This window comes from Bacillus sp. AFS018417 (assembly GCF_002560985.1).
Taxonomy (GTDB): Bacteria; Bacillota; Bacilli; order Bacillales; family Bacillaceae_G; genus Bacillus_A; species Bacillus_A rhizoplanae.
Map to the genome: position 1 here is coordinate 1 of NZ_NTTM01000039.1, position 41977 is coordinate 41977.

At 35.7% G+C, this 41977-nt stretch carries 38 protein-coding genes and 2 pseudogenes; 11 read left to right on the forward strand and 29 right to left on the reverse strand.

The genetic code is table 11. The annotated features are described in order from the left end of the window. The first annotated feature begins 84 nt into the window (after nt 1-84). Nucleotides 85-408, forward strand: a complete 324-nt coding sequence (locus tag CN326_RS15665) for a helix-turn-helix domain-containing protein (protein WP_098309935.1) — start codon at nt 85-87, stop codon at nt 406-408. A gap of 35 nt (nt 409-443) precedes the next feature. Beyond that, on the forward strand, nt 444-1277 hold the full coding sequence (locus CN326_RS15670) for an IS3 family transposase (RefSeq protein WP_255258143.1): 834 nt from the start codon (nt 444-446) through the stop codon (nt 1275-1277). Between the two features lie 81 nt (nt 1278-1358). Here the strand turns inward: CN326_RS15670 and CN326_RS15675 are convergent, their stop codons facing one another. From CN326_RS15675 to CN326_RS15765, 19 genes and pseudogenes are all read right to left on the reverse strand, one after another. Next, nucleotides 1359-2081, reverse strand: a complete 723-nt coding sequence (locus CN326_RS15675; RefSeq protein ID WP_098309970.1) for a hypothetical protein — start codon at nt 2079-2081, stop codon at nt 1359-1361. Between the two features lie 105 nt (nt 2082-2186). Then, nucleotides 2187-2636 carry a hypothetical protein gene (locus tag CN326_RS15680; protein WP_176524652.1) on the reverse strand — a complete coding sequence of 150 codons (450 nt, stop codon included), beginning with the start codon at nt 2634-2636 and terminating at the stop codon, nt 2187-2189. 370 nt (nt 2637-3006) lie between these two features. Further along, nucleotides 3007-3690 (reverse strand): annotated as a pseudogene (locus CN326_RS15685) (topoisomerase C-terminal repeat-containing protein); the annotation flags it as partial. A 304-nt stretch (nt 3691-3994) separates the two neighbouring features. After that, entirely contained in the window at nt 3995-5470 is a 1476-nt protein-coding gene (locus CN326_RS15690) for a protein adenylyltransferase SelO (protein ID WP_098309937.1), read from the reverse strand. A 402-nt stretch (nt 5471-5872) separates the two neighbouring features. After that, a complete protein-coding gene (locus CN326_RS15695) occupies nt 5873-6268 on the reverse strand; it encodes a cytidine deaminase (RefSeq protein ID WP_098309938.1) in 396 nt (131 codons plus the stop codon). A 39-nt stretch (nt 6269-6307) separates the two neighbouring features. After that, nucleotides 6308-7609 carry a pyrimidine-nucleoside phosphorylase gene (locus CN326_RS15700; RefSeq protein WP_098309939.1) on the reverse strand — a complete coding sequence of 434 codons (1302 nt, stop codon included), beginning with the start codon at nt 7607-7609 and terminating at the stop codon, nt 6308-6310. Between the two features lie 54 nt (nt 7610-7663). Continuing rightward, nucleotides 7664-8845, reverse strand: coding sequence for a NupC/NupG family nucleoside CNT transporter (locus CN326_RS15705; protein ID WP_098309940.1), 1182 nt, complete (start codon nt 8843-8845; stop codon nt 7664-7666). 112 nt (nt 8846-8957) lie between these two features. Beyond that, nucleotides 8958-9629: a deoxyribose-phosphate aldolase gene (deoC, locus tag CN326_RS15710; RefSeq protein ID WP_098309941.1), complete on the reverse strand. Its 672-nt coding sequence runs from the start codon at nt 9627-9629 to the stop codon at nt 8958-8960. 140 nt (nt 9630-9769) lie between these two features. Beyond that, nucleotides 9770-10717, reverse strand: a complete 948-nt coding sequence (locus tag CN326_RS15715; RefSeq protein WP_098309942.1) for a DNA-binding transcriptional repressor DeoR — start codon at nt 10715-10717, stop codon at nt 9770-9772. 293 nt (nt 10718-11010) lie between these two features. Beyond that, nucleotides 11011-11730 carry a 3-ketoacyl-ACP reductase gene (locus tag CN326_RS15720; RefSeq protein ID WP_141525062.1) on the reverse strand — a complete coding sequence of 240 codons (720 nt, stop codon included), beginning with the start codon at nt 11728-11730 and terminating at the stop codon, nt 11011-11013. A gap of 157 nt (nt 11731-11887) precedes the next feature. Then, nucleotides 11888-12889 (reverse strand): branched-chain amino acid ABC transporter permease, encoded by a 1002-nt coding sequence (locus tag CN326_RS15725; protein ID WP_098309944.1) that lies wholly within the window; start codon nt 12887-12889, stop codon nt 11888-11890. A gap of 7 nt (nt 12890-12896) precedes the next feature. After that, nucleotides 12897-13757 (reverse strand): branched-chain amino acid ABC transporter permease, encoded by an 861-nt coding sequence (locus tag CN326_RS15730; RefSeq protein ID WP_098309945.1) that lies wholly within the window; start codon nt 13755-13757, stop codon nt 12897-12899. A 25-nt stretch (nt 13758-13782) separates the two neighbouring features. Next, a complete protein-coding gene (locus CN326_RS15735; protein ID WP_098309946.1) occupies nt 13783-14487 on the reverse strand; it encodes a branched-chain amino acid ABC transporter ATP-binding protein in 705 nt (234 codons plus the stop codon). Beyond that, complete coding sequence (locus CN326_RS15740; RefSeq protein WP_098309947.1) at nt 14465-15238, reverse strand: ABC transporter ATP-binding protein; 774 nt, start codon at nt 15236-15238, stop codon at nt 14465-14467. Before CN326_RS15740 ends, CN326_RS15735 begins: the two co-directional genes overlap by 23 nt. Nucleotides 15239-15472: 234 nt before the next feature. After that, complete coding sequence (locus CN326_RS15745; protein WP_098309948.1) at nt 15473-16690, reverse strand: substrate-binding domain-containing protein; 1218 nt, start codon at nt 16688-16690, stop codon at nt 15473-15475. Between the two features lie 280 nt (nt 16691-16970). Further along, nucleotides 16971-17894 (reverse strand): CobW family GTP-binding protein, encoded by a 924-nt coding sequence (locus tag CN326_RS15750; RefSeq protein WP_098309949.1) that lies wholly within the window; start codon nt 17892-17894, stop codon nt 16971-16973. A gap of 410 nt (nt 17895-18304) precedes the next feature. After that, a complete protein-coding gene (gene copZ, locus CN326_RS15755; RefSeq protein WP_098309950.1) occupies nt 18305-18508 on the reverse strand; it encodes a copper chaperone CopZ in 204 nt (67 codons plus the stop codon). Nucleotides 18509-18529: 21 nt separating this feature from the next. Further along, nucleotides 18530-20926: a heavy metal translocating P-type ATPase gene (locus CN326_RS15760; RefSeq protein ID WP_098309951.1), complete on the reverse strand. Its 2397-nt coding sequence runs from the start codon at nt 20924-20926 to the stop codon at nt 18530-18532. A 12-nt stretch (nt 20927-20938) separates the two neighbouring features. Further along, complete coding sequence (locus CN326_RS15765; RefSeq protein WP_098309952.1) at nt 20939-21250, reverse strand: metal-sensing transcriptional repressor; 312 nt, start codon at nt 21248-21250, stop codon at nt 20939-20941. Nucleotides 21251-21517: 267 nt separating this feature from the next. Here CN326_RS15765 and CN326_RS15770 point away from each other — a divergent pair, with 267 nt between their 5' ends. Then, the gene (locus CN326_RS15770; RefSeq protein ID WP_098309953.1) at nt 21518-22069 is read left to right on the forward strand and encodes a hypothetical protein; all 552 of its coding nucleotides are present in this window, start codon (nt 21518-21520) and stop codon (nt 22067-22069) included. Between the two features lie 420 nt (nt 22070-22489). Here the strand turns inward: CN326_RS15770 and CN326_RS15775 are convergent, their stop codons facing one another. After that, the gene (locus CN326_RS15775; RefSeq protein WP_255258142.1) at nt 22490-23692 is read right to left on the reverse strand and encodes an alpha/beta hydrolase; all 1203 of its coding nucleotides are present in this window, start codon (nt 23690-23692) and stop codon (nt 22490-22492) included. Nucleotides 23693-23777: 85 nt separating this feature from the next. On the opposite strand from CN326_RS15775, the pseudogene CN326_RS25135 reads away from it, so the two are divergent. Continuing rightward, nucleotides 23778-23955, forward strand: a pseudogene (locus CN326_RS25135) (tyrosine-type recombinase/integrase); the annotation flags it as partial. A 94-nt stretch (nt 23956-24049) separates the two neighbouring features. Here the strand turns inward: CN326_RS25135 and CN326_RS15785 are convergent. Further along, nucleotides 24050-26260, reverse strand: a complete 2211-nt coding sequence (locus tag CN326_RS15785) for an MMPL family transporter (protein WP_176524654.1) — start codon at nt 26258-26260, stop codon at nt 24050-24052. A 395-nt stretch (nt 26261-26655) separates the two neighbouring features. On the opposite strand from CN326_RS15785, the gene CN326_RS15790 reads away from it, so the two are divergent. After that, complete coding sequence (locus tag CN326_RS15790; RefSeq protein WP_098309955.1) at nt 26656-27171, forward strand: TetR/AcrR family transcriptional regulator; 516 nt, start codon at nt 26656-26658, stop codon at nt 27169-27171. A gap of 441 nt (nt 27172-27612) precedes the next feature. On the opposite strand, the gene CN326_RS15795 is transcribed toward CN326_RS15790, so the two are convergent. Further along, nucleotides 27613-29268, reverse strand: a complete 1656-nt coding sequence (locus tag CN326_RS15795) for a multicopper oxidase family protein (RefSeq protein ID WP_098309956.1) — start codon at nt 29266-29268, stop codon at nt 27613-27615. Nucleotides 29269-29431: 163 nt separating this feature from the next. On the opposite strand from CN326_RS15795, the gene CN326_RS15800 reads away from it, so the two are divergent. The 4 genes from CN326_RS15800 to CN326_RS15815 all read left to right on the forward strand — a co-directional run bounded on the left by CN326_RS15800 (nt 29432) and on the right by CN326_RS15815 (nt 32985). After that, nucleotides 29432-30115, forward strand: coding sequence for a response regulator transcription factor (locus tag CN326_RS15800; protein ID WP_098309957.1), 684 nt, complete (start codon nt 29432-29434; stop codon nt 30113-30115). A gap of 31 nt (nt 30116-30146) precedes the next feature. Further along, on the forward strand, nt 30147-31514 hold the full coding sequence (locus tag CN326_RS15805; RefSeq protein ID WP_098309958.1) for a sensor histidine kinase: 1368 nt from the start codon (nt 30147-30149) through the stop codon (nt 31512-31514). A gap of 244 nt (nt 31515-31758) precedes the next feature. Then, entirely contained in the window at nt 31759-32322 is a 564-nt protein-coding gene (locus tag CN326_RS15810; protein ID WP_098309959.1) for a hypothetical protein, read from the forward strand. Between the two features lie 3 nt (nt 32323-32325). Next, entirely contained in the window at nt 32326-32985 is a 660-nt protein-coding gene (locus tag CN326_RS15815) for a PspA/IM30 family protein (RefSeq protein ID WP_098309960.1), read from the forward strand. Between the two features lie 205 nt (nt 32986-33190). Here CN326_RS15815 and CN326_RS15820 read toward each other — a convergent pair whose 3' ends face one another. The 3 genes from CN326_RS15820 to uptA form a co-directional block, all read right to left on the reverse strand. Next, nucleotides 33191-33697, reverse strand: coding sequence for a GNAT family N-acetyltransferase (locus CN326_RS15820; protein ID WP_098309961.1), 507 nt, complete (start codon nt 33695-33697; stop codon nt 33191-33193). Between the two features lie 167 nt (nt 33698-33864). Then, complete coding sequence (locus CN326_RS15825; RefSeq protein ID WP_098309962.1) at nt 33865-34356, reverse strand: DUF2716 domain-containing protein; 492 nt, start codon at nt 34354-34356, stop codon at nt 33865-33867. A 297-nt stretch (nt 34357-34653) separates the two neighbouring features. After that, nucleotides 34654-35256 carry an undecaprenyl phosphate transporter UptA gene (gene uptA / locus CN326_RS15830; protein ID WP_176524655.1) on the reverse strand — a complete coding sequence of 201 codons (603 nt, stop codon included), beginning with the start codon at nt 35254-35256 and terminating at the stop codon, nt 34654-34656. A 393-nt stretch (nt 35257-35649) separates the two neighbouring features. Between uptA and CN326_RS15835 the strand changes: the two genes are divergently transcribed. After that, the gene (locus CN326_RS15835) at nt 35650-36945 is read left to right on the forward strand and encodes an Nramp family divalent metal transporter (protein ID WP_098309964.1); all 1296 of its coding nucleotides are present in this window, start codon (nt 35650-35652) and stop codon (nt 36943-36945) included. Nucleotides 36946-37154: 209 nt separating this feature from the next. After that, entirely contained in the window at nt 37155-37967 is an 813-nt protein-coding gene (bacA, locus tag CN326_RS15840) for an undecaprenyl-diphosphate phosphatase (protein WP_098309965.1), read from the forward strand. 82 nt (nt 37968-38049) lie between these two features. Here bacA and CN326_RS15845 read toward each other — a convergent pair whose 3' ends face one another. The 4 genes from CN326_RS15845 to iscB form a co-directional block, all read right to left on the reverse strand. After that, nucleotides 38050-39417: a bifunctional S-methyl-5'-thioadenosine deaminase/S-adenosylhomocysteine deaminase gene (locus CN326_RS15845; RefSeq protein WP_176524657.1), complete on the reverse strand. Its 1368-nt coding sequence runs from the start codon at nt 39415-39417 to the stop codon at nt 38050-38052. A 40-nt stretch (nt 39418-39457) separates the two neighbouring features. Beyond that, nucleotides 39458-39814, reverse strand: a complete 357-nt coding sequence (locus tag CN326_RS15850; RefSeq protein ID WP_098309967.1) for a YunG family protein — start codon at nt 39812-39814, stop codon at nt 39458-39460. A 50-nt stretch (nt 39815-39864) separates the two neighbouring features. Then, nucleotides 39865-40311: a GNAT family N-acetyltransferase gene (locus CN326_RS15855; protein ID WP_098309968.1), complete on the reverse strand. Its 447-nt coding sequence runs from the start codon at nt 40309-40311 to the stop codon at nt 39865-39867. A 332-nt stretch (nt 40312-40643) separates the two neighbouring features. After that, on the reverse strand, nt 40644-41891 hold the full coding sequence (gene iscB / locus CN326_RS15860; RefSeq protein ID WP_098309969.1) for an RNA-guided endonuclease IscB: 1248 nt from the start codon (nt 41889-41891) through the stop codon (nt 40644-40646). Nucleotides 41892-41977 lie beyond the last annotated feature (86 nt).

The window sequence follows — 41977 nt, forward strand, 5'->3', positions numbered from 1 at the left end:
TGATATTATCCCCTTAAGGTAGACAGTGTAAAAAGACCATGAATAAACATGGATGTTACACTTTTACTTGGAGGGGATTTTATTATGGCTAAAAAAGGCGATAAATTTCAAACTTATTCAGATGAATTAAAGATACAAGTTGTAAAAAGTTATTTAAATGGTGAGGGCAGCCAAACAGCTATAGCTAAGAAATATAGGCTGAAAAGTAGAACACAGTTAATGAATTGGGTCCGAAGATATCAAGAAACAGGCGATATTTCAGACTTGCGGGGAAACAACGGCGGCAATAACGGCTTAAAAAATCTCTTGAAAGGTCGTCCTCGTACGAAATTCGATAGTGTGGAAGAAGAATTGGAATACTACAAGGCGCAGGTGGCTTATTTAAAAAAGCAGTATCCAAATCTATAGGAGGTGTTCTCGCTCAAACGGCTAAGTACGAGATTATTGAAGAACTACGTTCTCGATACAAAGTAACCTGGCTGGTCGTCATTGCGCAGTTAAATCGATCTAGCTACTATAAGTGGCGCTCAACATGTACGCAAAGACAATTGCGCCTTTCAAAGGATCATACATTGCGTGAACAGATTCAAGCCATTCACATAAAACACAAGGAATACGGTTATCCTCGCATGAAAATTGCCTTAGAGGCTGGATTTTTAGTGAACCACAAAAAAGTATGTAGACTTATGCGAGAACTTCAAATTCAATCAATCATCCGTAAAAAGCGACGCTTTTTTAACGGGAAATCCTCAAAGGTTTTTCCGAATGTAGTAGAACAACAATTCCGAAACCGTAAACCAAATGAGGTACTTGTCACAGATATCACTTATTTGCCATTCAAAGATAAATTTCTCTATTTCTCGGTTGTTCAAGACATTTATAACAATGAAATCGTTGCTTGGAAACTCTCACATCGTAATGATTTACAACTTGTCCTAAAAACGTTAGATTTAGCAGCACAAAAAAGAGATGTGTATGGAACCATCATCCACTCAGATCAAGGATTCCAATATACATCTCATGCTTATTACCGTATGCTTCAACAGCTAGGCGCCATCGGCAGCCACTCCCGCAAAGGAAACTGCCATGACAATGCTTGCATTGAATCATTCTTCTCTCATTTTAAATCTGAAATGTTTTATCTTAATTATTATCAAACAAAGGAAGAACTAATTCAAGCTATTGAAACATACATCTATCATTACAACTACAAACGATTCCAAAAAAGGCTTAACCATCGAGCTCCGATTGAATATCGAATCTCGATGGCTGCATAGTCTTTTTTTACAGCTGTCTACTTGACGGGGGTAAGACCACCGTAAATGTCTTTTTATTATTAACGTACACCATAGAATTATTTATGAAACCCAACTACTCGCTAGATTTAAAAATTGGCCAATCTTAATAGCAAGTTGAGAACCACTTTCCACTCCCGAATTAATGTCCGTCAGAGCCGTTGTTGCTCTTCTAAGAAGAGAGGGTTTCGGTGTTTGACCTTCCTCGATATTCTGTACCACTTCTCCAACAAAATCTATAGCATCTTCTTGAACATCTTTGTTTTCCATAGAAGTTCCTTTTAAAAATTCGATTAGTTCTTGAGCTACTTTTTGGAGTTCCTTACCTTCATCTTGGTTATTTGTTTGATGAGCTTCAATATTTCCTTGCTCTGCATAGTTAAACTGTCCTACATTACCTTGAATTAATATTTTTGCATTCGGTTTTTCATCAATTCCCAATTCAATTGCCATCTCCTCTAAATAATCTGTAATATGATTCACTAAAAGTCTTACAACTTGATAATTAAATTCACGTACTTGATCTGAAAATTTTGCTCCCTTATAGAAAGCATATCCAAATGTCAATTCATGATAATTATTTAAGTGCGCTGTTGCATATTTTAAAAGTTGATAAATAAAGCTGATTTCTTTATTATTATCAATAGGAATTTCATACTTTGAGTTATAGGTCTTAAATTTTATAACTTCTTCTATATTATATTCATGCGTATGACATTTACGTATAAAGTCATAAATAATAGGTTCACCTTCAATATATGCAATAAATTTTTTAGCTAATCTCATAGTCTCATGCCCATCACTTGCATTCAACAAATCTCCAGAGACTCTTCTAAAATTTTTAGATATAATTTTAAATTTTTTAATAGGAATAAGAACTGGTGCTTCCAACTAATTCACCCCACAGTATGGACAAAATGGAGAATGCCCTGCTTTAGTTAATATAGTTAATTTAGCTTTTCTATCACAACATAAAAACTCCACTTCATCTAAATCATCTTTTTCATATAATGCTCTTGGTTGTTTTGTTACCATTGGTTTCCCAGCTTTAAATTTTATACCTTTACTTCTTTTAAAAGACTTTTCTAATCCTTTGAATAGATCATTTACCATATGCGCCATTTCATTCTCTGTTAATATCATAGCATTTTCCTTAATATCCTCAGTGTAGTATGTAGAAACTGGACTAGGAATACCACAACTAGGACAAAATAACTCAATAACATCATCTTCTTGTACTTCATCGGCTCTTAATTTAAATTCTTCTCCACAAAATGAGCACTTAAAAGATGAAAATCCAGCCATATCGCTTTGTTTAGAAATAATAAATTTTTTTGGCATTACAATAGCTCCTTTATTATGTCTTAACACAATAAGTTAATTATTTTATATATAAAGATACAAAAATAAAATCTTAAATTAATAACTAGTATACCCCTTCAAATTTTTATTTAATGTATAACTCAATAATCAAAATGATTTTATCATAGCAGAAGCCTAACCTTTATTAATTCTTTACCCTCACCTAAAATTCCTTTTTTGTTTTTTGCATATAAAAAAAGCATGACATAAAATTGTCATGCTTTTTCTCATATAATCTAACAGTATTTTAAGTGTACATCTTTGTGTCATTTCACATCAGTAAAGAATTTTTTTATTTAGTAAAGGACTTTTTTATTCAGTAAAGAACTTTTTTATTTGTTGACAATTACTATTTCTCAAACACAAAATTCACTTTATTGTCTTTCCACTCTAACTTCGCATCGAATGTTTTATCATTTTTCTTAAAGCCTTTAATTAAGTCGGTCTGTTCTCCTTTTAATAGCTTGCTAACATTCTTTTGTGAAATTGTTTTTCCAAGTATCTTTTTTGACAGGGTGAAGTCACATTTCATTGTATTATAATTGGAACAGCCATAAAATGAAGATTTATCAATCAAATCACCATCGCACTTCTTACATTTCCCGACCTTTTTACCAGTTGTAAACTTTGAACCTTTTCGCTCAATTGATTCAACATGCAAACCCGAAAAGTCCCATTTCTCAGACATTTCTACCGCATCTTCAATAATTTTTGCTGATAGCTTTTTCGTCTGTTCCATAAATGTTGCTGGTGAAGCTGTTCCTTCTCCAATTTCAGCAAGGCGCTGCTCCCACTTTGCTGTCATTTCTGGGGAGGCTAATATTTTATCGCCAATTGCGGTAATTAATACTTTTCCTTTATCCGTCGCATACACTTGGTTCTTCTTCACATCAATGTACTTACGATCTTTTAACATCGTAATAATACCAGCACGTGTTGCTTCTGTACCTAAGCCTTCTGTCTTTTTTAACACCTTTTCCAGCTCTTCATTTTCTAAATACTTCCCAGCCGTCTTCATAAGTGTAATAATTTCATTTTATAACTCCCTATCTAAATGCCAGTGTTACTATCATCGTATCTATTTTTTTAAGTGATGAAAAATATCTATCGCTCACAATTCGCTTTATATGTTTTAGACCTATCATATTATACGCTTAATCCTAGCAACTTCACAATAGAGCAAATTGGTATGTTAATACTAAAAAGGAAGAAATGACAAACTAAAATAATGCTACTTCAAATAAAGAAGTAGCATTATCTTATACAAACCTTAAATCATAATAAAACGTCAACATGATTGTAGAAAAACAAAAAGAACCATTCCCAACACTTCTATATCATGTACCACAAAAAGTTCGGTAAGGACATGATGATGGCGCAGGTAGTGTCGCGTAATCATCTTGTTCTGGGGAGTACGCATAAGGATTTGAAAGGACATTAAGAAGACGTTCCATCACGCTGTAATCTCCATGTTTCACAGCAGCTTCCAAAGCTTCTTCTACTCTGTGATTCCGTGGGATTACCGCAGGATTGTTTTTCCGCATCAATAAATGTGAAGAATCTTTTGATTCTTCCTGTCTACCTAGTCTTTCCTGCCACTGCTCATGCCACTGATTGAATTCTGGAGTTTCAAACAAGGCCATATCCTCCAGCTTATCAAAAGTTAACGCACGGAAAGTATTCGTATAGTCCGCACGATACTTCTCCATGATAGTAAGGAGGTCTTCAATAAGTGCTTTATCCTGTACTTCTTCGTTAAATATCCCTAATTTAGCTCTCATTCCAGCGAGCCAGTTCGAATGATATAACTCATTATAATTTAAAATTGCATCTTGAGCCATTTCCATCGATTTTGCATAATCACTATGCAATAGTGGTAATAAAGTTTCAGCAAGCCTTGCAAGATTCCATCCACCAATATACGGCTGATTGCCATAAGCATAGCGACCTTGAAGATCAATGGAACTGAATACCGTTTCCGGATCATAAGTATCCATGAAGGCACAAGGACCATAATCAATGGTTTCCCCACTAATGGTCATATTGTCGGTGTTCATCACCCCATGAATAAAACCAACAAGTTGCCATTTTGCAATCAACTGAGCTTGACGCTTAATCACTTCCTCAAGCAGGGAAAGATAGCGATTTTCAGCAGCGTCAACGTCTAGATAATGTCGCTGTATTGTATAATCAGCTAGGGCTTGAAGATCTTCAACAGTGCCCCATTTGGAAACGTACTGAAAGGTGCCAACGCGCAAATGACTTGCAGCCACACGGGTAAGAATTGCACCAGGCTGCTCAGTTTCGCGAAAGATTGATTCACCGGTCGTTACTACCGCTAGACTACGGGTAGTAGCAATACCAAGCGCATGCATTGCTTCGCTGATGATATATTCGCGTAGCATCGGTCCAAGTGCCGCTCGACCATCCCCCCGGCGAGAGTATGGTGTTCTACCAGAACCTTTCAGGTGAATATCCACCCTCTCACCTAAGGGAGTGATTTGCTCACTAAGCAGCAGAGCTCGGCCGTCTCCGAGCCGGTTAAAATGCCCGAATTGATGCCCCGCGTAAGCTTGAGCAAGAGGAAAAGCGCCTTCGGGAATCCGATTTCCTGCAAGCACCGCTACTCCATCGTCACTTTCTAGTTCCTCGATGTTCAATCCTAGGGATGTTGCCAACGAATCATTGAGAATAACCAACTTCGGTGAGCGAACAGGTGTTGGATTGAGGCTGGTGAAAAATGATTCCGGTAGACGGGCATAGCTATTATCTAAGTTCCATCCTGTTTCTATTCTTTCTTTTTTATTTGTCATTGTATCACCGTTTCTTCTTTTATCTTTTTGACATAAAACAAAAACTCTAATAATTAAATGGTATTTTAGTTATGTATTTCTACATCAATACAAAGCAACCTTTTTTAGTTTCTACTTCGGTTAATTTATTATACTATTTCCGACAAATTATGAATTTTGTACTGCATCGATTCGAAAACTATTGAATTAAATATTAAGTAATAGTAAACACCCTTCTAATTATAATACATTAATATAAAAAAATTGGCAGAATATGTGGTATATCTATTTGCTAGCAGATATGTGTTATCTATATTATTGCAATTTGAACGAATTATTTATAAAAAAGAAGCTATCCCTCTATTTGATATTGGGAATAGCCTCTTTAGTTTGTCATTTACAAATTACATAATATATCTTTCATTACATTAAATCATCAATTGAAAATCCACCTGGCAGTAAACTTTCAACTGTTACTTCTTTTTCATCGCCTTTTTGATTTGTCAATAATACTGGCATTTGCGGATCACAAAATTCTGCGATTACTTGTCGGCACGCTCCGCATGGTGAAATAGGCCCATCCGTTTTACCTGTTATTACTAAATAACTGAAATCGCGCTCTCCTTCTGACACTGCTTTAAATATTGCTGTTCTTTCGGCACAATTACATAAACCATAAGACGCATTTTCTATGTTACAGCCTGTATAAATTTTACCATCTTTCGTAACGAGTGCCGCTCCAACAGGGAACTTTGAATATGGAATATAAGCTTTTGACAACATCTTTGTAGCTTCTTCAATATATTTTTGTTTATCCATATCATTTCCTCCTCAAAGTAAATGTAATTCTGTTAAGCATTAATCAGTTATCACAGTGTAAATTAATTTAGGAGTTTCAGCCTTTTCTGATACAGAAATGTTTTCATAAATTTTAGCTTTTACATCTTCAACATCTTCGCGATTTGCATAAATCGTAACTAATGGCTCTCCTTCTTTTACAACTTCGCCAACTTTTTTGCGTAGCATTAAGCCAACCGCTAAATCAATTTCATCCTCTTTCGTTGCACGACCTGCTCCTAGAAGCATCGCAGCAATACCGATTTCGTCTGCAACAATGTTAGACACAACACCTGAAGTTTTAGCTGGTACATCAATTACATATTTCGCTTGTGGTAACTTTTCTGGATGATCTACAATCGAGCTATCTCCGCCTTGATTACGTAAGAACTCTTTGAATTTCTCAATCGCTTTTCCATTTTTCATAACTTCTTTCAACATTTCACGTGCTTCTTCTAATGTATTTGCTTTTTTACCAAGTACAACCATTTGGCTTCCTAATACAAGCACTAATTCTGTTAAGTCTTCTGGGCCTTCTCCTTTTAGCGTATCAATTGCTTCCTTCACCTCAAGAGCATTACCAATCGCAAAGCCAAGTGGTTGTGACATATCTGAAATAACAGCCATTGTTTGACGGCCAACATTATTTCCGATTCGAACCATTGCATGTGCTAATTTTTTCGCATCCTCTTCTGTTTTCATAAATGCTCCTGCTCCTGTCTTAACATCAAGAACAATTGCATCAGCTCCAGCTGCAATTTTTTTACTCATAATCGAACTTGCGATTAATGGGATCGAATTCACAGTTCCCGTCACATCACGTAGTGCATATATTTTTTTATCGGCAGGTGTTAAATTTCCTGTTTGTCCAATAACTGCAACCTTATCACGATTCACTAAATCAATAAATTGCTCTTTCGTAATCTCAACATGGAATCCTTCAACTGCTTCTAATTTATCAATCGTACCACCTGTATGCCCTAGACCACGTCCAGACATTTTTGCAACTGGTACATCTAAAGCAGCTACTAATGGTCCTAAAACCAATGTTGTTGTATCACCAACACCACCAGTTGAATGTTTATCTACTTTAATCCCTTCAATCTCTGATAAATCAATTGTCTCTCCAGAATTCACCATAGCCATTGTTAAATCAGCACGTTCACGATCAGACATATCTTGGAAGAAAATAGCCATTGCAAGTGCACTTACTTGATAATCAGGGATTGTTCCATCTGTATATCCTTTAATAAAAAATTGAATTTCCTCTGTTGTTAATTCTTTACCATCACGTTTTTTTGCAATAATATCTACCATTCTCATCCTAATCACCAATCCTTCTTATTTTATTTTGTAAAGGGTAAACTTATTAAACTCTTAATATATTAATCCAACTATTGTTGCGGATAAAAAGCTTACTAAAGTTGCTCCGAAAAGCAGTTTTAAACCAAATCTTGCTACCACATTCCCTTGTTTTTCATTCAAACTCTTAACAGCACCAGCGATAATTCCGATTGAAGAGAAGTTTGCGAATGAAACAAGGAACACAGAAATGATAGCAGTCGTTCTTCCTGAAAAATTAAAGTTTCCTTGTGCTAAATTTGTCATAGCTACAAACTCATTTGATACAAGTTTCGTCGCCATAATGTTACCGGCATTAACAGCTTCATGCCAAGGAACCCCCATAATAAATGCAAATGGTGCAAATACATAACCAAGAATCTCTTGGAATGAGATACCAATTGCTCCTTTAAATATAGCATTAATAAAAGCGATTAAAGCAACAAATCCAATTAGCATAGCAGCTACTGTAATAGCAACTTTAAAGCCATCTACTATATATTCCCCTAATACTTCAAAAAAGGTCTTTTTCTCTTCCTCTTGTACTTCTAAAATATCTTCTTCCTCTGTAACCTCATAAGGGTTAATAATAGAAGCAATAATAAATCCGCCAAACAAGTTCAGCACTAAAGCGGTTACAACATATTGTGGTTTTAATAACACCATATAGGATCCCACTATAGACATAGAAACCGTTGACATCGCAGACGCACATAATGTATATAATCTTCTTTCCGATAGTAAGCCTAGCTGCTTCTTAACAGAAATAAATACTTCTGATTGCCCTAAAATCGCTGAAGCTACAGCGTTATATGATTCAAGTTTCCCCATTCCATTCACCTTGCTTAAAGCTAAGCCAATATATTTCACAATGAACGGTAATACCTTAATGTGCTGTAAAATACCAATTAAAACTGATATAAACACAATTGGCATTAATACTCCTAAAAAGAATGAAAATTCTTTTTGATTTAACAAACCGCCAAATACAAAGTTAACACCATCAGCAGCGTACTTTAACAATTGTCCAAAGCCATCTGCGATTCCAGTTATTAGTACGTTTCCTGCACTTGTATTTAATAGTACAAAACCTAGAATGAACTGTAATATAATCATCGTTATAATAGGACGATATTTGACTTTTTTTCTATTATTACTAGCAAGCCATGCAATGCCTAACACAATTATCAAGCCTATGATACCGATTACATATTTCATAAAAATCCCCTTCTTTTCCGTATCCGCTTACATATTTTTAAAATGTTAAAGCAATAGATACACCATGCTTTTTCAACAATTCGTATATCTATTGCTTACAACTTTTTATGAATTAATAGTTATCTGAAATGCCGTTTGTATCATTTAATACAATTGCAACACTAGCACTTGCACCAATTCTAGAAGCGCCAGCTTCAACCATTTTCTCTGCATCTTCACGCGTGCGAACACCACCAGATGCTTTCACACCAACGTTTTCTCCAACAGTTTTGCGCATTAATGCGATATCTTCCGCAGTTGCCCCGCCAGTTGAAAATCCAGTTGAAGTTTTTACAAAATCAGCACCAGCTTTTACAGATAATTCACAAGCACGAACTTTTTCTTCATCTGTTAATAAACAAGTTTCAATGATAACTTTTACAAGTGCTTTTCCTTTTGCAGCTTGTACAACTTCACGAATATCGTTTTCAACGAATTCATTATCTCCATCTTTTAAAGCACCAACATTAATTACCATGTCTACTTCAGTTGCACCTTTTGCAATTACATCTTTTGTTTCAAATACTTTTGTCTCAGTTGTATTTGCACCTAAAGGGAATCCGATTACTGTACAAACATCCACATCATGCCCTGCTAATTCTTCAGCAGCTAATTTTACCCATGTAGGATTAATACAAACAGAAGCGAAATTATATTTCTTTGCTTCTTCTAAGACTTTCATAACATCTTCTTTCGTAGTATTCGGTTTCAAAACTGTATGATCAATTAACTTTGCAATGTTCATTTTTTTCACTCCTCATATCTTTTAACAACTTCATTCTAACTCCTCTTTGAACAAATGTAAACACGCTTTTGAAATTTTGTTCAAATGTTTTTGTAAAAAAGGTTCTCTCAAAATCATACTTTTGAGAGAACCTTCTATTTCTAGCCTTTTTGATAATGTAGCAACTCTTTTGCTGTATGCTGATCGATAATCAACACATTCGCATATCCGCCTCTTAATGCACCATCAATTGCCTTTACTTTTCTAGAGCCTCCTGCAACAAGAACAGAGCGCTTCTTTAAGCGCAACTCTTCTAAATCAATACCAATTGTGCGCTGGTTAATTTCCTCACTGCAAATATTACCATTTCCATCGAAGAAACGTGAGCAAATGTCCCCAACAGCTTGTTCTTTCAATAAGTTCATTTCTTGTTCATTCAAATAACCTAGTCGAAATAATAATGCCTCATCTCTAACAGTTCCCACTGTGAAAATGGCAATATTAGCTTGTTTTCCCATCTCAACAATATGGTGAATATGTCGATCCTGCTCTACTAATTCTTTTGTAACTGCATTATCAAATATAACTGGAAGCGGTAGGTTTCGCGGTGTTGTTTGAAAGGCGTCCGCAAACAAGGCAATTGTTTCATTCGCATATGTATTTACACTTGAATGACTAATACCTCCTTTTAATTGGACAACTTCTACCCCTTTCACATGCTGCGGGACAATTTTTCTAGCGACTTCATACATCGTCGTTCCCCAACTTACACCAACAACATCACCATTTGTAACAGTCTTTTCCATATACTCTGCAGCATACTTACTAATATACTCTGTAATGGCCGTATATTCTGGTACTGGAGAAAATACGACATGCGCCTCTAATAAGTTATATTTTTCTTTAAGTAGGTTTCCTACATTATCTAAATCAGCAAATGGATCAGTTATTTTAATTTGAACAAATCCTTTTTCTTTTGCATATTTTAACAATCTCGAGATAGTCGGCCTTGAGATATTTAATTTATTTGCAATCTCTTGTTGACTATAATCAGATTGGTAGTATAACCTTGCAACTTCAACGCTTAATTGTTGTTTTTCTTTGTCCATATTCGTTATTTCTATACCCCTTCCAAACTTATTCTACCTTAATGGCATCATAACATTTCATGTTAGAAAATTCGACTATACGAATTGGAAATAAACGTATTTCACAAAAACATTTTTTCTTAGTTACCTCATTATGTTTGTCTGTTGATGAAGTGACATATTGAAATGAGATTCAATAAGATGAATATTCTATCGTCAAATGATTAAGAAACTATGTGCTAAGGTTACGCTAAAAAAAGATAGCTGTTCTAGAAAAGAACAGCTATCTTTTTTTAATTCAATCATCCATTCTCTTACGGATTTGTAGACCATAATCCGGCAGATTTAATAAATGTACGTTTATTTAATTTTAGCTGCGCTACAATAAATTCGGCAATATCTTCAGCCTGCATAACTCTATCTGGGTTACCATCTGTCAAACCTAATTCTACTGCCATATCTGTTGCAACTGTACTTGGTGTTAATGCTGTCACGCGAATATTATATTTACGTACTTCCATCGCTAACGATTCTGTTAAACCAAGAACACCAAATTTAGAAGCACTGTACGCGCTTGTTACTGGCGCTCCTTTTTGTCCAGCTGTTGATGAAATATTAATAATGTCACCAGACTGCTGCTCAATCATTCCTGGTAACGCAGCACGAGTCACATAATATACGCCCATTAAGTTCACTTGAATGATTTTTTCCCATTCCGCAACATCTAGTTCTAAAAATTTACCAAATTTAGAAATTCCAGCGTTATTAATTAAAATATCAATAGAACCTAAGCCATTTTTTAATGTTTCAATTGCTTCACTTACTTCTTCATATGAAGATACATCTGCAGTAACAGTTACAGCTTTCACGCCTTCTGCCTCAACTTCTTTTGCAACAGCCTTTAAATTTTCTTCTGAACGTGCTAAAAGTCCTACATTCACGCCTTCTTTTGCTAAAGCGATTGCTACAGCACGGCCAATCCCTCTGCCAGCCCCTGTAATTAATGCATTTTTTCCTTGTATTAATTCTGCCAAATATAACACTCCCTAATCTTTCTAAAATACTATTTTTTCCATAGAATGAATTTTATCTATATATCGTTAAAAATACAATCATGCACTTTAATGTGCGTAGGTTACCTATAAGTAACCTTTAAATTCGTTTTCAGTTAAGAGGCCATTCTCTAATGTATTAAGCACTATGCTCAATTTGCTCCTTCTTCCCTTTTTTCTTATGTCGTTTCCAGCTCACCAACTTCCTAGCTGTTCCTAACATACCTGTTGGAAGACCTAATAAAACGATGATATACAATAAACCAAGAAAAATTGTCCATCGTTCAAAAATTGGGTACTGCGCAGCAAGCTCTGACAAATAGTATTTCAAAGATTCAATCATTCCTGCCCCTATTATCGCTCCTACTAATGTCCCAATGCCACCGATTGTCGTCATTAATAAAGCATTTAGCGTCATGTCAATTGAAAAAACGGTCGTATTTACAAAACGAAGTGTGATAACAAATAAACCGCCGCTCACAGATGCTACAACTCCAGCTACAACACTCGCAATTACTTTATAGTGAAGAATTTTATAACCAAGTGCTTCCACACGTTGTTCATTTTGCGAAATCGCTTTTAATACGTTACCAATTGAAGATTTCGTAAACAGTTGTAGTAATAAAAAAATGATTACTAGACTCATTAATGTAATATAGTAAAATGTAAAACGATCTCGAAATATATCAGGTACACGGAACGTAAAACCATCCCCCCCATGCGTGACGGTTCGCCATTTTTCAGCTAGCACAAAGAATAATTGAGAAATGGCTAGTGTTAGCATCGCATAAAAATGACTTTTTAACCGTAAGGAAAGCATACCAACTATATAACTAATGACCGCTGATAAAGTGACTGCTAATATAATCCCAATAAAAAAACTCGATATTGTTGCCTCTTGTCGATCTAATAGGAGTGCGACACAATAAGCACCAATTCCAAAGAACATACAATGCCCAAACGACACAATTCCCGTATAGCCTAATAGAATATCAAAACTCATTGCGAATATTGCGAAAATGAAAATTTGTGTAAACAAGATTAACATGCTCCTTGAATCGTTTATAAAAGGAAATATCATGAAACAGAAAAGAATTGCACACCAAAAATATAAGCTAGCCCGATTAGATGATGTGGTCATAACAATCTCACCCCTTTTCACCAACAAGTCCTGTTGGCTTAACTAATAAGACGAATAACAGCATCAACATGTTTATCGCAAGCGATAAATCTGGAAGATAATAAGCTGTAAAAGCTCCTGCCAAGCCAACAATTAAGGATGCGATTACAGAACCTTGTACACTACCTAATCCACCAATGATCACAACGATAAAAGCTAAAATAGCATACTGCATCCCCATTTCGGCAAAAATAATACCCGAATAAGGCGCGAGAAGAAAGCCACCTAACGCCGCCATTCCAGCTCCTAATAAAAATACGAAAGAAAAAATAGCTTTCACATTAATTCCAAGCGCTTGAACCATCTCTTTATCTATTACACCAGCACGAATCATAAGCCCGATTTTCGTTTTTCGAAGTAACAATACAAATCCAATGTAAACGAATAAACCGATTAAAATAACAAATAAGCGATACTTAATTAATATGATTCCGTCAAATGTAAAACTTCCTTGTAACCACTTCGGTAACTTAGCTCCTATCGGATTCGGCCCCCAAAATACTTTTATACATTCACTAAGCACGAGCATACCACCAAGTGTAACCAGAAGTTGACGAACATGATTTCCATAAACAGGACGTATAAGGAATCTTTCTAATATCAAGCCAAGAAACATGCCCATCACAATAGCACCAAATAATGCAAACATATAACTACCTGTTACATTAAACAACCACACCCCAGTAAAAGCGCCCCATGCAAATAGCCCGCCATGAGCAAAATTAAGAACACTCATTAAACCGAAAATAAGTGTTAAGCCAGATGCTAATAAGAAAATAAGCACGCCTGTCGAAACACCATTTACAAATAAATTAACAAACACATCCACGTTTTTCACCTCACCCATATCAAGGTTAAGAAATCCCTAAATATATATGACATGTTTCCTTATCTTCTTTCAGTTCACTCATCGGACCATTATGTACAATTTTCCCATTGTCCATAATGTAAAAATAATCGCCAATTTGACTGGCCATCATAAAGTTTTGTTCGACAAGTAAAACAGTTGTTTTTTCCTTCATTTTTAAAATTGAGATCATCAACTTCTCAATCATGATTGGTGACAAGCCTTTACTAGGCTCATCAATAAGAAGTAGGCCTTCACTATTAATGTAAGCCCTTGCGATAGCGAGCATTTGTTTTTGGCCTCCACTTAACAATCCACTCTTTTTATGCCAAAATTGTTTTAAATCTGGAAAGAGATTCAACATCCATTCCACTTTTTCATCTGTTTCTTCATTTTTTTTCGTTTGAGCGAGAGCAAACGTTTCTTCAACCGTTAAGTCGTAAAATATTCCTTGATTTTCTGGCACATACCCTATACCTTTTCGAGAAATCATATGTGTTGATAGCCCATTTACTTTCTCGTCGCCAAAATAAACCGCTCCGTTAGAAATGGTATGAAACCCCATAATAGAACGTAGCGTTGTCGTTTTCCCTGCTCCGTTTCTTCCAAATAAGACTGTAATGGTTCCTTCCTCCACTCCAAAAGAAACACCTTGCAAAATATGAAACTGATCTAAATACGTTTCTATATTATCCACTTTTAATAGTGTCACTGTATAATCCTCCTAAATATGCAGTTTGCACACGCTCATCCTTCATAATCTCTTCTGGTAATCCTTCAGCTAATAACTCCCCTTGAAATAACACAATAAGATGATCAGATAAATGAAGAACCATATCCATTTTGTGCTCTATTAACACAATCGTATTTTCACGATTATTTTTTATATTTTCAATCACTTGTAAAATAGCAGGAACTTCTTCAATAGAAATACCCGCTGTCGGTTCATCTAACAACAACATATCTGTTTTAAGTGCTAAAAGCATTGCAAGTTCCAATTTTCGCTTTTCTCCATGAGCTAAATCTTTTGCAAGTACTTCTTCCTTTTCATTCAGCAACACAACCTCGAGTAAATGACGTGCTTCTTCTTGTTGCTGCTTATACTGAGATGGGCGCGGGAAGAAACTATAATAATCTTTCGCATAAGACTGTACACCAAGCCGAACATTTTCAAGAACCGTTAATTCTGGAAAAATGTTTGTAAGCTGAAAAGAACGTCCCATACCAAGACGCGTTCGATCTGGAATCGATAACTTTGTAATGTCACGTTCCTTAAAATAAATCTCTCCTTTAGTCGGAGAAAGTTGACCACTTAACAAATTAAAAAGGGTGGTTTTCCCTGCTCCATTTGGCCCGATAATGGAAATAAACTTTCCTTTTGGTATTATCAAATTTACATCTTTAATAACATGATGTTCTCCAAACGAGACAGAAAGTTCGCGAGTCTCTAACAAATTCTCCACATTATGTCCTCCTCACAAAGGATTTTATACAGTAAAACTTTTATCATTGGGAGTTTGCTTAATTCCCTACTGATCACTAGTCTCCACCTATCTTCTTCATTTTCTCTGAATCCTGAGGCGCAGATTTTACTGCCAGTTCATACGAAGTGAAAAGTTTTCCATCCCTTTATGATAGGAATGAAAAACTTTTCACTGTTCATTACAATAAGAAGTGCGATATTCTTATTATTCAGATTATTTATTACGAATTGGCGGTTCTGTTTCTGTCATTTTTAATTCCCGCTCTAAAACCGGAACAGGATAATCAATTCCATCTTGTTTTTTCAATGTAATCGAATAAAGCGTTTGCAAAGCTTGATGATCTTTCGCACGGAATTTCATTGTTCCTTTTGGTGTTTCAAATTCCATTCCTTCCATCTTTTTAATGAGTGTATCAGCATCAGTATCACCTTTCGTTTTCTTTAAAGCTTCAACGATTGAAATAGCAGCTGACATCCCACCAGCTGTAAACAAGTCTGGAACAGCACCGTTAAATCGTTTTTTATGTTCTTCTACTAACCAATCATTCACTTTATTTTTCGGAAGCGTATGATAATACACTGAAAAGCCTTGCATGCCAACTAACGCATCCATCGTTTTTAACGCTGGAATATCAGGTGCACCCGTTGAAATTTTAATACCTTGCTGCTCCACATTCATATCTTTTAATTGCTTCCACGGTGAATTTGCACCTGCCCAGACAATAAATAAATAATCTGGTTTTGAGCTTATAATATTTTGTATATTTGCCGTAAAATCAGTAGAATTCGCATCAGCATATTGCTCATTTACAATGTTTGCGCCTAACTTCTTTGCTGCATCTTTAAATGCCGCAATCCCTTCTCTTCCGAATGCATTGTCTTGAGCTAGTGTAGCAATCTTCACATCTTTCTTAGCAATTGATGCTGCACCGGCAATTGCATCTTGGGATGAATTTCGTCCTGTTCTAAAAATATATTTATTCCAGTTCTTCCCTGTTATACTATCTGCTACAGCTGGCTCAACAACCATTATTTTTTCATATTCTTCAGCCAATGGTAAAACTGCTAACGTATCACTTGAACTAGATGAACCAACTAAAAAGTCTACTTTATCTTCTTCTAATAGTTTCGTAGCCTTCTTAACAGCTACATCTGCTTTTGTTTCCGTATCTTCTACAACAAACTTAATCTTTTTCCCTTCTACTTTTCCTGTTCCACCTGTTGCATAATCAAGACCGAGCTCAAATCCATTTACTGTTTGTTTTCCATACGATTCAAGTGGTCCAGTTAACGAAGCAAGAACACCTACCTTAACTGTTTCCTCATTACTTGTACTCGCTTTTTTTCCAGAGCATCCAGCTGATACAAACAGTGAACCAAGTATACAACCTGTAAACACCATCTTTAGCCACTTACGTTTTTTCACTGACATCATAATTCCTCCCCTATCATTTACCTTCTTAGAGAATTGAATATACTGAGGTGAACTACCCGTAATAATGACATTTCTCAATATCAACCGCTACTATAAAATAAAATTTCTTGAAGTACCTCTAATTTCTCTAACTTTTCCCAAATCCCTTCCAGTTCATTTATAAATATTCACTAAGAACATGTTCGTTTCTTAACTAAAAAAGGGAATGACTAAAAAACTAGTCCTTCCCTCTCCATTAAAATTAATATATTCATCTGAAAACAACCGTACAAAAAACTTACAACTCAACTTGTTCCAAACTCTCTAGCTCCTTCTTCAGTTTCGCTTTATCTAAATTCTCTCCAATAATTACAAGGTTTGTAGGGAAACCAAAATCCTGCTCCATTAAAGATGGCACACCAAATGAGTATTGCAGCAACGTTGGGTATTTTTCACCATGAAATTTCACAAATCCTTTTACACGATAAATTCCCTCAGGTAAATTAGAAAGCCACTCGTACAATTCGCCTTGATCAATTGATTTTTCAAATGAATAGGTCATAGTTTGAATATGTAAATGCTGTTTCACATGTAATTTTTCATGATTTTGATTACTTGCTAGCTTTACCTCTTCGAAATCCTCTAAAGATATATTACAATACTGTGTTTTGTATAGTTTTGCATGTCTATTTATTAACGCTACTTCCTCAACAACCTGTTTCTTTTCTTCGTCTCTAAGCAAATCTGATTTATTGATAAGAATATGACTTCCATACTTCATTTGTTCGTTTAAAAGTTGTTGCACGCTTTTACTTAATGTTTCTCGATTTAACCACCTGATTGCATCTAATACAACAATAATGGACTTCACTTCAATATAAGGAGCTAAAATAGGTGAAAGACAAGCGTCTAATACTTCAATCGGATGCGCAACTCCCGTTGTTTCTATATAAACTACATCAGGTCTCTCCTCCTGATATAAGGAATGTAGCTGAATTTCTAATTCATCTTTCATCGTACAGCAAATACAGCCTTTTAAAAGTTCTCTTAAAATATTTTCTCGTCCTACAATATCTGTATCTACGGAGTATTCGCCTATTTCATTCATTAGTACTGCAACTTTTCGATTTTTCTTCTTTTCCGCTAATAATAAATTTTGAAGTAGCGTTGATTTTCCGCTCCCTAAAAAACCACCTAAAATATGAATTTCTACTTTGTTCATATTATCAACCATCCATTTCTTTGTTTCTGACTACACTTGTAGCTACTTTTACAACGCCGCCACAAAACGTAATTATTACGATTCATATTCATTATTCTAGTAAATTCAATTTTATTTGTAAACAAAACACGATTATTTGGGTAGCAAATTATACCTATTCGAAGCCTATCACATTTAACGATAAACTTATTTATCATTAAATGTAATAGGCCGCTTTTAATAAAGTGAAACTTCCATCAGTGGGGGGCTTCATCCCCCACTGATGGTTAGTTGAACCAATCGGGCTTTTACGGGCAGTTATCCTCCACCTATCTTCTGCGATTCTCTCCCAATCTTGAGGTGGGGGATCTTACTGCCCGTTAATGCGGGATAAAACGGCCTTTTTACTAAGATTTATTGAATTCCCCTATTTACTGCACGTCATATCCTTGATCTTCAATAGCTTCTTTCATTTTTTCTACATCTACTTTTGCTTCATCATATTTTACATTTACAGTTCCCTCTTGCAGGTTAACTTCTACATTTTGTACTCCCGCTAACTCTGTAAGTGCATTTGTTACTGCCATTTTGCAATGATTACATGTCATTCCTTGTACGTTTAATGTGATAGTCATATTAAATTCCTCCATATTAATTTATATTTTAACGCGCTTCAAACGAAGTGCGTTCGTCACAACAGATACAGAGCTAAATGCCATCGCTGCTCCAGCTACCCAAAGCTCTAACAATCCAAATGCCGCCACAGGAATACCGATTGCGTTATAGAATAAAGCCCAAAACAAGTTTTGACGAATATTTTTCATCGTCTTACGACTTAACTCAATCGCTTTTGGTATATGTGATAAGTCACCACCAACTAACGTAACATCTGCAGTTTCAATTGCTACATCTGCACCTGTTCCAATTGCCATACCAATATCAGATTTTGCAAGAGCCGGTGCATCATTAATACCATCACCTACCATTGCTACTCTCTTTCCTTGTTTTTGTAAATCCTCTACAATCTTAGCCTTATCCTCTGGCAATACTTCTGCAAATACATGGTCAATATGAACTTGTTTTGCAATCGCTTCAGCTGTACGTTTATTATCACCTGTTACCATGTATATTTCAATTCCCATTTGCTTCAGTGTTTGAATTGCATCCTTCGAACTTTCCTTTACAGTATCAGCAACAGCGATTATTCCAGCAAGCTTCCCATCAATTGCGACAAGCATCGCTGTTTTACCTTGATACTCTAGTTCTTTCATGACCCCTTCATGCTGTGAAGTTTCTACAGATTGTTCATTCATCAATTTACGTGTTCCAACAAGAACCTTTTTGTTTTCAATATCCGCTTCAAGCCCCTGGCCTGGAATTGCTACAAAGTGCTGTAACTCTTTCAAATTTATCTCATGTTGTTTTCCATATTCAACAATCGCATGGGCTAACGGATGCTCAGAAGCACTTTCAGCTGAAATAGCATAATCAATCATGCCTTCTTGAAATTCTAATACATCGGTAACTTCTGGTTTTCCTTTTGTTACTGTTCCTGTTTTATCCAGCAACACTGCATTGATTTTATGCGTCCCTTCTAGATATTCACCTCCTTTAAAGAGAATACCCTTTTCTGCTCCTTTTCCTGTTCCAACCATAATCGAAGTTGGTGTAGCCAAACCTAGTGCACACGGACATGCAATGACAAGAATCGCAATTCCTACTTCCAATGCTTTTGGTAAATCTCCTGGTGTTATAAAGAAATACCATACAATAAAGGCAACTAAAGCAATCGCTACAACAATAGGAACAAAAATACCCGAAATGATATCTGCTAATCTCTGAATAGGTGCTTTAGATCCTTGCGCTTCTTCAACAATTTTAATAATGCCCGCTAACGCTGTGTCTTTTCCAACTTTTTCAGCTTGAATGGTCAGCATCCCATTTGCATTAATCGTCGCTCCAATAACAGAATCTCCTTCTTTTTTATCCACCGGAATAGATTCTCCAGTAATCATAGATTCATCAACAGAAGACGCCCCTGAAATCACGATACCATCCACCGGTATTTTTTCACCGGGTTTTACAATCATGATATCTCCAATCACAACTTCTTCTAACGGCACTCGCACCTCTTGACCATTACGAACAACAAGCGCATCTTTCGCCTGTAAACTTAACAATTTTGAAATTGCTTCTGTTGTACGCCCTTTTGCCATTGTTTCAAAGTACTTTCCGACCAAAATTAACGTAATTAAAACCGCGCTTGTTTCAAAATATAAATCAGGAGTGTATGCAGGATTTCCTAACGTTTTCAAAGTTTCATATAAACTATAAAAATAAGCTGCTGATGTTCCTAATACAACTAAAACGTCCATATTCGCACTTTTATTTCGAAGAGCCCGATAAGCACCTACATAGAAGTGTCCTCCAATATAAAACTGAACTGGTGTTGCTAATAAAAGTTGAAGCCAAGGATTCATAAGAATATGCGGTATTGGTACTCCTGTATCAAATGGCATATGTCCAAGCATTGTATAGAGTAAAGGTAAGGACAAAATAATAGAAATCATAAGTTGACGCTTTTTCTCCTTAATAACTTCCTCTTTTCTTTCTGAACGATCTACCTCTTCGTTACGGATTTGCCCCTTATATCCTAGTTTCCTTATCTTTTCAAGAATGTTTTCTGTAGATACTAACCCTTCGTTATACTCTACAACAGCACTATTTGTAGCTAAATTAACCGTTGCATTCGAAATACCTTCCATTTTATTTAGCACTTTTTCAATCCGATTCGCACAGGCTGCGCATGTCATCCCTTCGATATCTAAAGTAACTTTTTCTGCTGATACGCCATATCCTAACTTCTCAATTTTCTCTTTTATATTCGAAATTTCTTGCTGAGAAGAATCATATTTGATACTTGCTTTTTCCATTGCTAAGTTTACGTTAGCTTCTACCCCATCCATTTTATTTAACACTTTTTCAATCCGATTGGCACAAGCTGCACATGTCATTCCTGTTACTCCAAGCGTAACATGTTTTTGTTTATCCATCCTATACCCCTCCTATTTTGAAAACTGCTTAATAACGCTCATTAATTCTTGAATCGATTCATCCCCGTTTCCCTCATGAACCGCCTTTGCTACACAATGTTTTGTATGGCGCTCCAATAAAGAAAAACCTACTTTATTTAATGCCGCATTAATCGCTGAAATTTGAATTAAAATATCAACACAGTACCTGTTATCTTCCACCATTCTTTGAACACCGCGTACTTGACCTTCAATACGCTTTAAACGTTTTATAACACTTTGAATTTCCTCTTCTGTTCGAGGAACCATTTTTTGATTCATTTCATTATCTTTACAATGATCCATTTATATCACCTCATGTATTGTAATTACCAATCTTTATATACATTATACGGGTAGGGGGTATAAAAAGCAACTGTTCATAAGTCTATTTTTTGAAATTTTTTCAAATAAAATACATACAAGCAAACACGCGCTTGTATGTATTTTATCAACACAATTATTTTCATACCCTTTCTTAAATTATGCAGATATTTTGCAGATTTATATAAGCATAAAAGCTCTGGATTTGTACATATGATGAAGTGAATGAAAGGACAGGGAGGTATCACTATGTCGACATATACGTTAACTATCCTAACACTTTGTTTTATCTTAGTTATTGTTGCAGCATACATCTCTAAATCTAAAGGTACCCTAATGGAGTATATGGTATTTGTGATGTCTTTTAGCATGAGTATGGGATTAAGCATAGGATTTTATTTTGGTATTATCTTTAAAGGTGACTTGTTATATTCTACTTTGCTTTCTATTTTGATTAGTGGCATTATTGGGCTTTTAATCGGGCTCCGCTTTCATCTATATTCTGCTTTAGAAGGCATGTTCTCCGGATTGATGGCAGGTATGATGGGGGCTATGATTACGGAAATGTTAAATGCGCAACAAGCACACAGTATACTTTTTACTAGTATCTTGCTCACAATTACCATTACTACGTCATGTATTATTCAATTCTTATCAGAAACTTATTCTTCTTATATTCACCGCCGATTTCTATTCTTACTTTCAGTTAGCATCGGAATTCTCCTAACCGTTTTCATAACGTTTCCAGAGCATACTTCACCAAATTCTTCACAATATGAGCAGCATATACATAAACACTAGTACTTACAAACAATTAACGCTCCCAATGTTTAATAATCTTTGGAGCGTTTACTTATTTCATTCATTTTATTCTTATAACAAGACTATTATATAATTTTATAAATTTATTTTTCGCTAAATGAATCTATTTAAAAGAAAAGATGGCATACAGTGAAACTTCCATAAGTGGAGGTTTTCTTCATCCTCCACTTATGGAAACCCCACCCAATCGGGCTTTTACGGGCAGTTATCCCACATGTTGCTTTAAATAAATTTTGTTCAAATTGATACTAATAACTTTGATAAGCATATAAAAAGAAAGAGCGTGTTTCGGAAAAAGATTGATGAAAACACGCTCTTGAAATATTTTATTAGATTATTCTTTTATAAAAAAGTTTGATCAAAAATATCTTTTAAAACATAGATGTATCGCATCCATGTTTATTTATTATACTTTTGAAGAAATGCCTTAATCTTCTCTCGAGCAAACTGGGTACCCAAATTCCCCGGTCTCGCGTCGAATCCATGATCGGCTCCAGGAAGAAGATAGAGTTCGTGAGATACACCATTCACGGCCAGCATCTTATTCAAATTTTTAGCTTGTTCTTCTGGAACAAATCGATCACTCGTCCCTAAAAATGTAATTGTAGGCGGCGTACTTTCTTGAATATAATTGATAGGTGAGAGTATTTTATAGCGTTCAGGGAATTGAGTAGGTGAGCCACCAATGTACTTCTTCATAGCATTTTGAATATAGTCAGGGCTTGGAGTACTTTTATAAAACGTTGTCATATCTGAGGGTCCGTATAGATTAATCACCGAATTAACAGATACCTCAGGAACATTGGTTGAAGGCGGTAACTGTGCATTTCCCATACTGTAAGCGGCAAGCATGGCTAAATTCCCTCCTGCTGAAAACCCCATTAAGTTTATTCGTTTTGGATCAATCTTGTAGGTATCAGTATTAGTCACTACCCAGCCTATTGCTGATTTCACATCCCCAACCTCATCTTTCCAACTCGATTGGGGAGGCATACGATATTCTACATCAAAAACCGTATATCCCAGTTCATTCAACCATTGATTCCATGTTGGCGCTTCACTTTTACTGCCCTCCACCCAGGCTCCTCCATGCACTTTCACAATGGCAGGCTTCAGAACATCTTCTGATTCCCCCTTAGCAGGCCACACATCAAGCATCAACTCAACACCATCCTCAGTTTTACCATATACGACATTCTGTATGGGCTTTGACAGTACATCTTTCTTTATAGAAAAGTGAGAGCTAAGTGAAAGCGAAACACCTTCACTTTTAGCCATGCTCCACATACTAATAGTTGGCTGTACGTTCCAAAAGATTAATAGTAACGACACAGGAATCAAAATCGTTTGTGCGATTAGTGCCCTTCTCCAAAAAGCTAATACTAATAGAACTATCATAACCAGTGTTGTGATTAATAGAATCGTCGGATCCATCAGCGCAATCCATGCAAAAATACTCATAATATGATTAACATTGATTGGATTGATAATGTAGTATGATGTCATGACAGTAATAGGGAGGGCTATCAGTGCAAGGATTGTCAGCATCCATTGAAAAAAACCTCTAGGGCGCCAAGATAATGTTTTTTGTGTCTGTTTCATATTCAAAAGAGCCTCCATATTATCTAGATTTTGTTTATAACGTATTTCTCACCGAATTTATTATAATAAAGCAAACAAAGATTAGAAGTATATAAGGTTAGAAGAGTTAATTGCATTTGTTGGATGGTTAAGAGATCCCTATGAGAGTTCAAAAGTTACTCCCCTTCAACAAGAAAAAGCAAAACGGACAGAAAAAAAATATCAACCTAACAATTACGGTTATTACAAACTTCTATAACTACCTCTATCGAAATGAAGAAGTATAAAATGACATGATGGATAAATACTTTCTCTTAAAAAACCGCTTCTATTTTATAGAGAAGCGGTTTTTTAACTGAATACAACTATGAATTAACTTTAACTGTTCTGTTTATATATTTTTTCACTTTTGTTTTCCATGCGATGTATAATGCTTTCTCCTTCAACATCAATGTTAGGTAAAATTTTATCCAGCCATTTTGGCAAGTACCAGGCTGACTTACCCATGAGAGTCATGACCGCAGGTACGATTGTCATTCTCACGATGAATGCGTCAAAGAAAACACCGAATGTAAGAGCCATGCCTATGGATTTAATGATGGTATCAGGTGCCAACATGAATCCAATAAATACAGACATCATAATTAATCCTGCTGCGACTACGACTCTACCGCTCTCCCGCATTCCTTCTAAAATAGCTCTCTTCGGGTCGCCTGTATGCGTATATACTTCCCGCATCTTGCTCACTAGGAACACCTCATAGTCCATGGCGAGTCCGAACAGAATGCCAATCAGAATGACAGGCAAGAAGGCTAAGATCGGACCAGCAGCCGGGAAACCAAATATATTTTGGAAATGCCCATCCTGCACGAAAAATACCACGGCTCCCAACGTAGCACCCAGAGAAAGTAGAAACCCTAATACTGCTTTTAATGGAATGAGCAGAGATCTAAACACTAGAACTAAGAGTACATATGCAAGTCCAACAATAAGGGCAGCGAAAACTGGCAAGGCATCACTCAGCTTTTGCACAATATCAATATTCATTGCTGCTGGGCCCGTTACCATTAGTTCAATTCCGTTTTCTTTCTCGGTCTGGTTCGATTTGTCCCGGATCGCTTTTACCAAATCCTTCGTCTTTGTATCGTCAGGTCCTGTTTTTGGTGTGACGGAAATCATATAAATCTTTCCAGAAGGCCCAGGGATAGCTGGTGTCACACTTTTCACGTCAGATAAGTTACCCAATTCTTTTGCAACGGTGTTCATAACATTTTGCGTTTCAGCTGTTGCCTCCTCTGATTTTGCCACTACCACTAAAGAGGCATGAAATCCTTCTCCATATGCTTCCGTTAATAAATCATATGCTCTTCTTTCTGTCGTTTCTGTAGACTTTGTTGTTCCATCAGAAGGCAGGCCAAGGTTCATATGGAAAAATGGAATCGTAATCACTGCAAGTAGTCCGATTGCGAAAATCGTAACAATCAGAGGACGTCTTATGACAAATTCCCCCCATTTATTTGAACCAGCATGTTCCTTACCTGCCCCAGTCATTTTTTGCAAGAATCGATTTTGTTTAGATGGGGCAATCTTATGGCCGACAAGTCCCAATATGGCTGGTAATATGATGACGGAAACCAATACAGCTGCGAGCACTGTAAAGGCAGCGGATACGCCCATTGCTGTCAGGAATGGAATCTTTGTAACAGACAGTCCCAAAAGACCAATAATAACAGTTAATCCTGCAAAAATTACGGCACTTCCCGCCGTTCCCGTTGCAATGGCAACAGATTCCGGAACAGAATCTCCTTGTGCAAGCTGCTGTCTAAAACGATTAATAATGAAGAGCGCATAGTCAATGCCCACTGCGAGTCCCAGCATGGCAGCTAATGATAAGGAAACTGTTTGGATTTCCACATAATTGGTCCCAATCATGATCCCTAGCATTCCAATTGCTAATCCGATTATCGCAGTGAGAATCGGCAGTCCAGCTGCTAGAAAAGACACAAAGGTAAATGCCAGGACTACGAAGGCGACAAGTACTCCGACAATTTCAGTCATACCTGAAGTCTCTGAGTCGGAAAACTTGATATCGCCTCCTGATAACTCCGTTTGAATGCCGGCATCCCTTGTTGTTTCAATGCTATCTAAAATCTTATCCTTAGAAGCTTCTGTGACCTTTTCCGCCTTCACTTTGTACGTAACGACTGCATATCCGATTGTCTTATCTTCACTGAGGTTCTGCAGTTGCATCGGTGCTGCCACAGAATCAACAGCTGAATCTTTTTTAATCTCATCTAGAACTTCTGCAATTTTCTGTTGTACTTCCGCTGACTCCAAGGTTTCGTTTTTTGGTGCTTGAAACACCACTTTTACTTGGGCACCTGCTGGTTGCATCGCTTTAAACTCTTTTTCAATTACTTTTCCTGCTTTATCTGCCGGTGTATTCGGAATGCTCAGCTCCTCCTTGAAAGAGGAACCCATGTTGACTGCAAAAAGCACTAATGTAATAAGAATTGCGAGTGCACTGAATACAACCTTTTTCCTATGATTTACTGCCCAATAGCCTAACTTATACAGATATTTTGCCAATTGAATCTCACCCTATTCTTGTCGAAAATTTGTCTTGTTCTTACGTTGTAATCTAGAAACGCACAAACACCAAATCACACATTATTCATATAAAAAGATTTTAAAATATGAATTATAAATTGTATCTGAATATCCCCCCCTATTTATATCTTGCAGAATGGCCGCAAATTGCCAGTAGGAAACAAAGAAAATGGTACACATTGACAGCAATGATGTCCTTTTATACAATGGCATTATCACTACGCTAACAATTGTACTTACACGTGTAAGTATAACAGTGAATTTTCATCTTTCAAGCACTATGTGATAATTTGCACTTAAAACGAACAGAATGAAGGGATGTGTTAGCTTTGAGGAAATCAAGAGAAGACAGTATACACTCTCAGAGATATATTATGGAGGCATTGAGCGCACTGTTGCATGAACATAAACTGCAAGATATAACCGTAACAGCTATTTGCAAAAAGGCTGGAGTTGCCAGAGTCACATTCTACAAATACTACCGCAACGTTTACGACGTCGTGCAAACATCTGTGGATGAAATTGTTCAACAATTCTTGAAAGAGGTTGATAGTTTGGATCCGTATGAAAGCATGCAGCTAATTATTGAATATATCATAGAGGGATTTGTGTCTGCACAGAAGCCGGCGGGAAAGTTAATTGATGCAAATATATCTAGTATGATGCTTGATTATTTGAATTACACAATGGAAAAGGTCTTTCAAGCGGATATTACGCGCAATCATGACATGAGCAGAATGCAAATCCTGTTTTTAGCAGGCGGTATCTATAATATTGTTAATGATTGGATTAAAAGAGGGGCAAGGGAATCTCCCCAGGCACTTGCTGCAAAAATATATGAAATTCTTCCATATGGGATAACAGATACAAGGAATTTGGCAAATTCATGATACAACTGTTCTATCTTTTATTACATCTCAAAAAATGGGCATCACATAAAAAGCTGCGAGTAGTTCATCTAACTGTAAACGACCGTTTTTAGTTAAAAGAGCAAAACTTTCTTTCATATTCAAAAAACATAGAAAATATATGTCTAATATGTTAGGGGATTGATTTTAAAGTGTTTTTTAGAAATTAAGTCTTGATAATTTATAAACGGTCAAACTTTATTTCAAAGCTACACCTCACCTATCTTCTTCGCTTTCCTTTGACTCTTGAGGTAGTGGCCTTACTGTCCGTTAATGCGGGATAAACCTCTATCTATATTTCTAAATTAAAACTGTACACAAGAAAAAAATAAAAATATTTTTTCATACAACAAATCAATAAAGCAGCTATCCTGATGGATAACTGCTTTCTATTATTTTATCACCAGTTACATAAATTCCACATTACTCTGGCATATTAGGAATATTAGGGTTTGGGACATAATCAGATTTATAATCTGTATATTTCACTTCTGTAACCATCCCGGCAGACGCATGATGTAAATCATGGCAGTGGAACATCCATTCACCTGGATTGTTTGCTACAAAAGCTACCTCATATTCTTCACCTGGTTTTAAGTTCAATGTATCTTTCACAATTGGAGAACCTTCTATTGGTTTTCCATTCTTGCTTAATAATTGGAAGAAATGACCATGTAAATGCATAGGATGATCATCCATTTTAGAACGATTTACTAATTTTACTTTTACTAGATCTCCTTTTTTCACTTGAATTGGATCAATATTAGGGAATGTTTTTCCATTAATTGTATATACCATTCCATTGCCATTCATTTCTGTGTTCAAATCCATTGTATATGTGGCATTATATTGCTGATCTAATGTGAAGCTTCCTAATTTCTTAGAACCATATTTCGTCATATCTAATTTTGGAAGTTTTTCTTTTTCATTCGCTTTATCTTTCATATCTTTGCTGCCATCATACTCAATAACAGCTTTCATTCCTTTTATCCCTTTCCCTTCTCCGTGGTCCTCAACATACCATTTTCCAGGATTATTCGCTGTAAACTCAACATCATAACGTTCACCTGGTGCAATCGAAATTACTTCATCTTTTACAACTTTTGGATCATTGATTGGCTGGCCATCAGTTGCGATTACTTTTATATCATGACCATGGATATGAATGTTGTGTGATAAGTAACCAGCATTGATAAATCGAAGTCGAACTTTATCTCCTTTTTTCACTTTCAACGGCTCTACTAAATCCCCACTTTTACCATTGATTGTGAATAGATCATACATATCCATATTATGACCTTCCATCTTCATATTGCCATGATCCATGCCTTCCATATCACTGGATTCTTTTTTATCACTTCCCATATTCATACTGGAATGGTCCATATCCTTCATGTCCCCATGATTCATACTAGACTTATCACCATCTGGTTTTTCTGATTTTTCTGATTTTTCTGTTTTCCGTTTTGTCATTTCCTTAATTTGTTTATCGATTTCCTTTTTATCTGTTACCCATTCATCTAACATTAATGTGTAATCTTTATCATATGTTTCATTTGGATCTTCTACAACAAGGGCACCGTACAACCCTCGATCTAGTTGATTAACAGAATCTTGGTGCGAATGATACCAATACGTTCCTGGTACTTTTGCTTCAAATTCATACGTAAAACTTTTCCCCGGTTCAATTGCATCTTGCGTAACTCCTGGAATTCCATCCATATTGTTTGGAACAGGATATCCGTGCCAGTGGATCGATACCGGTGCAGATAGTTCATTTTTTAATGTAACCTTAACCTTTTCACCTTTTTTCACACGAATTTCTGGTCCAGGAGAAGAACCATTAAATGTCCATACTGGAACAACAACACCGTTACTTAGCTTTTGCTTCTCTTCTTTCGCCACTAGCGTAACTTCAGGTCCTTTTATCACTTGTAACGGTTTTGTTGCTGTTTCATTCTGTGTGGTCTTTTTATCGTTCATATTTTTATGATCACTTGCTGTATTTGTAGTTGCAGAACATGCAGCAATTAAAGAAATTGCTACGATTGAAATCCCCGTAAATACCGTTCTCTTCATAAAAAATCCCTCCCCAATTTGTTCGTAATTATTATATAGAACAATTATCAAGAAATTATGGAGGGACAAAAACGAGAAAACAAATAACGGTCTGCATAATTTCTTCAATATCTTTTAGTAAAATATCTTATATTTAGGTATCATTTAATTAAGGAGGGCCTATATGATTAACATTCTATTAGTAGATGATGAACCGCGTATGCTAGATTTACTTTCATTATATTTAGCCCCTAGGGGGTATCACTGTACAAAAGCAACTTCTGGCAAAGAAGCGATTTCTTTATTAGAAGAAAAAGAATTTCGATTAATTTTACTAGACATTATGATGCCCGAAATGGACGGCTGGGAAACTTGCGCGAAAATTCGTGGGTTCAATAGCGTACCTATCATCATGTTAACAGCTCGTGATGATACACAAGATGTTGTACAAGGATTAAAAAGAGGAGCTGACGATTATATCACGAAACCGTTTCATGAAGAAGAATTATTAGCTCGCATAGAGGCCGTGCTACGCAGAACAAATCAGCATCATAAAGTAGAATATAAAGGATTGGTGTGGGATGAAGCAAAACATACTGCTTCTGTGCATGGAAATGAACTGTTATTAACCCCAATTGAATTTTCGCTGCTCGGTTTATTTTTAAATAATGTAAATTACGTATTTAGTCGTGAACAACTTATTGAACGTATTTGGGGACATACATCAGAAACAGAGGATCGAACTGTAGATTCTCATATTCGTAACTTACGTGAAAAATTGCGAAAAGCTACTTTTCCAATTCACGATCACCTTAAGACTATATATGGAATTGGCTATCGCTGGGCAAATGAAGAGAAAGATATATGATATTACTAAACAACGAGGATAGTGGGTTCTTATGAAGCGTATCTCAGTAAAATTTGGATTTTACTTTTTTATTTGTACCTTTCTAATTGAAAGTATATTATTTCTTTTATTGTATTACAGCTTGGTCAATACGAGAGTTCAGGAAGAAGTAAAATCTCTCCTTACTAGAGGAAATAATCATCGTGATGTACTGGAGAAATACTTCGATGATCAAACTATATCTCACGTGGCTCTCATGGAATCGGAAGCAGAAACTAAGGTTGTCATTACTTCGAAAAATGGAGAAATTCTTGCAAAATCAAGTAATGTAGATCATTCCATGGAAAAACATTTACATACAAAAATGCCTCCTGTTAATAAAAATGGCACAGTTGTGGAAGATCATTGGAAAACATCTAATTATATTTGTACAATTAGTCCCATTCAAGTTGGTAGTGATACGAAAGGATATGTATACATGTTTTTAGGTACTGACTCTATTAAACAAATGATTCAGCGTTTAACTTACCAATTTATAGTTGTTGGTGCCATTACCTTTATCCTTACTGTTATTACCATGTTCTTATTATCAAAACTTCTCACTAACCCTTTAATTAAAATGAAAAAAGCAACAGAAAAAATGAGTAAAGGGGATTTATCCGTATCTTTAAATATTAATAGAAATGATGAAGTAGGAGAATTAGCACATTCTATCCAAAAACTTGCAGATGATTTGAATTATTTAAAAAAAGAACGAGGAGAATTTCTAGCTAGCGTTGCACACGAACTTCGAACACCGTTAACATATGTTAGAGGATACGCTGATATTCTTATTAAAAATCAGATTCCTGCACAAGCTCAAAATCATTATTTATCTATTATTAAAGAAGAAGCTGATCATGTAACACGGCTTGTTCAAGATTTATTTGAATTAGCTAAAATGGAAAAACACAATTTTGTTATTCATACAAAGCAGACTAATCTATATGATTTATTAAAAAACATATTAACAAAAATCCAACCAGCTTATACCGATAAAAATATTCGTATTATTTCCTCGTGTCCAGAAGACGTTGTTCTTCTACTCGACGAACAACGTTTTGAACAAGTTATTCTCAATCTGTTAAACAATGCCTATTCTCACTCTGACATAAATTCTAAAGTATTTGTTACAGTTACAGAGAACAAGGAAATCGTTAAGATTAGAGTAAAAGATGAAGGAGAAGGTATCCCTGAACAAGATCTATCTCATATTTTCGAGCGGTTTTATAGAGTCGATAAATCCCGAACGCGCGCAACAGGCGGAAGCGGTTTAGGTCTTGCAATTGTAAAAGAAATTATTGAATTACATGGAGGCAATATTTCTGTAGAGAGTGAATTAGGTCATGGGACTATTTTTACTATATATCTAAAAAAATGAAATACGTTACTTAAAAATTAACTCGTCAACTATTTGGCGAGTTTTTAATTATAATGAAAATTTTCTTATATATTTCTCATATTTTCATCATTCCCCTTTCATTCCCTTCTCACATCTAGGATTTACACTAGGACTTACTAAAGATATAGCGAGGTGATAAAACATTCAGATTTTGACTCTATCAAAAGTAATTCTAGATTCATTTTTTCTTGAAACATAATGAATCATGGGTGGAGGTGAACACATGAAAAAGAAAAAGAACAAATGCAAAAAGCTGCGCTGGCTAAAATGGATTTTAGTCCTTCCCCTGCTTCTTGCTTTACTATTCTTTGGACTACATAGTATGAAGTCAGAAAGATGGAATCATGAGAAGCATAGAGAAGCCGAACATGCCGTTGCCTCCCATAAAGAAGGACAAGCTTTCTTTACGGAGAAAGGGCGCTTTGCTGACTCTGAAAGACATACTCATCATGAAAAGCATCATGAAAAAGAGTTTGATGATGTATTCTTTGCACCATTCCTATTAGAACTTGGCTTTGTTCTTTTCGGTTGGTTAATTCTTCGCAAATCTGAAGGAAATATGGCTAAGAAGTGGACAGGAGTGCTACTCCTTGTTATCGGTTTATTCCCGCTTATTCCAATACTTGCGCTTGCCGCAACTATTACTTGGGCGTATAAAAAATTCAAACAAAAAAGAACGATAGCAAGTGAGCATATAGATATTCACACATATAATTTTTCAACAATGCAAAAACAAATAGACATTTTAGATCAATGGGAACGTAATATTCGTAAGGAGGAGAACTAAACAATGGGTATCCTAAAACGCATTAAAAATATTGTAATGGCAGATGTACACCAAACGTTGGATAAGCTAGAAAGCCCTATTAGCATGCTGAAGCAATACTTGAGAGAGACAGAAGAACAAATTACAAAGGCGCAAAAAGCACTGGCTCACCAATTATATTTAGAAAAGAAATATGAAGCATTAATTTCGGAAGCTGATGCTCTTATCGCAAAAAGAACTCGTCAAGCTGAACTTGCAGTATCTCGAGAGGAAGATAACATGGCACAGCTAGCTTTACAAGATAAAATCACAAATGAAAAAAAAGCTGCATTATATCGTGAACAGTACGAAATAACAAAGCAACAAACAGCTGCATTATATGAACAAATTGACAAACTGCAAGAGAAATATCAAGAATTACAATATAAAGAACTCGTTCTTGTTTCCCGATTAAATGCGGCGCAAGCCATAAAAAATAGTAACGCAGCACTTGCTTCTTTCCATACAGAAAATGCAGTGAAAGGTTTTGCACGTGTCGAAACTTACGTGCAGAAACTAGAAGCAGAAGCAGCTGCTAGTAACTATTTTTATCAGTTAAACGCTCCTAATCAAGCACAAATTTTAGACCAAAATCTACAAGAAGAAGTACAACAAGCATTAGCAAAATTAAAAGAAAATAAATAGTTTCTTTTCCAATTAACTATTATTTAATATAAAAAAGCCCTTTTCATATTAAATATATATAGGGCAATTAGTTACAAAATATTAAGCCTGTATCTTAGATTACCAAGTAATCTAAGATACAGGCTCTTTTTAAAAATTTTTCTTCTTCAACTAAAGCACCCGTTAGTTTAAGTATAACTCTTCACATACTTCTTTAAGGTATATTTTATATAGACACAGAATAAACATATACTTCTTTTCCCCATTTATTTATGGTTTTCACCACCTGCATACCAATTCGTTCAGCGACTTTAGTTGAAGGAATATTGTTTACATCGGGCAATGAGACCATCCTATTTAATTTTAATTGTTCAAATCCGTAATGCTTACACGCTAAAGCCGCCTCTGTTGCATATCCATTCCCCCAGAAACGACGTATAAACAAATAACCTATTTCCATCTCTATTACACCATCTACTTCTTGAGGTACAATTCCACATTGTCCAATAAATTCTCCAGTTACTTTATCTTCCACTATCCATAAACCTACCCCATACTGATCATAATTTTTTTGCGTCCATTCAATCCATTCTATTGTCTCATTTTCGTTTTTGGTTGAAGGATAGAACCTCATTGCTACTGGATCTGAAAAGATTTCCATCAAATTTTTAGTATCATCTTTAGTCATTTTTCTTAAAATTAACCTCTCCGTGCTTAATACTGTATTGTCCATCCTTTAATCCTCCTAGGATTATTTCTATGTGATATCTACATAATTAAACTTATATATTTTAGTAGGTCCTTATTCCTCTAATCTGCCCCGTTAGTCGAATAAAAAAGGCTATCGCAACAACCTTACTTTATTGAACGCAAGCACCCGTCAGTGAAAGAAGGTTTAAGCTATCCTTGACGTAATATCTTTTGAAACATTCTAGGTTTATGCTTTTCAAACCCATCTATTAGTCCTTTTCCAAAAACAGTTATGGTTCTTTCCCAAGGGTGTCCTAAATATCCCCATTCGAAATCCTTATGAATAAAGAAATAATAATCACCATCTGGAAAGATTGGTACTGTCCATTCATCAAATTCATTTTTTTGAAATTCTAGATGGGGGTTTATCCAGTAACATTCGTGCTGCCAATCTAATGCATAAATATATTCATCTTTTCGTGTGATTCCTTTGAAGGCGAGCAAAGATTTTTCTTCTAGTTCATCATAATAGTCCAATTTTTGAAATCCACCAAAATATTTGGATACATCATATGTAATAAATGGAGATGGCACTTTAAAGGAAGGAAATACTGACTCACTTGGTTCAAACCTGAAGTCCTCATATATCTTATCCCATACTTCGTCATACTCTGCATTGGATAGTTCAAGCCAATTTTTCATTTGAATGCCCCCCCTTAACGACGCTTTTAGTAGTGTTTATTATAACATTTCTTGTTCAACTAACCTGCTGCGATAGTTCAATAAGAGAACTGAATTTTAGATAATTCCGGTTTATCTTTTTTATAAACGGGACAACTTTATTACAAACTGTTCATCTGTGTTTTAAATCAATAGTTTATGTGGTTACTTACAACTATAGTGGGTGGTCGATTTTTTTGTGTACCTATTAAAAAGGGCTGTCCCATAAGTCAGTGTAACTAACTTACGGGACAACCCCTTTATATCATAAAAGTACGATTATGCTTTTGACACGTTCTTCTTTGTAATTTTTCTAATTATATAGACGGCTAGTATGACAAGCGCGCCGATCATAATATACTTCACATACGGACCAGACACTTGATTAGCTTGTTCCCATCGGCTTCCTAATACATTACCTAAGTATACAAAAAGCATACTCCACGGAACAATTGCAACCACTGTGTAAATCGTAAACTTTGTTGCAGACATTTTTGCGATTCCTGCTGGAATAGAAATAGCATGCCTTACTACTGGAACAAATCTTGCAGAAAAAATCACACCTGGACCATATTTGTGGAACCATCGTTCAGCCATTTCTAAATGCTTAGGACGAATTAACAAATATTTTCCGTATTTTAATAAAAAAGGTCGGCCAGCATAATATCCTAACCAGTATAGGAATAATTGAGCAATTGTGCCTCCAATCGTTCCCGCAAGAACAGCCCCCCAAAATGCCATCTGTCCTTGTGATACAAGAAATCCAGCGTACGATAAAACAACTTCACTCGGAATCACCTCAATCATAAGTCCTAGCATGACACCAACATAACCGAGCTTAGCTAAAAACAAAGAAATTGCATGAATTACTGCGTGCATTATTAAAACCTCCAAAAAATTACTGCCTTTGGACATTCTAACAATGAAAACTGAATAAAAGATGAAAACAAGATTAAAATCACATTAGAAATGGGAAATGTTTTACATTTTCAAAATATACACTTGATTTTCTATCTAACTCTTCTTATCAAAGTTGCCATTGTTAATATACATAACCATTTCAAAACACTCTATTTATTCAATCTTTACATAAATACTTAACTTACAAATTCATTATATGCACGAATAAACTAGCACAATTTTTTCCTAATGCAATATAATTTGCACAAAGGAAAAATTTATGTTCAAATAAAAGAAATATGATTTAATAAAAGAAATAACTAACCTAAATAAAACGAATTGCATCAAGATAACAAACAAAAGGGGAAACAAAACATGACAGAAAACACTAAAGAACGAGAACACCTTCCACCAAATAATAGGACGATGCAATCAGCGCAGTTAGCTTTAAGCGGTGAAACAAAAGGACTGAAACGATTATTACCATTTTTGGGACCTGCTTTTATTGCATCTGTAGCTTATATTGACCCAGGTAATTTCGCTACGAATATTGCAGCCGGATCTCAGTACGGTTATTTACTACTTTGGGTCATCCTTGTTTCAAATTTAATGGCTGTGTTAATCCAATCCTTGTCAGCTAAATTAGGAATTGCAACCGGAAAAAACCTTCCGGAAGTTGCTCGGGAGCATTTTCCAAAACCTGTTTCTATCGGTTTATGGATACAAGGTGAATTAGTAATTATGGCGACTGATCTCGCTGAATTTATCGGTGCTGCCTTAGGGTTATATTTACTATTTGGTATTCCACTGTTGCCGGCTGCATTAATTACAGCTGTTGGCTCATTTATTATTCTAGAGTTTCAACGCAGGGGGTTCCGCCCATTAGAAGCGGTTATAACTGGTATGGTCTTTATAGTCGTTATTGCTTTTGGTGTACAAGTATTTTATGCAAAGCCAGAACTAAGTCCTCTTCTCTCAGGACTTTTCGTTCCTAAATTTCAAGGTGTAAACAGTATTTTACTTGCCGCAGGAATTTTAGGTGCAACAGTTATGCCACACGCGATTTATTTACATTCTGCTTTAACACAGCGCCGCGTAGTAGGAACGACAGATGAACAACGAAAAAAGATTTTCCGCTTTGAATTTATTGATATTGTAATTGCAATGGTCATTGCCGGAGCAATTAATGCAAGTATGTTAATTGTAGCAGCTGCTCTATTCTTCAAAAACGGACTACCTGTCGAAGATTTAGATGTCGCTTTTCACGGATTTGAACACTTAGTCGGACCTGCATCAGCAACTCTTTTCGGGATTGGTTTACTAACCGCCGGCTTATCTAGTTCTTCCGTGGGTACGATGTCCGGGGATATTATTATGCAAGGATTCATCCGTAGGCATATTCCTTTATACTTGCGACGATTTATTACAATGATTCCGCCGCTTGTTATTATTGCATTAGGTGTGAATCCAACTCACGCCCTCGTAATGAGTCAAGTCGTTTTATCATTTGGAATTGCATTTGCATTAATTCCGCTCATTGTTTTCACAAGTAAAAAGAGCATTATGGGTGGTTTAGTGAATCACCGGCTTACAACAGCTATTGCATGGTTGATTGCCGTATTAATTATCGCCTTAAATATATTCTTGTTATATCAAACATTTATTGGTTAATAAGAGAGAGAATGTCTTTTACAAATCTGAATGCATTGGATTTGTAAGACATTCTCTTTTTATTTTGTTCCAGCATGTACAAGACAAACGCATTTATTAAATCCATTTTGTATATCAGATTTAATTTTAAAATTAGGTTACATAATATTCAGATATCAATTACACTGGGATAGTATGGAAATTTCTTGTTTTCAGGGGGATATGAATATATGAATGATATTACTATAGCTATTATATTAGGTATTGTAGAAGGTCTAACTGAATTTGCTCCCGTTTCGTCTACAGGACATTTAATTTTAGTGGGGCATTTGCTTGATTTTGAAGGTACGACTCGTGCTACGACATTTGAAGTTGTGATTCAACTCGGATCTATTCTTGCAGTAGTCGTTGTCTTTTGGAAACGTCTGCTCAATATCATAGGAATAGGCAATTCTATTAAATCGACAGGTGCTGTAAAGTCGCACCTCAATATGTTACATGTGTTAATTGGGATTCTTCCTTTTATGATAGGTGGATTTCTATTTCATGACTTTATCAAAAATGTTTTATTTTCACCCAAAACTGTCGTAATCGGTCTAGTAGCTGGTGGAATTTTAATGATTATTGCTGATTTACTACATAAAAACCGTTCTGTAGCTTCCGATCTTGATTCAGTAACTTATAAACAAGCCTTATATATGGGATTATTTCAATGTTTTGCTCTTATCCCAGGCTTCTCTAGAATGGGATCAACCTTGTCAGGTGGCTTACTAATTGGAATGAATCATAAAACGGCCTCTGAACTTAGCTTTATTATGGCTGTACCCATCATGTTCGCAGCATCTGGCAAAGACTTATTCGATAGTTGGAGCTATCTCACTGCTAATGATCTCCCTTTATTTATTACGGGATTTTTAACAGCCTTTATCGTGGCATTGATTGCAATTAAATTTTTCCTTTCACTTATTTCAAAAATAAAATTAATTCCGTTCGCGATTTATCGTTTTTTGTTAGCAATTATGTTCTGGATTTTTATTTTGTAAAATATAAAATAAAACAAAGAACCTTTGCGTTAAAGCAAAGGTTCTTCCACATTTAATTAATTTAGAGATGTTACTTCCTAAATTACATAACTAATCCTCGTTTATAACGGCTCGCTTCAAAAATAATACGCTCTTCATCTAACGTTTTACATTCACCGTTCCAGACAATATGCTTCCCATTAATTACAACATCCGAAACATCTTTTCCACTCGCTGCATATACAAGGTGTGACAACACTTCTTCTGCTGGCTGTAAATGCGGTTTATTAGATGGATCAATTGTAATAAAGTCAGCACATTTGCCTACTTCTAGTGAACCTGTTTGTTTCATCCCAATTACGGCTGCTGCACCTTTTGTTACTAATGAGAGAACTGTTTCCACTGGTAATGTTGTTGCATCTTTATGAATACCCTTTTGCAATAAAGCTGCAATGCGCATTTCTTCAAACATGTCTAAATTGTTATTAGAAGCAACACTATCCGTTGCAATTCCAACTTTTATTCCGCTCTCTAACATCGCTCGAACATCTGCTATACCCGATCCTAATTTTAAATTACTAATCGGATTATGAGCAACGCGAACATCGTTTTCCGCTAAGAAAGTGCGCTCATTTTCATTCAGTACAACACCATGTGCAATTACTGTTGGTCTCTGGAACAAACCGCAATCTGCTACATACTCTACTGGACGTTTTCCGTATTGTGCTTCAATATCCTGAACTTCACGCTCTGTTTCGGAAAGATGAATATGCACCATCGTCCTATTTTCCACTGCAATTCGTGCACACTCTTCTAGCATTTCTGTAGAACATGCATATGGACTATGAGGAGCGACCATCGTCGTTAACATACCATCTTTATTGTAATAACGTTTTACATACTTCTCCGCTTCATGAATTGCCTTCTTTTCATCTTCTTTCGTTCCGAAGCTAAATAATGTTCGGGAAACAGCAGCGCGCATTCCACTTTTACGAACAGCTTCCATAATAGAATCTTGATCTACTCCAATTGGATTAAACATATCAGAAAACGCTGTTGTTCCGCTTTTCACCATCTCTAACAAACCAAGCTCTGTGCTAGCAACAGCAAGCTCTGGTGTAAATTGACTTTCAAGTGGCCAAATTCTCGTTTCAAGCCATGGCTTTAGGAGCATATCGTCACCTATTCCACGTAAAATACTCATCAAGACATGCGTATGCGTATTCACCAGACCAGGTAAGACCCATTTTCCATGAAGATCAATAACTTGATCCACTTGTTTCTCACTAGATAATTCTCCTGATTGCACTTCTATAATTTGACCATCTTCTACAATGATATATCCATTTTTCAATACTTCATTCTTTTCATTTAAAGTCACGATTGTAGCGCTTACATAAGCTGTTTTCAAAAATATTTCCCCTCTCGACTCTATTTGATATAAACATTCCCACCAACAAGTTACTACCATCATAGTAACTTATTAATCACCAAGAGTCAAAAGATAATTATCACGAAATAAATCCCTTTATATGAATACGAACTTTTTGTTTTAAAGCATCATATTGTATTTCATTTGTATCTGCAAATGCTTCTTTTCTATTAGAAGGAATGTCCATATATGTTATCTCTTCTAAAAATTGCGATGCTGTAAAATCATATTTTTTACCGTTGATCCTGTTATAAAAATGCCAGCCTTCCGGAACTTTCGTCTTCATGATCTCTCCTCCAAAGAAATCATTGATTACTAATGCAGTTACACCACATTGTCCTCTAGCTGGATGATCTGGTGTCCATTTTGAACTCGTTTCTATTGACCAAGATTGCAATAAAACATCACTCATCTTCTCTATTTCGCTATACTTCATATTAAGCATCTCCTAATTAAATTCAAAATATCCGATTAGAATGAATAAGTTTACATATCATACTGCAAAAGCGGAAGTAGACGATCTTTAAACACAGTAGAAGGTGTTTCTCCTATTAGTTTCGCCCCCATTTTTATGTAATACCCTTTCGCATTCGGATCGCTATCAATCGTAAAACTCTTAATGTTTAATTGGACTGCTTTTTGAATAACACTTTCCCAAAGAATTCTTCCATAACCTTTCCCTTTATACTTAGGATCTAAATATAGAAAATCAAGACTGTCTGCTTCTTTTCTTTGGAATGAAAAAAATCCGATTATTTCTTGTTTTTCTTCTAAAATATACACATAATTATTCTTAATATATTGTTCCGTAATTGTTAAGTCTTCCTTACATGCCAATATAAATTCTTCACTATAATTCCAAGTTGCTTTTGAGGATAATGCGAGGTTACTTAGCTCATTTGCTTCTTTTAATAACGCTTCTCTAACAATCATTCATTTCTCTCCCTTTCCCCTTTATATTGTGGCTTTGAAAAAAAGTTTAATGAAAAATAGCTCACAAACATGTATTTATGGTAAATAAATAAGAATCCATTTTGAAAAAGATTAATCAAAATAGATTCTTATCTAGCAGTTTTAAGCTTTGGTTTTATAAAAAAGTTTAATCATTTTCGACTTGTGATGCCCCACAATCGAGCCCTTTAATGGAACAAAGCACAATAATATCTGTAAAATTTAACGTATTTCCGAAAGAAGTCCCCATCTTCAAGCGCGTGACGGGCAAAAGCCCAGCGGTAAGGTGGGGATGAATTTCGGTTAGGCATAGCCTAACTGATTTGTAAGAACTGCCAATTGTTCGTATGGTGTATACGTTCCATATCTGACATCTTCACTTGCTTATAGGATTTAGAAGGGTTTTGTATATATTGTCCATGTATATCTTGTACGTATACCATTTTTCCTGTAAATCCTGTCACAAATCCTACTTGTCCAAATACCTTTACTTTATCACCTAAATAGATTCCATCTATATGTGGTGTATTTTTCTTGTTCCGTTTTGCACTTGTATTCTTTGTTTTCCTTCCTTTTCTTGCGGTTGCTTCATGCAGGGAGCGTTTTTTCTTTCTAAATTGCTTAATTCGAAACTCACCGCTTTGATCATATTCTTGTAGTTGTGTTGGATGGGTAATCGCAATCGCGTCATTTACATGTGTTTTTGATAAACCTAATTCTTTTCGCTTCGGTGTGGTGTAACTGCCGTACGTAATGTCACAATCTAAACGATTCATGATTTGTAAACGCAATATATTCATAAAAGCAGTCTCTTTATATTGTTTTGGTTTTTTGAAACTGTGTTTGAGTTTCCCTTGATGAAATTTTTGATGGCATTCATCGTGCACTGTTACAAGATTATCTGCCATATCTGAACCGCCACTGCATCGTTCAATGATATGATGTGTATGCAAAATACCACCTTTTTTCTTACAAATTTGGCAGGTGTAATTGTCTCTTGCGAATATATAATATCTCGTATTCCAAAAGCCAAAGGTATCCCCTTGTTGGTATTCTGTTCCTTGTATATCGGGATTTTTTAGCTTTTGTGCATCAAATTTCCCTACTTCGACAATCACTTTTGGAGATGGTAATAACGAGCGAAATATTTCAATCCAATGAATTTGGTTATCCACTCTGCTTTGAATCGATGGTGGCAACCATCCTTCTTTCTTTTTCCGATTGAGAAAACGTGCTTTTCGATATCTTGTTTTTCGTTGTCTTCTACCTCTGCGTAATATAGCTCTCAGTGTAAGATTTTCTTTGAAGTCCTGACGTAACTCAATGGTTCCTTTTGCTAACACTTTGTCTTCAGTGGTAATCGCAATGCCGATATGCTTTGCTCCGCTGTCAACACCGATTGTGACGGGTTGCACCGCTTCACCTGTGGCATATTGTAATTGAATTGTAAACGGAGTATATCCAATAATCTTTACTTTTCCTTGTTTGAGAAGAATCCGTGCCTTACGATGACTGCAAGGCATGAGCGGTTCTCCTCTTACATTCTTGACAAATACACGCATGTTTTGTCCCTCCTAAGAGTTTGTTTCCCTTCGCCAATGTTTGTAGGTGTTGGCAACTTCTCGTGCAAGAAGGCTTGTGGTTGACC

What these genes read in the sequence shown, in the direction of transcription:
- CN326_RS15835 (WP_098309964.1), top strand. Translation starts at nt 35,650, where the DNA reads ATGACAGAAAACACTAAAGAACGAGAACACCTTCCACCAAATAATAGG.
- CN326_RS15800 (WP_098309957.1), top strand. Translation starts at nt 29,432, where the DNA reads ATGATTAACATTCTATTAGTAGATGATGAACCGCGTATGCTAGATTTA.
- CN326_RS15665 (WP_098309935.1), top strand. Translation starts at nt 85, where the DNA reads ATGGCTAAAAAAGGCGATAAATTTCAAACTTATTCAGATGAATTAAAG.
- CN326_RS15705 (WP_098309940.1), bottom strand. Translation starts at nt 8,845, where the DNA reads ATGAAATATGTAATCGGTATCATAGGCTTGATAATTGTGTTAGGCATT.
- CN326_RS15795 (WP_098309956.1), bottom strand. Translation starts at nt 29,268, where the DNA reads ATGAAGAGAACGGTATTTACGGGGATTTCAATCGTAGCAATTTCTTTA.
- CN326_RS15675 (WP_098309970.1), bottom strand. Translation starts at nt 2,081, where the DNA reads ATGAGATTAGCTAAAAAATTTATTGCATATATTGAAGGTGAACCTATT.
- deoC (WP_098309941.1), bottom strand. Translation starts at nt 9,629, where the DNA reads ATGAACATTGCAAAGTTAATTGATCATACAGTTTTGAAACCGAATACT.
- CN326_RS15680 (WP_176524652.1), bottom strand. Translation starts at nt 2,636, where the DNA reads ATGCCAAAAAAATTTATTATTTCTAAACAAAGCGATATGGCTGGATTT.
- copZ (WP_098309950.1), bottom strand. Translation starts at nt 18,508, where the DNA reads ATGACTATCACATTAAACGTACAAGGAATGACATGTAATCATTGCAAA.
- CN326_RS15770 (WP_098309953.1), top strand. Translation starts at nt 21,518, where the DNA reads ATGTCGACATATACGTTAACTATCCTAACACTTTGTTTTATCTTAGTT.
- CN326_RS15700 (WP_098309939.1), bottom strand. Translation starts at nt 7,609, where the DNA reads ATGAGAATGGTAGATATTATTGCAAAAAAACGTGATGGTAAAGAATTA.
- iscB (WP_098309969.1), bottom strand. Translation starts at nt 41,891, where the DNA reads ATGCGTGTATTTGTCAAGAATGTAAGAGGAGAACCGCTCATGCCTTGC.
- CN326_RS15760 (WP_098309951.1), bottom strand. Translation starts at nt 20,926, where the DNA reads ATGGATAAACAAAAACATGTTACGCTTGGAGTAACAGGAATGACATGT.
- CN326_RS15810 (WP_098309959.1), top strand. Translation starts at nt 31,759, where the DNA reads ATGAAAAAGAAAAAGAACAAATGCAAAAAGCTGCGCTGGCTAAAATGG.
- CN326_RS15765 (WP_098309952.1), bottom strand. Translation starts at nt 21,250, where the DNA reads ATGGATCATTGTAAAGATAATGAAATGAATCAAAAAATGGTTCCTCGA.
- CN326_RS15815 (WP_098309960.1), top strand. Translation starts at nt 32,326, where the DNA reads ATGGGTATCCTAAAACGCATTAAAAATATTGTAATGGCAGATGTACAC.
- bacA (WP_098309965.1), top strand. Translation starts at nt 37,155, where the DNA reads ATGAATGATATTACTATAGCTATTATATTAGGTATTGTAGAAGGTCTA.
- CN326_RS15845 (WP_176524657.1), bottom strand. Translation starts at nt 39,417, where the DNA reads ATGGTAGTAACTTGTTGGTGGGAATGTTTATATCAAATAGAGTCGAGA.
- CN326_RS15820 (WP_098309961.1), bottom strand. Translation starts at nt 33,697, where the DNA reads ATGGACAATACAGTATTAAGCACGGAGAGGTTAATTTTAAGAAAAATG.
- CN326_RS15695 (WP_098309938.1), bottom strand. Translation starts at nt 6,268, where the DNA reads ATGGATAAACAAAAATATATTGAAGAAGCTACAAAGATGTTGTCAAAA.
- CN326_RS15745 (WP_098309948.1), bottom strand. Translation starts at nt 16,690, where the DNA reads ATGTCAGTGAAAAAACGTAAGTGGCTAAAGATGGTGTTTACAGGTTGT.
- CN326_RS15690 (WP_098309937.1), bottom strand. Translation starts at nt 5,470, where the DNA reads ATGACAAATAAAAAAGAAAGAATAGAAACAGGATGGAACTTAGATAAT.
- CN326_RS15775 (WP_255258142.1), bottom strand. Translation starts at nt 23,692, where the DNA reads ATGAAACAGACACAAAAAACATTATCTTGGCGCCCTAGAGGTTTTTTT.
- CN326_RS15850 (WP_098309967.1), bottom strand. Translation starts at nt 39,814, where the DNA reads ATGAAGTATAGCGAAATAGAGAAGATGAGTGATGTTTTATTGCAATCT.
- CN326_RS15825 (WP_098309962.1), bottom strand. Translation starts at nt 34,356, where the DNA reads ATGAAAAATTGGCTTGAACTATCCAATGCAGAGTATGACGAAGTATGG.
- CN326_RS15715 (WP_098309942.1), bottom strand. Translation starts at nt 10,717, where the DNA reads ATGGACAAAGAAAAACAACAATTAAGCGTTGAAGTTGCAAGGTTATAC.
- CN326_RS15855 (WP_098309968.1), bottom strand. Translation starts at nt 40,311, where the DNA reads ATGATTGTTAGAGAAGCGTTATTAAAAGAAGCAAATGAGCTAAGTAAC.
- CN326_RS15805 (WP_098309958.1), top strand. Translation starts at nt 30,147, where the DNA reads ATGAAGCGTATCTCAGTAAAATTTGGATTTTACTTTTTTATTTGTACC.
- CN326_RS15725 (WP_098309944.1), bottom strand. Translation starts at nt 12,889, where the DNA reads ATGACCACATCATCTAATCGGGCTAGCTTATATTTTTGGTGTGCAATT.
- CN326_RS15750 (WP_098309949.1), bottom strand. Translation starts at nt 17,894, where the DNA reads ATGAACAAAGTAGAAATTCATATTTTAGGTGGTTTTTTAGGGAGCGGA.
- CN326_RS15790 (WP_098309955.1), top strand. Translation starts at nt 26,656, where the DNA reads ATGGAGGCATTGAGCGCACTGTTGCATGAACATAAACTGCAAGATATA.